The sequence below is a fragment of the Bradyrhizobium lablabi genome, from assembly GCF_900141755.1.
GTDB lineage: Bacteria > Pseudomonadota > Alphaproteobacteria > Rhizobiales > Xanthobacteraceae > Bradyrhizobium > Bradyrhizobium lablabi_A.
In genome coordinates, this window is sequence record NZ_LT670844.1 from 6,886,572 (window position 1) to 6,942,314 (window position 55,743).

Sequence of the window (55,743 nt, forward strand, 5' to 3'; positions counted from 1 at the left end):
GAGCCATTCCCGATGACCACGTTCTCATGGCGGGGATGGTCGGATTGCAGACCAGCCATCGATACGGCAATGCGACCATGCTGGAATCCGACTTCGTACTTGGTATCGGCAACCGCTGGGCCAACAGGCACACCGGGTCGATCGAGACCTATACCAAAGGCCGCACCTTTGTGCATGTCGATATCGAGCCGACCCAGATCGGACGCGTCTTCAATCCCGATCTCGGCATCGCGTCCGATGCCAAGGCCGCGCTCAAATTGTTCGTCACGGTTGCGAAGGAATGGTGGAAATCCGGCAAGCTGAAGGAGCGTCAGGCCTGGCCCGCGGCGTGTCAGGATCGCAAGCGCTCGATGCTGCGCAAGAGTCACTTCGACAACGTGCCGATCAAGCCGCAGCGCGTTTATGAAGAGATGAGCAAGGCGTTCGGGCGCGACACTTGTTATGTCAGCGTGATCGGGTTGTCGCAGATCGCGGGCGCGCAATTCCTCGGCGTTTACCGTCCGCGCAACTGGATCAATGCCGGACAGGCCGGCCCTCTGGGCTGGACGCTTCCCGCGGCGCTTGGCGTGCGCGCGGCCGATCCTGACCGCGAGATCGTCGCGCTCTCGGGAGACTACGATTTTCAGTTCCTGATCGAAGAGCTTGCGGTCGGAGCTCAATTCAAGCTGCCCTATATCCATGTCGTCGTGAACAACTCCTACCTCGGATTGATCCGCCAGGCGCAGCGCGGGTTCGACATGGATTACCATGTGCAGCTGTCGTTCGAGAACATCAACGCGCCCGAACTCGGAGTCTACGGCGTCGATCACGTTGCAGTCGCCGAAGGCCTCGGCTGCAAGGCGATCCGCGTCACCGATCCGAAGGATGCCCAGACGGCTTTCGCGACGGCGCGCGAGTTGATGGCGCAATATAGCGTGCCGGTGGTGGTCGAGTTCATTCTGGAACGAGTCACCAACATCGCGATGGGTACCGAAATCGACAACATCGTCGAATTCGAGGAAATCCTCGATTTGCCGCTCGACGACACGCCGATAAGCCCGGATGCGCTGTCGCGAGGCAAACTCCTACCGGCCTAAGGGGCGGATCAATCCGAATTGATGAACACCGTTATCCGGACAACGCGAGGACATCCGATCGTGCCGAAATTTGCTGCCAATTTGACCATGCTCTTCAACGAACTGCCGTTCCTCGAGCGGTTCGCCGCGGCCAAGGCCGCCGGCTTCAGCGGCGTGGAATATTTGTTCCCGTACGATTTCGAAAAAGCTGTACTGCGCGAGCAATTGCAGCAGCATGGACTTACGCAAGTCCTGCACAATCTCCCGGCGGGCGATTGGAGCGCCGGCGAGCGGGGCATCGCCATTTTCCGCGATCGGGTCGACGAATTTCGCGAGGGCGTGCTACGCGCCATCGATTACGCAAGGGCGCTCGATTGCCGCCAAGTAAATTGTCTCGTCGGAGTCGCGCCGGCCGATGCGGACGAGTTTGAGTTGAATGAGGTGCTTGTGACGAATCTGCGCTTTGCCGCGGATGCGCTGGCGCGGGAAAAGATTCGCCTGCTGATCGAGCCGATCAACACCATCGACGTTCCCGGCTTTTTCCTGCACAGAACCCAGCAGGCCGTGCAACTCGTCGCCGATGTCCGATCGGATAATCTCTTCATTCAGTACGACATTTACCACATGCAGGTGATGGAGGGCGACATAGCACGAACGTTGCAAAAGTATCTCGCGCGTATCGCACACGTCCAGCTTGCCGACAATCCCGGCCGCAACGAACCCGGCACCGGCGAGATCAACTATCCCTTCCTGTTTCGATATCTCGACCGGATCGGCTATCGCGGCTGGATCGGTTGCGAATACAAGCCGAGGACTTCCACCGTTGAAGGCCTCGGATGGCACGCGATGCAAACAATGGAAACATAATCGAGCGCGGATAAGGAAGATCAAAATGATTGATGTTGGCTTCATCGGGCTCGGAACTATGGGGCGTCCGATGGCGGGGTACCTTCAGGCTGCGAGGCATCGGCTGTTCCTTCACGACGTCGCACCCATTGCGCCAGAGCTCGTCGCGGCAGGCTGCGTCGTCTGTAAATCGGGCAAGGAGGTAGCGGAAGAATCCGACGTCGTCATCGTCATGGTGCCGGATACGCCGCATGTGGAAGCGGTTTTGTTCGGCTCGAGCGGCGTTGCCGAAGGACTCTCAAAGGGCAAGATCGTCGTCGACATGAGCTCGATCTCGCCGCTCGCCACGAAAGAGTTTGCGAAGAAGATCAACGCGCGCGGCGCCGATTATCTCGATGCTCCCGTTTCTGGGGGTGAGATCGGTGCGAAGGCAGCGTCTCTGACGATCATGGTCGGTGGCCCGGAGAAGGCATTTAATACCATGAAGCCGCTATTCGAGAAGATGGGCAAGAACGTAACGCTCGTCGGTGGCAATGGCGACGGCCAGACCACCAAGGTCGCCAACCAGATTATCGTCGCGCTAACGATTGAGGCGGTGGGAGAAGCTCTGTTGTTTGCATCGAAGGCCGGGGCTGATCCGGCCCTCGTGCGGCAGGCCCTGATGGGAGGCTTCGCTTCTTCGCGAATTCTCGAGGTGCACGGCGAACGGATGGTGAAGCGCAATTTTGAACCTGGTTTCCGTATCGAGTTACATCAGAAGGATCTCAACCTGGCGTTGGAAGGTGCACGGGCGCTGGGGCTATCTTTACCGAATACAGCAACCGCACAGCAGCTCTTTAGCTCCTGCGCAGCGCACGGCGGCAAGACCTGGGATCATTCCGCGATGGTAAGGACGCTGGAAATGATGGCAAGCCACGAAATCGGAACGACCTGAGGCCGACGGGAAGCAAATCATGAGTATCGATTATCGCGGTCTGTTGCTCGACATGTTTCAGGCGGCGGTAAACGCGGCGGCGCCCGCCCTGTGCGTGCCGGCGCATCTGCCGCCGCGGCCGAGGGGCCGGACAATCGTCGTCGGCGCCGGCAAGGCGGCGGCCTCGATGGCGGCCGCCGTGGAAGCTCATTGGAACGGACCGCTCGAGGGGCTGGTGGTGACGCGCTATGGACACGGCATACTGTGCAAGCACATCGAGGTGGTCGAGGCGTCGCACCCCGTTCCTGATGAGGCGGGATCGAAGGCGGCTCGCAGGATTCTCGACAAGGTCTCAGGGCTGACGGCGGACGATCTCGTTCTGGTCCTGATTTCGGGCGGCGGCTCCGCGCTGCTCGCCTCGCCTGCAGATGGCATAGCGCTCGCCGACAAACAAACCATCAGCCGCGCTTTGTTGAAATGCGGCGCGCATATCGCAGAAATGAACACGGTGCGAAAACACCTGTCCGCGATCAAAGGCGGTCGTCTTGCGGTCGCCGCTCCGCCGGCACAAGTGGTTACGCTCGCGATCTCCGATGTACCAGGCGACGATCTCTCCAATATTGCGTCCGGTCCCACTGTGCCGGACGTAACCACGCGTGCCGACGCGCTGGCCGTACTCAAAAAATATGGCATTGAGATTTCGGCCGCGGTTGCCAGGCACTTGAGTGATGAAGCCTCGGAGACGCCGAAGCCGGGCGATCCGCGCTTTGCAAATGTCACAAACAGCCTCGTGGCAAGACCTCAGAAATCCCTGGAGGCAGCAGCCAAAGTCGCGCGAGACGCCGGATTACCTTCCGTGATCCTTGGCAATGCGATCGAGGGCGAAGCTCGCGACGTCGGCATCGTCCATGCCGGCATTGCGCGGCAATGCGGAGATTGGGGACAGCCCCTCGAAATCCCTTGTGTGCTCATCTCCGGCGGTGAGACCACCGTAACCGTGCGGGGCAACGGCAGGGGAGGCCGTAATGCGGAGTTTATCCTAAGTCTTGGGATCGCTGCCGACGCCAGGAACGGCATCTGGGCGCTCGCCGCAGATACGGATGGCATTGATGGAAGCGAAAATAACGCAGGAGCGATCCTTACGCCGGACACGCTGCGCCAAGCGAAGTGCGCCGGCATCGACGTCAAGGCGCGGCTCGCAGACAACGACGCCTACAGCGTATTCGCAGTATTGAACGATCTCGTCGTGACTGGCCCGACGTTCACCAACGTCAACGATTTCAGAGCCATGTTGGTTACAAAAAGGAATTGACTTTGCGCCGCTCACGGAACGCGAAAATCATCGCGACGCTTGGACCTTCCAGTTCGTCGCCGGCGATGATCAGATCCCTGTTCGATGCCGGCGTCGATATGTTCCGGCTAAATTTCAGCCATGGAACCCACGACGATCACAAGAAGCGCTTTCAGATGATCAGGGATGTCGAACGGGATGTTGGCCGTCCCATCGGAATCATGATGGATCTGCAAGGTCCCAAACTGCGGATAGGTACTTTTTCTGACGGCCCCATTGAACTGCGCTCCGGAGACCGGTTCAGGCTGGATCTGGAGACCGTACCTGGAGACCGGAAGCGCGTGTTGTTGCCGCATCCGGAGATTTTCGCGGCCTTGATACCTGGCACCGATCTATTGCTCGACGACGGCAAGCTTCGACTTGAGGTCCTCGAATGCGGCTCCGGCTACGCCGAGACGCGCGCGATAGTCGGCGGCACGTTGTCGGAGCGCAAGGGCGTCAATGTTCCCGGTGTCATTCTGCCGCTGTCGCCCTTCACCGAAAAGGACCGTCGCGATCTCATTTTCGGGCTTCAACTTGGGACCGACTGGGTCGCGCTTTCGTTTGTACAAAAGGCGGAAGACATCACCGAGGCACGGGTCTTGATCGGTTCGCGCGCCTTGATCATGGCGAAGCTGGAGAAGCCTGCGGCCATCGACAATCTCGATGCGATCGTAGCACTAGCAGATGGCATCATGGTTGCGCGCGGTGACCTCGGTGTTGAACTGCCGCCGGCACAGGTTCCTACTATCCAACGTCGGATCGTGCGGGCATGCCGTCGCGAAGGGAAACCCGTGGTCGTGGCAACGCAAATGCTTGAATCGATGACGACATCGCCAGTGGCAACCCGAGCCGAAGCCTCCGACGTTGCGACGGCAGTCTATGAAGGCAGCGATGCAGTGATGCTGTCCGCCGAATCCGCCAGTGGATGTTTCCCGCGCGAAGCGGTCAGCATGATGGATTCGATCATTTGTGGCGTCGAGGGCGACATCGACTTCCAAACACCTGCCAATGAGAGGCACGGGGAGTCCGGCGCTTCGCATGCCGATGCGATCTGTTCCGCGTTACGGTTAGTTGCGCGGTCGGTCTTGGCGACAGCGACCATTGCTTACACGAGATCAGGCTTCACCAGCATGCGGGCAGCTCGCGAGCGACCCGCCGCCCCGATCCTCAGTCTAACGCCACTGATCGCGACTGCGCGCCAGCTGACTCCGGTGTGGGGAATTCATTCTGTCGTGGTCGAAAACGAAATCACCGACGAGGTGTCGATGACGAAGCTCGCCTGCGATGCTGCCCTCGCGGGAGATTTCGGAAAGCCCGGCGATAACATAGTGATCGTCGCCGGCATCCCGTTCGGCGCATCGGGGACCACCAATTTGCTGCGTATTGCGGGCCTTCCGGAGGCCTCGCTCTGATGGCCAAATTGAAGGTTGGGTATCTAAAACGGGTTTTGTTAGCAAGGACTCGTGAAGGACTCGTAAGCGCTGAGCCCAAGGCAAGGTGGACGATCGTCTTAACAGGCAGTTTACGATCGGGGATCGCTTGGCTTTTTTGACTCATGGTTCGTTTGACTTATGCAGAGGTCAACTTCATCGCTCACTCCTCTCGATCGGGTCCGTGGTCACGCAAGATGCCACGAGCCTGCACGTTGCGGGCTTGAACGGTGCTGGGTGCGCTTTGGTTCCACCGCGGCGCGGTCTGTTATTCAAGGTTTCCACACGCAGCCTGGCGCCAGGGAATATTTTGCAGAGAGCCGCGCGCCGTCGAGGGAAGGAGTTTCTCCATGATGGAACACCCTCCCAGGGTTGGTAATCGATTGTTAGCTGCACTGCCGCGAGAAGATTTCGGTTTGCTCGCTCCTTACCTCCCGAACGTATCGCTTGAACAAGACGCAGTGCTGCTGCGATCGGGAGATCGAATTGAACAGGTCTATTTTCCCCACAGCGGGACGATCTCGTTCATGCTCGACATGCCGAATGGACAAACAGTAGCGACCGCGGCCATCGGGCATGAGGGAGCCGTCGGCATGCTATCAGTGCTGGAACCCTCCCGCTCTCCCGTTACGGCGGTCGTACGCGTGGCCGGGATCGCCTCGCGGATTTCCGCATCGCGATTTCATGCAGCCTTTAGCCAGAGTGGCGCCATCAGACATGCGGTCCAGACCCACGCGAGGGCGCTGCTAATGCAGTTCCAGCATGTGGCCGCATGCAATGCACTGCACTCCGTCGAAGCCCGCATGGCCCGGTGGTTGCTCCACATCCACGATCGAATTGATGGTGACGTCTTACCGCTGACGCAAGAGGCGCTTTCGCAGTTGCTTGGAGTACGACGAACGACTGTGACGCATGTTGTGCGCAAGCTCCGGATGTCGCGCGCTATCCGATCTGATCGGCGGGGCCTGGTCGAGATTGACAGACCGCGGCTCGAAGAAGCGACATGCGAATGCTACGAGGTTATGCGCCGCAGATTCGATCAGATATTTCCGCCAGAAACAAATGAATCCTCGCACTCAGACTGCGCCAATGCGCAAAACTACCGGCTGTGTGTACCGAAAACCTAGACCCGGGCGTAGTGATGATGAAGCCCGCCGAGTATCGCGTGCGAACTGATGATTCCAGTGCGCTGAACCGGGCGAGAGACCGGCGCATCTTTATTCAGTGACCGATGTGTTCTGATGTCGTTGTAGTAACAAGCATAGGATCGCAAGGTCCGGCGCAGATGCGCCTCACCAAAAACGATGATATGATCCAGGCACTCGCGGCGGATCGACCCGATCAGCCGTTCGGCAAAGCCATTCTGCCACGGCGAGGCTGGTGCGGTAGGTTTGTCCCGGATGCCCATGGCGCGCAATCGGCGTGTGACGACGGCACCATAGATGCGATCCCGATCGCGGATGAGGTATTTTGGGGCATCATCCCAAGGAAACGCCTCGGTCATTTGACGCGCAATCCAATCCGATGTCGGGTTTGTAGTGACATTAATCCAGGCGAGGTCTCTGCGGTCGAGGCGGACGATCACGAAGGCGTAGAGCAGGCTAAAGCCAATGGTCGGAACAACGAACAAATCCATCGCGGCAATGTCCGGCGCGTGGTTACACAGGAACGTTCGCCATTCCTGGCTTGGCGATCCACGGCGCTTGACCATGTACTTGGCGACGCTGGATTGGGCCACCTCAAACCCGAGCTTGAGGAGTTCTCCGTGAATGCGTGGCGCGCCCCAAAGCGGATTTTCGATGCTCATCCGCCGGATCAGCGCGCGCAGATCCGCCTCGATCTGCGGCCGCCCTCCCAATGATCGTGACTTCCAGCGCCAGTAGCTGCGAAAACCAGCCCGATGCCAACGCACAAGGGTCTCGGGACGGATAATCGTGAGGACCTTTAGGATTGATGGAAGCCAGCGATATAGCTGGACGAGGAACCAGCGATCACTGTTTGCGAGTTGGACGCGGCCACGCAACTTGCGCCGCAAAACAATCAACTGATGTCGGAGCGCCGCATTCTCAGCCGCAAGCCGGATCTTCGACTTGAATGGCGAGGCCAAAATCCCCAGGACGAAACACAGTAGCCCGATCATTCCCCTAGCTTAGGTGATTCCGTCACGTCATCGGTTTTCGGTACACACAATGGGTTACGTCGAACAAACCGGCCAGGCACTCGCCGTCACCCGGGTTCGTCGCAGCGCGGTCTGGGACACGGTTCAATTTGCCGCAAACGGCATCATTTTCGTGCTGCTCGGCGAACAACTTCCGCAGATCGTCACCGGCGCGGCGCAGGTGGTTCGCGAGACCGGGCACCATGAGCCGGTCTGGCTGTTGATTTATGTCGTCGCTATCAATTGCGCCCTTGCGGCATTGCGATTCCTATGGGTCTGGACCTCGCTCCGACCCCCGGCAAGTCATGGTCTAAGTCCATGACTTAGACCATGACTAAGGGCATGCTTATGCTGCCGCGCCGATAGTGCACCTTGCGCGCCGGCGGTTGTGGCTTGGCCTTGAACTTCGCTCGCCAATTGCCGAACGCGTTGCGGTAGGTCGGTCGTCCTCCGGGATTCACTTTTGTCGTGACTTTGCGGACGACCGAACGGATCGCGCATCCAAAGCATCAGGGGTTCCTCCTTTGGTGCGAATGAAATGCAGCAGCGCATTGACCCGCGGCATTCGCAATCGGTCGATAGGCACCATCGTCTTGATCCAGAGATCTGGCACAGGAAAATCCGGCAGCGGCACCACTACAGAACCTCTGCGGATCTCCGGGAGCGCTACGTAGTTGCTCAAAAGCGCGATGCCGAGATCCGTCTTGGCGGCCTCAAGCAGCACGCTCATGTCATTGGCGGACATTCGAGGATGAACGGTGACCGTCATCACGCCGTTGCCGCTCAGGAATGGCCAACTCGGGCCCGTGGGTTGGTAGACCAAGCAGCGGTGCTCCTCGAGCTGGCGCGGGTGGTCGAGCCGGGGATACGATGACAAATATTGTCTACTCGCGAAAAGACTTCGACGCTGCGGCCATAGAAATTCGTCGGCCACATTGTCAAAACTCGCCGGAAACGCCATGACGGCGATGTCGATCCCTTCTGCGGCGGGATTCATCGGCCCGTCGAGCAGCAAGACTTCCATATCGATGTCAGGGTGAAGCTCGGCGAATTCTCGAACGAGTGCGTTGAGGCGGAGAAATCCGAGCGTTGTAGGGACCTTTATCCTGATCGGGCCGGTCAATCGCCGTACTCCCTTGCGCAATTCGCTCAAGGCCTGATCGTGCGCGGCGATTGCGGCGATGATCCGCTCCAGATGGTGCTCTCCGTCGGCGCTCAAGACAACCTTGCGGGTAGAGCGGTGAAACAGCGTCGTGCCCACGATCCGCTCGAGCTGCGTGACGCGCTTGGTGATGACCGAGGGCACGAGATCGAGCTTCTGCGCAGCAGCGCTGAAGCTTCCCGCTTTCGCGACGGCAACGAAGGCGCGCATCGAGGCGATCGTATCCATTCTTCACGATTCACGAAAACTGAACCGTCGACAAGCGCCTTTTTCCGTTCAATTGGCGCGACTAGCTTCCCAGCAATGCCGCGGCACTGGATTTCGGTTCTGCGGCTATTCATCGCCACTAGCGAATTCAGGAGAATCTAGCGTGGCCAACTCTACAACCATTCCTCGCGAATCCATGTCCGCTGATTCAACGGCTGCGGGGTCGAGATCGGTCGCTGTACATCGCATAACTTCGTCGACTAAACCCGTAAAGCGTCGGATTACTGTTTCGATCATGCCGAGTCCACGAATTTTGCGGACTGAAGCACAAGCTGCTGCGGCGCTTCCAGCCGATCTTAGCGGCCTGGAAGACTCTAGCGCAGCCCCGCAGACCGTGCAGACCGCGTTACCCGTATGCGATACCGATGGCAAACTGAGCAGCGTCGAGTTGGGGATCATTCCATTTCTTAGAACTCATTTAGTTTTCCCCTGCCAGCCCTCGGAATGTTTGCCGATCCACTCGGCGGCCTGTTGTTCGGTGGCGAAACCCTTGACTACTTCCGTCTCACCATCGGGCCAAAGAACATCGACCACCCAGCCAAATCCGGGATTACCTTTTCGCGCCACGAAAGCGGGTCGGTATTCGGACATCTCGCGAATATGCGCCTACGGCGCGCCGGTTCAAGCCGGTCGTCTGACAACAATCAAACCGACCGACCGCAACCTGGGTCGACGGCAATACTGCACCTGCGAAAGCCGCTCGTGAGGGCTTGGCTATTGCACGTCCGGTGGTATTCGCGGCGTCAGCTGGCCGCTTCTGGATCTCGCAAGAGCGCCAGGGGGTGATCTCACGGTTTAAATTTATCGATTTCCGCCGCGATATCGTCCTCAGTAGCCTTTTCAGCGGTGATCAGTTCCTGCAAAAGGCCGCGCCGAAAATCACGCTCCGCTGTTTCCATCAGCCCGGCCACCAAATCTTCTGGCACTCGGTTGAGAGCAGCGTCTTGATAGATTTCGGAGTTGACCGAATAAGTGAAGCCATTTGCCGGGATGCCGTCGATAAAAATGCGAACCATCCAGCCGGTTAACGTCGGTATCGCGCGAATTTCGTAAACCCTGCCGCCGTGTTCGAAGGTCGTTGTCTTAGTCATCGCACTCTCCTCCAGACTGCCATGGCCAGCACCCGCGCAAACGCACGAAGCTCCCCAGCGGGGAATCAGCAAATCAGCAGACCACGCCTAACCTTCAGGGAACAGCTTGTCGGTCGCTTTGTCCAAACGCTTCTCCTTGCCGCGCGCATCCGACAAATGACCAACTAGGTCGCCATTCAACTTGTAAATGTTCGAACCCTTAAGATCGTAAAGCTTTTGACCTTTGAGGCCGAAGACTGCGTCGCCCGTGACCACGCCGACATGGACGCCTTTGCTGCTGAATATATTGCCGTTCACGACCGACCTCCTATCGAGGTGCCCCACGGCAAAGGCTGCGCTTGTTGGGCTGCGATAGCGAGACAAATCGCGCGCTCCGGCTATTTCCCCTTCGCCTTCTCCCACGGCTTCCCGGTGACAAGGCTTGCCCGATATTCCGGATCGGTCGCGTATCGCTCGGCCTTTTCCTTGCCGGGAAAATGTCTCACCGGAATGGCGTTCCACTTCACGGTCCACCATCCTTCAGGCGGCCCAAGTGGCCCAGGTTCTATCGGCACCACCTCATAAGCTTCGTTGGGATCGTCGTCGGTCACTTCCGTCGAAGCTCCACCTCTCGCGCCAACCGCTCGGCCCTCAACCGCTCGCGATTGTCGTTGAATGCCGTTTGCGCGGCGGTCTGATCAGCCATGGCCTCCCGAGCGTCGGCCTTTTTCGCCGCGTTACGAATTTCATCGCGCGTTTCGCGCTCGGCTGCAGTGAGGCGAGACATCATTTCTTCACTTTCAGTCCGAGCTCGACGAGCGCCGGATCAAATCAGTCTGCGATGCCTCGCAATCTTTCTCAATGGAAGCCTCAGTGTGTTTGCCCGGCGGCGTACCGCAAAAGTGGTCCGGTTTAGAGCCTTGGCAATAGTGTCGACGCTGTTCGCACTCAGGACGAGCGCTCGGAGCTCTTTGTCCTGCTCCGGGGTCCAAGGCGCTCGTGGCGTCCCGGTCATTTCCGCTTCGCCACATCAGACCAATTTCGGGTGAGGTTTCCGACCAACAGTCTCCCCATCACATCCTCCACTTCTTTGCTAAGCGCGATGTATTGCTCGCGGAGACTTTTCAATCTCTTCCGGTCTTCGTCTGTAGCGCTTCCATCTTGGATGGACTGGTATATCTCCGCCATCTGCTCGCTGACGTTTTGTTTCGCGTTCAAAAACCTATCGATCGCGAATTGAGCCGCATCAAGCTGGGGATCGTCCCATTTCTTCGAAGTCATCTGATACTCCGCTTCGCCCTCAGCCCACGCTTGACAAGACTGCCCGCGCTCGCTCGTTTCAGTGCTTCGTCCGCGACACGTCCCGACGGTGACGGGCGCTCGGCGCTATTCGCTTGGCATACCCTTCATGCCAATGTCGGCTAATATCTTCGCAATTTTCTCCGTAGGTTTTAGGCTTTCCAGTCTGGACGTTTAACCAGCTCGAATGTGGGAACATGGGTGGTTCCCAACCAAGACTCTAGCGTAGCCCCGCAGACTTTACAGGGTGCGTGACCGGTGTGCGGTACCAAGAACTTTGTTTCAGTGCGTTTGTACTCAGCACCGCAATCGCATTGGACGATTGTCGTCATTCTCAGAATATGCGCCTATGGCGCGCCGGTTCAAGCCGGAATCAGCTGCCCTCGAAAGTGGATTGACCCGGCGAGTGGCACAAAACCGGGGCGGCGGGGTTTGCATCGTATGCCCTCGTTGCAGGAGCCCCACACCGCGGCCAGCGTAAATAAGCTCCCGATCGCGGACTTTGAGAATATGTCGCTGGTCTATTCGACCGTGACGATGCGTGAGGAAGCGGGCCCTGAAATGCCGGTTCTGCCGGACGCCGCGGTACTGGCCCCGATGATCAAAGCTGACGAAACTGCGCTTCCGCAGAGCTGCCCGTGAGGCTTGGTGCCAATGTGATCGTTTTCGCACTGCGCTGCAATCCAATGCGGTGACTAAGTCGATACAAACGCTGCACGCAAAAAGCAGACAAGACGCTGTTAAAGCCGTCGAGCAACGGATCGACGACGCGCTTGCGCCGAAAAAGCGGCGGCTTGTGAAGCCGCGTTGACGAAGCGACTAATCAAATGCAACGCCGATCCGGCGTGCCTTCCGCCAAACGACGTGACAGTGGTGATTGCTGTGCTCGACGTTGATCACAAGATCGAATGAACTAGGAATGCCGATTTGGCTTTCGACCTCAAGATTCGCACCGCCAACCGACATATTGCGGACCAAGCAGTCGATCCCGGAGCCGTCGAACGAGATTGTCCCGGCCCTTATGGCATTCTGGCGTTGGGTGTCGCGATCGTGGTCCATCAGAACCCCCTTATGCCAAAGCGTTCAAACTTTCCCTAAGTAGGCCACTCGCATTTTATGCTCGTGGCAACGATCACGGTTATCCAATTAGATGTTCGAGAGCCTTCCACAAGACCACGCTAGTAGCACTCTCGTTGGGAAAGTCTCATTGAGCCACTTCATGGAAGCATTTGTGCGCTTCTCTCAACCCAATAGATACGACCGGTTTCAGGCTCATAAAAGTATTGCGTTGCAACAATGCCGTTAAGAGAGACGCATACCATGCCATGGAAAACCCCGGAAGATTACGACCGCACGAACGTCCGTTACATCCGGCGGCGGCGTAATCGGCTTGTCTATCGGAGAACAGCCAAGGCGGCCGCACTGCTAGTCATCGCGGCGCTAATCGTGTTCGCCTGTGCGCGAAGCGGATAGGATGGTTTTACAAGGTCAGTTAGCTAGCGAGAGATCGCGCAAAAATGTGTGGCCTCATGGCCCGTTGGCGACGCAATAAAGACATCCCGCAATGTCCGTTCTTTGGTCGCTATCAGGGGGAAAGCGGACCTAGCGCGAACATCCTCAAACTATCGCGAATGACCCAGGTTGTGTAAAAACGCGTCGTCGGATTTGATTTTCGCGATATGATTCCTGCGCGATTTGCGGGGGATCGGATGAGACGCTTCGTAGAGGGCACTGATCGCGGGCAGAGCACGCTATTTCCTGAATGCCTGGGAGACTGGATCAGCGAGGACAATCCGGTTCGGGTGATCGATGTTTTTGTGGATGAACTCGATCTTGCCGAGCTTGGGTTCAACGGTGTCGAGCCCGAGGTGACCGGCCGCCCCTCTTATCATCCATCGGTCCTGCTGAAGCTCTACATTTACGGCTATCTCAATCGGATCCAGTCGAGTCGCCGGCTTGAGCGCGAGGCTGGGCGCAACGTCGAGGTGATGTGGCTGACGGGACGTTTGGCTCCAGATCACAAGACGATTGCCGATTTCCGGAAGGACAATGGCACCGCCATCCGCAAAGTGTGCGCACGCTTCGTTGCGCTGTGCTGCATGATGGGCTTGCTTACGCAAGCTAGTGTCGCCATTGACGGCAGCAAGTTCAAGGCGGTCAACAATCGCGACAAGAACTTCACGCGCGCCAAGATGGACCGGCGCATGGCGCAGATTGAGGAGAGTGTCGCGCGCTATTTGCAGCAGCTCGACACCGCCGACCGGCAGGAGCCGTCCGAGGCACTTAAAACCAAGACGAGCCACCTGAAAGAGAAGATCGCGAAGCTGAAGGAGCAGATGCAGCGTCTCGAGGTTCTCAGGGTGCAAATGCTCGCCACTCCGGATCAGCAGATATCGCTGACGGATCCCGATTCCCGCTCGATGGCGACGAGCGGGCGCGGCTCCGGTGTTGTCGGCTACAATGTTCAGGTCGCCGTCGACACCGCAAATCATCTGATTATCACGCATGAGGTGACCAACGTCGGGACTGATCGATCGCAGCTCTCGGCCGTGGCCAAGCAGGCCAAGGCGACGCTGGAAGTGGAGAACCTCGATGCAGTCGCCGACCGCGGCTACTTCAGCAGCGAGCAGATCCTGGCCTGCGAGAAAGCAGGCATTACGGTCACGCTGCCAAAGCCAATGACGTCGCACTCAAAGGCGGAAGGACGCTTCGGCAAGCAAGACTTCCGCTACCTCGTGGCGGAGGACGTTTACGTATGTCCTGCCGGTGAAAGGCTCACCTACTCCTTCACAACCAAGGAAAATGGATTGGTCCTGTACCGCTACTCGACCAATGCTTGCCAGAGCTGCGCCATCAAGAACAGCTGCACCACAGGCAAGGAGCGCCGGATCACCCGTTGGGAGCATGAGCATATTCTTGACGCAGTACAGCGCCGGCTCGACGAACATCCGGAGAAGATGCGCCAGCGGCGCGAGACGGTCGAGCATCCCTTCGGCACAATCAAGGCCCGGATGGGCGCAACCCACTTCCTGATGAAGACGCTGGCACGGGTTGCCGCCGAGATGGCGTTGCACGTACTGGCCTACAATATGACGCGCGTCATGAACATCATGGGCACCAAACCGCTAATAGCGGCGATGAGGGCGTAGCTGCCGCCCACATCCGTCCGTCGGCTGTTGCAGAACCGCCCAGGACGGCCGAGGGCGTCAATGCTACCGCTGGCGCGTTTTTGCACGGCCAAGACCCATAGCGGACTTCGAATCAGTCGAACATTTACTCGCTTGGCTGCGATCACTATGCTGAAGCCATGGCCCCGCCTTGCTCTGTTCTTCTCGATCTCGACGGCACCCTGATTGATTCGCAGCCCGGCATTTTGGCAAGTTGCCTCGCGGCGCTGCGCACTCTTGGACACGAGCCGAACGAAATCCTCGACATCAAGCGGGTCATCGGGCCGCCGCTCGAGGACGTGATGCAATTCTTGCTGCAGCCATATGGGGACGACAGGATTGCTGAGGCAGTATTGGCCTTTCGTCAGCACTACGGTGAAAGCGGCCTTCTCGGAAGCGAGCCCTACCCGGGAATAGGCAATTCTCTAAGAGAGATGCAGCAAGGAGGATTGCGATTATATTTGGCAACATCGAAGCGGGAGGCATTCGCGCGTCGTATCCTGGAGCATTTGGAGCTTGCGGCATATTTCGATGGCATCCACGGCTCGGTGCCGGGCGGAGAGCTGGACCACAAGCCTGAGCTGCTCGCCCATATCTTGTCGGAGCATAATATTACACCCACGCGCAGTTTGATGGTCGGGGACCGCCGCTACGACATCTCTGGCGCCCATGCGGTTGGAATGCGCGGTCTTGGAGTACTCTGGGGCTATGGTACCCGAGATGAACTAGAAGGCGCTGGCGCAGATCAATTGGTGGAATCAACTGTTGATCTCGCTTGCACAGTTCTCGCGATGGTTAGTGGAAAGCGGCCCTTGACCTAGGCCTCCCAATTGCAATCGAGACGATCGCTATTGGCACGTTTGAGACATGCCGACAGACTCCGTAAAGTCCGCTCATCGGGGAAGACCGGAAGTCAACAGTGCGGCGATTTGAGTAACTTTGTTTGATGGAGCAGGCATTATCGCGTGAAGAAACCCGGTCCCCATGCGTCGCGGCCGATACGAACTTGCGTGCGCGACTTTTTCGGCTTCGGCGGAGGGGCCCGAGCCATGACCGACCTCAAGGCGTCTGGCGGGACCGAGGCCACTGGCGTTTCGCCTTGGGAAGGTTCGTGTCCAACTTCGCGGCGCGGCCAGACAAAATCATCGGCGCGGCCGGCGGGCGGCACAAGCGGTTCGCCCTTGACCAGCGTTCGGGCGGCAAGCGCATCGACCGCGGCCGGGCGCGAGCCAGGGCCGCCGAGCAACTGATCGGTGCCGACCGAGGATTCCACCAGCGGCACGATTGGTCCGGCGAGCGGGCGCGATGTCGGCTGGCCGGGCGGCGCATTCGCTTCAGGCGTTGCCGGCTCGGTCGGCAGCGCAATCGGCGAGGAATGCGCAGCCAGCAGCCGCGTGATCTCGCGCTCGACATAATGCGCGAGCTTGCGCGCGCCAGCCTTGGTGAAATAGATGCCGTCATAGGAGCGTAAGCGGCGGATCTGGCCCTCGAAGTCCGGGCCCTGCTGCACGAAGTGGCCGGCCTCGTCTACAAATCCGTCCCAGACATCGACGTAGGTGACGCCGGCCTTGCCGGCGGCGTTGCGATACAGCGAGTCCAGGAACAGCGCGTCCGACGTCGCCTTGGCGCCGCGCGCGGCGGGCAGGCCAACCCATAGCACCGGGACGCCCTTGGATTTCAAGACGCCGATCATCTCTTCGATCTTTTTGGTGTAGAGCTCGACCCAGCGCTCCTCGCGAAACTCGTAGAGGCCGTTCGGCGAGCGCGCGCTCTTTCCAGGTGCGATGGCCGGCGGCACACCATTGTCGACGGCGTCGTCCGGGGACAATTCGGTATCGACCGTCCTGTCATCCAGTTTTGCGGCGGTGTCAGGCGTGCCAGCCGGCTTCGCGCCGGATTTCCCGTCTCCAGGCTTGGCATCCTGTTTAGCTTTGGCGTCCTTTTTGTCGCTCTTTTTATCGGATGACTTGCTGTCGGATTTATCGACTGCCGGCTCGCGGATCGGAACGCGGTCATCGAGGCCGAGCATCACGACGATGGCGTCCGCCTTCTCGGTGGCGAGGATGCCCTTGGCGGCGGCAGGCCAGTCAGCCGGATCGCCCTTGGGTTGGTATTTGATCAGGCCGGAGACGGTCTTGTGCTTGCGGATCACGCCCATTTCCGGCTGTTCGGAATAGGCGTCCTCAAGACCATAGGCGAGCCAGTCGGCCATCGCATCGCCGAGCACCAGCACGTTGCGCTCCGGCACGGTCTCGCGCTTCCCTGGCGGCGGCGCCTTCGAAAAATCCTCCAGTATCTGCCGGGGCGCCTGGCGCCTCGGCACTTGCTGCTCCGGTATTTGCTGTTGGAACGGTGCGAAAGAGTCGCCGCCGAACCAGCCACCGCCGCCGCGGGGTTGCGGTCGCGGCGGTCCACCGAAATTGCCAAAATTGAAGAACTGGGCGGAAGCCGGGCCGACGATACCGATCAGAAGCGCGATCGCGACGGCCAGCGCGATCAGCGGGCCGCTTTCGGTGAATGCGCGGACAAAGGACTTCCGTTTCGACATGCGGCTCGGTCGCTATGGATCGTATTGCGATAGCTAGTAACGCGGCACCCGGCCGATATGATCCCCACGATCAAATAACTGTTCCAAGAGAAGAGCTCCCGGGGAACTCGACCGTATGCATTAAAACGACCGACTCCGAGCGGGACGGCCTCGTTTCGAAGGCCGGCTTGGGACACCGATTTATCTGGGACAATACGTTCGTGCCCCACTGGGGCAGTTGCCGCTACCCTTTTGTTATCTTTGACCAATCGATGTGATGCCTTGTGACAGCTGTGACATTTGGGACATGCAGAATGGACGGGTGGGAAGTTGCGAAGCAATCCAGGGAGATCGATCCTGCCTTCCCTATCGTTTGCATCACGGGAGCGGCGGTCGGACGCTGGCCGTCGCGCGGTGTGCCCAACAGTATTCTGCTAGAGAAACCGTTTGCACCAGCGCAGCTTGTCACTGCGGTTTCGCAGCTTCTCAATATCGGCACGCCGACGCAATAAGGTTGCGCCAGGGTGGGGTCGCTGATGCGTGCTGGCGGCGACGCAACCCCGAACGCGCATGGGCGCTGACGCTACGGCGCAGCGGTGAGGAGATCCCGTAAACGAGAAACCGCCCGAAGGCTCTCTCTCAGCATCAAGAGCATCAAGTAAGTGTGAGACGTGAGGCAGCCCACATTCGTGCGGAGCGGTTCGAGCTAGTTAAACGGTGCATCGGAACCGAACAGGAGGTTTCCCATGGATCGTCTGATAATTCCTGCTTTCGCGGTTGTCGGTCTATTCGCCGCTGTGACCGCGAGCTCTACTGTTATCGGGCGCTAACGTGGCTATCGGGCGCTAACGTGGCCTGGATCGGAACGAAGCGCGTGGCATTTCTCCCGGTCGATCGGGGGCAGTTCAACAGTGAGCCGGTACCGCCCGACTGGCCTCAGCAGATCGAGCAGCGGATCTACTACTGGCCCGACCCTCTGAGGGGGGTCGACGTGTCGCTGCGCGACTACATCTACACGACGTCCCAGGGACGCGCGGACATCGAGGGGGTGGTGCAGGACGTGTTCCCGCTCAACCGGCAAGACGTGCCGCCGGATTTTCTTGCCCCTCAGTTCGAGCAGCAGTTCCGGAACGAAGGCTTCGATGCCGCGGCGCTGGTGATGCTCGGCGGCCAGGGGGCGGGTCAAGCGTCTGGTCTGCCCGGGTACTGGGCGAGGTTCGTGATGGCCGAGGGCGTCGGGGTCTGGGCGATGGAGCTCACACACGCGATCGCCGGCTACGCGGACTTGTACACGAACGACCGCGCGAACGATCTCAATGGCTTCGACAACATGGACTGCGCATGTGGCACGCACCCGACAGCGTACACGAAGGTGCAGCTCGGGTGGCTCGATCCGTCGGCGATAATGGTCGACACGGCGACAAGCGCTGAGTTCGCGCTGCACACGTTGGGGCTCGTGCAGCCGCCGCCAGCCGGCAGGTGCACCGCGGTCCGGATCGAGACGAGCGGCAATCCGCTCTTCGTCGAGGCTCGCCAGAGGGTTGACCAATACGACGGCGGCAACTGGTGGAATAAGCGGCTGCTGGGCACGAACGAGGTCCCGGTGGGTATCTCGAGTGAAGGCGTGATCATCTACGAACTCGCCGGGGTCGAAGATCCGAATGCACCGCCGGGTGAAACCGATCCCCTCATCAGGCTTCTGACGCAGACTGCGCTGTCGCCCGGAGCGTCGTTCACGTCGAGCTCCGGTGTCACCGTGCGCGTAACGGCTGCGCTCGCCGGTGGGTTCGCCGTCAGCATCGACAACCCGACTGCCCCGTCTCTCGTCGTGCCCGATCTGTTCCAAGTAAGTTTCAAGCTGGCGCTCAAGCAGCTCAGGGATCTCGGGCTCGTACCCAAACCGACCAGCGGGCCCCAGAACTCCTGGGTGAAAAGCCAGTCCCCAACTGCCGGAACCGTGGTGGCCCGAGGCGCCACCGTCACCATGACGCTGAAAACCGGTCCCCTTCAGTAGTCTCAATCTCGGCGTCTCGCCGAGAAACCGCGCCGTGCGACGGTGCGAGTGAATGAATGAGTGAGTGGGCGCACCTGGGATCGAACCTGCGACCCCAGCCTTGACGGGGTCGCCGCCCACCAGGAAGACGATCGGGATAGTCGCGGTCGCCGCCTTTGCGGCCAGCGCGGCGAGTGTGTTGCCACGCTCACCCGACGGTCAACCAGCTCGGCCGCCAGCGCCGGCAGGTGGTCGTAGTGATTCTCGGCCCAACGGTATTCGACCGCGACGTTTCGGTCGGGGGTCCTGGTCTTGCTGTCTCAATTCAAGTCACTGAACTGATTCGGTACATGAGACAGCGGTACAGCAAGGCTTTCCAAGTCGGGGCAACGATGCGCTAGGACGACCACATTCGTTGCGGTTGCTCAGTTCGGAAGAGGTACCAAACCTGTTCCCCACCAGTCCCGAACTCGTTCCCCGCGAGTGCCGTGGGCATCGTGATCAAGCATCAAGTGAGGGTGAGTCGTGAAGCAGTTCACATACCTGCGTCGCGGTTCGAGCTACTCAAAACGGTGCAGACTTTTCTAGATATCGGAACCGAACAGGAGGCGTCCCATGAAGCGTCTGATGATTCCTGCTTTCGCGGCTGTCGCTCTATTCGCTGCCGTGACCGCCATGCTGTGGTCTCATTCGACCAAGCTGTCCGCCGGAACCGCTGCTATGCCCTCGTTGCAGGAACTCCACACAGTAGCGGGCGTAAAAAAGCTTCCAAACCAGGAAATTGAGGATCAGTCACTGATCTTTCCGAGCATAGCGAAGCGCTAGAAGCGAGAGGCTGCCTCAGGAGCCGAAATCGGCTGCTCCAACTGGCGCGGCGGGCTGCCGCCTACGTCTGGGCCTTCTCCCGCTTCACGGTCACCATTGCTGCGAGAGATCAGGAACGAAGGATGGACCGTCGATATGCGGCGGCGCAAGCCGCCTAACTTTCTCATCGACGACACTCCAATCGGGGGGAAGCGACCACCAATCAAAATTGTCCAAACATATGCCGCCCCGATCTTTCGCCGTGAGGCTCACGCAGACAACACAGCTATTCGACTTCCTGATAAACAGCTCTCGTTCTGCGCCAGTCCTCGCCGCTCCATTTTTCCGCACCAGCTTTGCAGCGATAAGATGTTGTTCAGCGAGAAATTGCATAAGTGTCTCTGCGACTACGTTAGTTTTGCCGAAGTAGAGGCTGGCCTTGTGTCAAAACGCCTCGCGGCTAATCCTCGATGTTTTCAAGTTACCGTTTGCCTGTAATATAAGTTCGACGGTGTGTCCGATCATTGTGTAGCCATGATCTGAATCTTGACGAGCGAATCGCAAAACGACATCGGCTTTGTGAAATTCTGTTTCAGTTCCGAACATCTCGTTTTCGCCGCACCAAGAATTGCCTGTTGCATACTTTAAAACGAAATGTCCAAGCGGAACGTTGGATTGCATCGTTTGACCGCCCCGAATGAAAAATGTCTGGATCGGTTCGCGTGTAAGGGAGTCTTCCAATTTTATGAAGTAGTTCGCTCCAACGGCGGTACGAATTTCGAAGGGGGCGTCCGCAAAGCCGAGTTCACGCGGCCGCGGTATCAATTGAGCGGCGTATCACCCGCTGCACCTCCGCATTCGATAGGAACAAATCGTGGTTGATGATGCCCCAGCCCGCCTCGGAAGCATCGATCACGCGCACGCCGAGCCGCTCGATGGCGGCCTTTTCGGCGGCGCCGACCCGTGTCATCCCACCGGCGATTTGCCCCGACAGCGCCAGCGCGCGGTCGTTTGTCGCGGTGATGACGGTGATCTTGCGGGCGAGCAGACCGATGCGGTTGATCGCCGACGAGAACACATCCATGTCGATGTCCGGCGCGGCGAACACCACGGCCCCGATCCTGTCCGCAACGGTGTCACCATATCGCGCGTGGAGCTGACGCAGGCTTTCGAGCGTTAGCATGGTTCCCATGCTGTGTGCGACGATGTGGACGCGGCCGGCGCTCGGGGTCGTTACGATGGAACGGAGCACGCGTTCAAAGTCATCGCGGGACCACATCGCGCTTTCGCGGTCATACGCGTAGTCGAATAGTCCCGCCTTGGACGGCCAGGAGAATACCATCGTCTGGCCACGGAACTTGATGCCATCGGAGAGGTGCGTTGCATCGAGCACCGCTGTCTCGAACGTCTGTTTGAAGCCGTGCACGTAGATCAGGACGTCTGGTCCGCCGCCGGCCTGCGCGAGAAGATCGCTGACCTCTCCCGACACCGGCTCGACCTCATCAAGACGCCAATCGTCAAGCCCGACTGCGGCGAGAGTGAAACGGCCGTCGTCCGGTGGCACCAGCTTCGCCCGTGCGACGGTCATCGTAGAGGCCCGCTCGGGCCCGAACCACGGCTTCGCGCGTCCGCCATTCACCCGCTTGCGTGTGGTTGCGACGAGCAACGTCGGGTCTACTGAGAGCGTCGAAGCGTCGAAGCGCGCGCCCGTCGCGCCCATGCTGGCGCATCCGCCGAGCGCGAGCGCGCTGGTTAAGGAACCAAGCCCGCCCAGGAGCGCGCGGCGAGACACAATAGCCTGGTGTTGCAGCAAACGTTGGACGATCACACAAGACCTTCGGGAACACTGCCCGCCGTAGAACTCCCCCTGCAAGTCCTTGAATCACGATGGCGGCGAGAAAAGGGCGGGCGGCCCCCGCCGGGACGCAGCGCAAGACCGCAGGGCAGCGCAGACTTACCGATTGGAGCGCGTGGAATATACCATGGTCGGCAGATATCGGTGCGAAAACCATGATAAGGTCTCACCCCCCTTGTTTTCCATCGACTATCGCGTTCGCCTAAACCGATCGAAGCGGTCGTGATTTGGCTGCGACGGCTTGATAACCGGCCTGCGCACGCGTAGCTGCGCGATGTCATCACCGGTGGCCCCGGCAAACAGCTTTGCTGAATACGCGCCAGAGCCCAATCCCGCGACCGGCAAAAAGGACGTCGTCTGGTTTGCGCTGAAAGATGGCCGGCCGCTGTTCGCATTCGCCGGTATCTGGACCGAGTTCAAAGGGGGGACCGCGGGACGAAGTCGAAGCCCATTCCCGGCCCTCACCTGGTCTACGGATTCTTGACGACTGCGCCGAACGCGGTCGTCGAGCCGATACATCCCCAGGCAATGCCGGTGGTCTTGACGACTGATGAAGAGCGCGACGTTTGGATGCGCGCCCCATGGGATAAGGCGAAGGCCCAGCAGCCGCCGTCGCCGGATGACTCGCTAAAGATTGTCGCCCGCGGCGCCGATAAGGTAGATCAGGCAGCAGCATGAAGGCTGAGCGCGGCTGTAGGCGACCGTTTGAGGAAACCGATTCCGTTGCCGCGTGGCCGCTACCTCGTTACGCTCGATTATGCCGGCAGATACATCACGCGGCTTCCGAGGGCCGAGCATGAGGCTGCGGGATAGCAAGTAGCCGAGCGCGCCCTGACGCGTGGGGTAGGGGCGAGGGCGGCGCCCGGCCACTCGACCGCGCTGGGCAGGATCGCCCCCAGGGCGTTCGACTGTGCTAGCACCTCGACACGCTCACGAAGCATCGTGGTGTCACTGTGGCGGCGGCCATCTTGTCCACCGTCAATCCACCGTTTCGTCATCGTCGCGCTGCGAGAAGCGGCGTGGGCGAGAAACCCGCGGGGGAACCGGCCTTGCGTCCAGCAGCAAAAGCCGCCACCGATCCTGAAGCGGTGCTTGGCTTCTTCCCAATGGAAATCCGGGCGGACGTCGGCGCCTCTCTGGCCGCAGGCCTGGCAGATGAACCGGGGTTCCAGATCGGACAGCCGAACATCATCCTGCCATCGGTCGCCGCTGCTGGCGGTCCAGTGGCTGCACCGATAATCCGAGCAATAAATCAGCAGTCCGCGAACGCCGGCAGCGCGCATCTCGGCAAGGGTGATCTTCTGGCGTTCGGCCGTGGCGGCATCAAAGCCCGACGATTGCCAAGCCCTCACGGGCGGCCGGCCCGGAATATGCATGCAAAAATCCGCCTTGGCTGGTCCATCGATTCCCGACCACGCCAGGAGTCTCCATACCTTGGCCGTCGCACCTCCCGGCTGCGGCGGCCACTTTTGGAGCCCATCGCTGACGGCGCCGTTCCTGATTTGACAATTCCCCACCTCGGGGAAAACATGGTCACATGCCGGCTTCAACGAGGAGTAGTCGGTTATGACAAATCCACGCCCAACCGGGGCGTTTTGCCCTATTTGCATGGTCAACTCGCGCGGAATTTCGAACGGCTGATAAAGGGTGCTCAGCGCGCCGCTTTTGTGGTTGTCTCTGAGGGACCGGCGGCTGGCGGTGGGGTCTGGTTTAGTGCCGTCGATCCCGGTGTTCCGCTCGGTCCGGGATTACTCTCAACATGCGTGATATTTCACGGTCCCCATGTGAGGACAGCAACCACCAGAATGAATGCTACAGCGATAACGGCGAACCTTCGAAATCTGATCAAGCTTTCCCGATCCTGATTATCCGGCATGCGGCTCTCCGCAGTTAGTAATCCTGATTTCAAGCTGTCTTGGCGAACAGCGTCAGGACACCGTCGGCGATATTGATCGCAACGACTTGTGACGAACTCAGGCCTTTGGCCTTGAGCGCCGCTGCCGCCTCTGGTGTTGCGTCAATAGACTTCCGAAGTGACTGCATGTCTTCTTCGCTTGTGTGCTTGGCGACTTCATCGACCTTCGAGCGCAACGCCGGTTTCAGGTCCTTGATGTCGACGACCTGTATGCTCCGTATGATCGTGCTGGACTGATCGGGCGGTGTCTGTGCCTCGGGTTGCGAGGGTGCTCCTTGTGCCTGCACGAAAGCCGGCGTCCCGAGGGAGAGGGCTGCAATAATGACGGATGCCGTAAAGATGCGCATGGTCATTCCTTTCCAGTTTGAAAAACAAATTAAGAAAGTTCCTATCCACGAAATTTGGTTAGCATCTGATTCTTATGTGGCCATTCAGTGAAACCAATGGGGCCGCAAAGTGCACGACGCCGAGATTGAAACCAGCGACGGTCCGGAAAACTCGGCCCCCGCCAATTGCTCTCGCCCTCCGCTCACGCCGCTGGCTACCGGTGGGCGGAGGCACACAGCATCACGGATGAGTCGGCTTGTCCGCTGCGAGGCCGCGCCATCTCGTTTTATGAAGGGTGCTTGGTGTACGTAGAAGATCCCGATCGGGGCGCCGACGAGGACGATGACGGGAACGACATCGACTGAGTGAGCCAGTTCCCCACTGGAGTATGCAAGTATGCCGCTGGCGTTCGCGGTGTCCTGATCTATTGCTCGGATTACAAGTGCGGCCACTCGACGACCATGAGCGCGGACAGATGGCCGGATGACGTCCAGCTATCCGATAAAGAGCGGCGGTTTACCTGCCAGGCTTGCGGCCGGAAAGGTGACGATGTCCGCCCCGATTTCGGCTGGGAAGCGGCCCGACGCGTGGTGAGTACGGACGACACGCGCCGGGTCTGACCATCCCCCTTTGGCCCGCGAGGCATGATCGAGATCGGACTTAAGGATGATTCGTGGCAAAAGTCCGGGTAGGCTCGGCAAGCCATGAAATGCTCTCTGTGCGAGGATTGCGGCTGGGTCAACAACCGCATGCCAGTCATTCTTGACGAATCCGATTGGTCGAAATGGCTTGGTGAAGAACCGGCCACCGAGCAGGAGTTGCTCGCGCTGCTCAAGCCGTGCCCCGACGAATGGCTAAAGATTTGGCCTGTTGACAATAAGGTCGGCAATGTCCGACCGCCCGCGATTCTGGCGCGTTCAAATATGTACTGGTCCGCATAAATGCTGAGGGCTGGCGCGCCCTGAAAATGCTGGCGGTTGGAGCACGACACCACACTAAACGCCTTGGCAGTCGAAGCCTTTAATGATCTGCTCAAAAAGCACGGCAAGCGGCAGTCGGCGGAAAATCCACTCCTCGATTGATCATTTGGTGGGGGGCGACAACCCAAGGCGGCACGGGTGGTTCTCAATGAACGATCTGGCTGACAAAGAATTTCAAGTTGCATCGGCAGCCTTGGAAAATTGCCGCAGGTATATTGCCGCGTACAAAACCCAAAGGTGGGATGTCCTCAAATGGGGAGCATCGGTCAACCTTGCATTGGCGGTCGCCGCTGCCATACCAGCCTTGGCGGAAATCCAAATATATCTTCTTGTCCTGAGCTGCGGGGTAGCTGCAGCAAGTTGGCTGCTCGTTCTTCATTATAACAGGCGCGTGACTGGTATCCGAAATCAGGTCGTAACCATCATTGCATGGATGAAAGAAAGAGGCGTGGACTATGACTCCATCGTCAGTCAAAACACCAAAGATGCATATTCGCGTGGAGAGGATTATGACATTCAAGAACTCATAATGTTCATGGGCATTCTAGCTGTTTCGCCCATCCTCGTTTTGTCAAGTCTGCTCTTGTTGCACGCCGCCAACTGAGCCTTGCTTTTGATGAAGATTATCCTTCGATATATGCCGCATTTCTTGGGGGGGGGGGGGACTGTGAAGGCATTTTTTCATAGAATGTTTTTTGCTGCTTCTGTTAGTGGCTCGGTACTTACTATTTTGTGCGATGGCGCGTCTGCCTCCGAATTTTGCGAAATCAGAAATGTGGTATCCCAAACCGATGCTTTCGCAGAAGTCGCAATGGTGGACTACGGAAAGCGTTACCTGCCAGTTGTGAGCGCAATGAACGATATTGGTCAAAAGGCGCAAAAGCCCAACGTTGCCATAAGCCAGCAACTTAGCGCGGCAGACCTTAACCATTTCAACGAACTCAGAACCAAGATTGCTTTAATAATCGCTCAGAAATTGAAGGTGAGTAATTTTCAAAGAGATGTGCACGTCTTGGCCGAAACCTATCACGCTGCGGAGCTTGCCGATCTCTACGAGGTAAAGGCGGAGACTTTGGGTGCTGATGATCCGCGCAAATTCTATCTAACAATTCTAGAAATGACCCGAATCGCCCAGCCACGTGCTCCGCGAACACCATTGATTAAATCTAACATCGAGTGCGATCTGGAAGCCGCCCTGTTTCTGATGGAAGAAGCTAACCAGCAGCAACTCTCCAAAAATGCGGTTATCCGAACCTCTGCAAAGCTGTTCAGATTCCGGCGCATCAATCCCCCATAGCCGAACGCGCTTGCTGTATCTCGATAGTGTCGTCGCCAAGCACATCGCTGACAGCAATAGTGCCGGGCAACGGATTCGTTGGATGCGAGAGGCAGAGAAGTCAGAAAAAGCGATCCAAGAGCCTCCGGTTAGAAAGTTCCATTACGAATGGGACCCGAGCGACTACGACCAAATCCGAGCGCTGCTACCTCAATACTTTCCGGACAAGGACGATGTCATCAATGCGATTTTCATATCTTTGCTCGAGGGGACCCTAGAACGCGCCCAGGTGAAGGAGCATGTCAGGCGATTCGTCGGCGCTCATGATCGCTTGTTCCCCGACGAAACACGCGAAGTTCGGCAAGCACAAATTGGTATCACTGGATGCCCGACTATTCGAGGACGGGACGACAACCCTAGGCGACACTGTCACACGCGGTTTCTGGGACTAGACGCGTCAAGGCGCCCAGAAAGGGTTTGGCTCCTAACGCCGCAGCAATCGGTAGTTATTCAGCAAAAAGGAGATCATTCCCCCTCGAGCTTTCTCCTCAGGTGTCCCAGCATGGCCTTACAGGCTTCTTCGGCCTCGGCGAGCGTTTTAAAGGGCGAGCCGCCGATCTTGATGGCGCTCCTGTTCTGATCGATCGGACGCCACGACGCCACGAAGCCGGCGTGTCCGTGAAAGCCGGGACCGCTGCGGCTCTCATAACTGATCACGAACGAAAAACCGTCGCTGCTCGCGGTCCATATTTCCATGTCCTTGACGGGGCTAATGACGCGGGAGAACTCCATGGCCATTCCCACGACCTACGCCATCGGTTGGAGGTGCCGACGATAAAGCGCCCGTAAAACGGAAGGCCCGCGGATCGCTCCGGGGCCTTCCACGAAACGACCATTGAGTTACATCCGCTCGAATAATGGTCGTGGGCTTATGAGGGGATATGATGGGACAACTGAAGTAGGTTTGTCAGTCCGCTACCGAACGATACCAAGACTAATTCCATTTGGGGCTGATCCCGTCTGCAATTTCGAGAACAATTGCGTACTACCTCTTCCGGTGGGGTTGACGACGGAAATCTGAAATGGTGCACTGCGACTATTGCGATGCGTTTATTTGGAGTTTGCGATGAATGAGGTGGTTGAACGTATTTTGAAAGCCTATCAATCGATGTGCCCCCTTGATGCCGAGCGAACCGCGGATTCAAGGAAAAAAATTAGCCGATATATTGAAAGCCTCGCGTCTGCTGGCCAGCGCGATGCCGAGCAGCTGACGATATATGGCTGGGCGTATTTGACAGAGCTGTACGAGGGGTACGATCCTCGGTTCACCGGGTGCTAAACCGCGCTCTGACGGCCCCAGCGCCCCTTGTCCCTGTCGGAAACCGAATCCGGCTGGCAAGTGAGGCCGAATCGCGCAATGTTTCTGGCTTATGAGAGAAGCTTGCAGCCTGGTCTGGTCGGTGCTGGTGCTATTGTTCCAGTCGCGGGCCTCGTTGGGAGCTGACATATTCTGTGGTTTGGCGTCACAGCGCATCCAACCGCAGAATGGATCGCAAATCAGGTCACGGAAGCATGCGGGTGGGAACAGGCTTCTTGCTATCTCATTCGTGACCGGGACGGGGCCTATGGTGAGGTCTTTATCCGCAGACTCCGATCGATAGGCATTCGCGACCGGCCAACATCGCCGCGTTCCCCGTGGCAGAACGCATATGCCGAAAGGCTGATCGGTTCGATCCGACGGGAATGCCTTGACCACGTTGTCGTGTTAGGCGAGCGGCATCTTCGCCATGTCCTGCTGTCGTATATGAATTACTATAATGAGACGCGCACGCACCTGTCCTTGAATAAAGACTCGCCCCTATCGCGTACTGTTGAGAGGGCAGGGCGTATTCTTTGCCGCCCAATCCTCGGCGGACTGCATCACAAATATGTCCGGATTTGATTTGCGACAGGCACGAGATAGAGTTTGATGCGACGGCTAGATAGTCGGCGCGTGTTTTTGTGATTACGCCGCGACCCCGATGATGGACCTTAGCCAAAGCTCGAATGGCCGCTTCTGGCGCAAAGCGGACGTTGGCTAAAGGCCTTGGTTCATCGGCTAAGCTACGCCGAGAGGAAAACAGTGCTTCCGCGATAATGGGCATCGCGGTTTCGCCCCCCCGCTGCCAAATAGCCTGCGCATCAACCAGCGTGGAAATTCCGTCCAAGAATTTAGGGCGATGACTTCAAGGACGAGCGGGTTTTCGCCAGCAGCTCGGCACGCACTTTGCCGGCCGCAAGCGCTTGATCCATTTCGACCTTGACGAACCTTACCGGCGTATTGGGCTGAAGCTGGCCGATCAGATCCATATCGGCCGATATGACTGTGCCGACCATGAAGTAGCCACCGCCCGAAACCGCGTCACGATGCAGCACGATCGGCTCAGTGCCTCCGGGCACCTGGATCGAGCCATACGGATAGCAGGCATCGGTGATGTTGGAGGGATCGGAGCCCGCGCCGAATGGTGGCTCACGCGGCACGAATTCGAGTGGCTTGCCGCCCTTGAAGCGGTAGCCGATCCGGTCGGCTTCCGGAGCGACCTTCCAGGTGTCAGAAAAGAAACCGCTGCCGGCGGCATCGGTGATGCGATGCCAGTAAAGTCCAGGCATGACGCGCAACTCCGTCGGCATCGCCATCGGCAAGCCGCGCAATTCTTCCCCGACCGTACGGCCCTCCTTGACCGCTGTCGTAGCCGCACCAACGGGTAGTTCGTCGCCGACCTCCAGCTTTCGACCCTTGAAGCCGCCGAGAGCGCCCAGCACGTAGGTCGAGCGCGAGCCGAGAACGACGGGCACATCGATTCCGCCTGCGACGGCAATGTAGGCGCGCGCGCCCATTTTCAGGAAATCGAAAGAAAGTTTTTGGCCGCGTTTGACCTTGAAGGAGGCCCACGTCTCGCGCGGAACACCATCGAGCTTGGGTGGCAACTCGGCCCCCGTAACCGCGACCATGGAGTCATCGGTAAACTCGAGCTCCGGCCCCATAAATACGGCCTCGAGAACGGCAGCTCCCTCCGGATTACCCACGAGCAGGTTGGCGGCGGCGAGCGCATGCCGATCCATTCCGCCGGAGAGCGGGATACCGATGTGATAATAGCCGGGACGCCCGAGGTCCTGGACGGTGGTCGAAAGACCCGGCTTCAAAACCTTAATGGCCATGGAGGACCCCCTCGAGTTTACGATTGTAACCATCGATGTCGCGGTTGAACTCGGTGAGCGAGAACGAGACATCCCGGATGGTCGGCGAGAAGCGGCCCGCTTCGACATCGGCGACCGCCTCATCATAGGCCGGCCGCTCGATGGGCTTCCACTTCACGATGTCGCCCGGCTTGAACAGGCACATGAAATCGCGCAGATAGCTGATCTTCTGATTGGGATCGTAGATCGGCATGGGCGTGATGCCGAACATCTGGTAACCGCCGGCACCGCGCACCGAGTAGATGCAGCTGAAGCAGCCGCCGTGCCCGACCGTCAGCTTGGGTGTGTCCGTGCGCGGGCGCAGATATTTCGGCGCCTGAATCTGCCGTTTGCGTTCGACCATCTGATAGAGGAAGGGCAGGCCGGCGACGAAGCCCACCATCGAGACGAACCAAGGTGAACTTGAATGCGCCTTGATGAACGCGTCGATCCCGTCGAGATTGTTGATGCGTGCCGCGTATTCGAGATCGGTGCCGTTGGGATCCTGATGGCGCTCGCGGAAGCGCATCAGCGTCTCGCGCGTCCAGGGATCGTCGTAAAGCACCGGGATCTCGATGATCCGCGTCGCGATGATCGGCTCGGACTTTTCGGCCGCCGAATCCAGGCGCTTCAGCTCGGCGAGCATATCATCCGGCTCGATCAGATCCGGATCGAACTTCACCTGATAAGAGGCATTGGCCGGGCAGATCTCGGTGACACCTTTGATCTTGGCGTCGCGTACCGCATTGGTGATGAAGAGGCTCTTGAAAAAAGCCTCGAGCGACATGGATTCATCCACTTCGGCGAAGATATGCTCATCGCCGCCGAAGGAAAATCGAGTTTGCATGGGACACTGGCCTCCTGTTGCTGACGGGGCGGACTATTTTGCGGTTGAGGGGGCAGGAGCGGTCGGCACCGCCAGCGCAGCCTCTGCTGCGGCAAGACCTGCAGTATGTGATGCCAGCCACGGTTCGAGCCAGGCGGTATGAAACCGCCCGGCCTGTACGTCGGGGTCGCGAACGAGCGCCTGGTGCAGGGGCTTGGTCGTCGCCAGCCCCTCGACGTTTAGTTCACCGAGGGCGCGATCGAGACGTCGAATCGCGCTCGCTCGATCCTCGTCGTGGACGATCAACTTGCCGAGCAAGCTGTCATAGAACGGCGGCACCGTGTAGCCGGCATAGAGCATGCTGTCGAAACGCACCCCGTTGCCACCTGGCACACTGAGTGCGGTGACCGTGCCTGGGTTCGGGGCGAAGCCTTTCGCCGGGTCCTCGGCGTTGATGCGGACCTCGATCGAGTGGCCATTGACGCGCACCTGATCCTGGCGGATGCGCAAGCGTTCGCCGCCGGCGATCCGGATCATCTCGCGCACCAAGTCGATGCCGGTGACCATCTCCGTCACCGGGTGCTCGACCTGGATGCGGGTGTTCATCTCCAGGAAGTAAAATTCGTGGCTGCGGTCATCGTACAGATATTCGAGCGTCCCCGCGCCGCGGTAGTGCACCGCTTTGGCGAGCGCGACGGCAGACGAACAGAGCTTCTCGCGAATGGCGGGTGTCAGCGAGGTCGAGGGAGCTTCTTCCCAAACCTTTTGACGGCGGCGCTGCAGCGAGCACTCGCGTTCAAAGCAGTGGATAACGTCCTGTCCGTCGCCGAGCACCTGCACCTCGATGTGCCGCGCACCTTCGATGAGCTTCTCGACATAGAGCCCGCCATCACCGAAGGCCGCCAGCGCCTCGGCCTGCGCCTGCGGCATGAGGTGATGAAACTCGTCGGCCGAGCGCGCGATGCGGATGCCGCGGCCGCCGCCGCCAGCCGCCGCCTTGATCATCACGGGAAAGCCGGTCGTCTTCACCAAGGCGAATGCCGCCTCAGGTGACTCCAGGCGGCCGCGGCTGCCGGGAACCGTAGGCACTCCTGCTGCCGCTGCAGCTTCCCGGGCGGCGACCTTGTCGCCCATCAGGCGGATGGACTGGGCCGTCGGCCCCACAAAGATGAGCCCCGCCGCCTCGACCGCGGCGGCAAACTCGGCATTTTCGGCAAGAAATCCATAGCCCGGATGGATGGCGTCGGCGCCCGTTATCTTGGCCGCGACGAGGATAGCGTCGCGGTTAAGATATGATTTCGACGCCTGCGGCGAGCCTATGTCGACGCCCTCGTCAGCGAGCCGCACAGCAAGCGAGTCTTTGTCGGCCTTGCTGTAGACCTGGACCGTCGCAAGGCCCAACTCCCGTGCTGCACGAATAATGCGCACAGCGATCTCGCCGCGATTGGCAATGAGAAGCTTATGGATCGTCATGGACAGTTTGAAAACCTCAAACGTCGATCTCGGCGATCGGCTGACCGGCCATCACGGCCTCCTCATTCTCGGCAAGGAAGCGCACGATCTTGCCCGATGTGCCTGCCTTCACCTCGTTGAACGACTTCATGACCTCGATGAGGCCAATGGTGTCGTCTTGCGTGATCGTGTCGCCATCGGATTTGTAGGCCGGCTTGTCCGGCGCGGGTTTGCGGTAGAATATGCCTGGGAGCGGCGAAAAGATTTGCTGTATAGCCATGAGTTCCTCGTCCTTTGATCGCTGCGGCCTTGGCCGGCCGCGCGTCAGCGCGCGGCCAAATAGGGGCGGACTGCCTCGCGAACGGCCTGGGCGATGGCGACGGCATTCGGTGTGTCGGAGTGGACGCAGATGGCATCGGACCCGACGGCGATATCGTTTCCAGCCACACTGCGCGTCTTGCCTTCGGTCAAGGCTCGCAGGCACCGTGCTGCCGCCTCAGTTGGATCCTTGGCGTCATGTTCACGCGTGATGATGAGGCCACCCTCGGCATTATAGTCGAGATCGGCGTAGTATTCGGCGACGAAGGTATGACCGCGGCGCTGATAGACCGTCTCGTGAAGCGTGCCTTTCATGCCGAACAGCGGCACCTTGTAGACATCGGCCGCGTCCGCCACGGCCTCCGCGACGTCCTCCATCCGCGCGGCCATGCCATAGAGTGCGCCGTGCGGCTTGATATGATTGAGGATCACGCCTTCGGCATCCAGGAACGCCTTGAGTGCACCGATCTGATAGAGCAGGCAGTTCGTCAGCTCTTCGCGGCCGATCTTCATCTCCCTACGTCCGAACCCTTGCAGATCGGGCAGCGAGGGATGGGCGCCAACCTTGACGCCATGCAGTTTGGCCAGACGCACGGTGCTGCGCATGTGATTGAAGTCAGAGCCATGGAAGCCGCAAGCGACGTTGGCCACGTCGATCTCGGGCATCAGGCCTTCGTCGTCGCCCATCTTGTAGAGGCCGAAGGCCTCGCCCATGTCGCAATTAATGATGACCATCTCTGTGGTGTCCTTCTCCCGGCTGCTGCATTCGAGCGCAGCATTTGTAAAATCAACCCTAAACCCGCCGAACGAGACGCCTGCCGACTTCAACAGGCGTCACGTTCATGGCGATCGACCCAAAGAGGCAAAGGCCGCCAGCGGCACGCAACCTGTGGCGGCGCGTTGCCAGTCTATGTTGCCAGCCTACTTGGACACCAGATAGTCGACCGGTATCTTCTCCGAAATCGTCCACTGATCGACCACGCGCGGCTTGCCTTCCTCGGTATCGACGATCAGATAGCGACCCTGGTTCTGATGGTGGAGCTCCTTGCTGAAGGTACGTGGCCCGAACAGCGTGGCCTCGTTGTTCATTTTCTCGAGTTCCGCCACCACCGGCTCGGCGTCCGTCGTCTTGGCGCGCTCGACGGCCTTCGCCCAGACGTCGATCAAGACATATCCCGGATAGACGTATTGGCTGGAAGGATCGCCACCGGTGACGTCCTTGTACTTCTTGTTGAACTCGGTGACCTTCGGATTGGGGTCGTCGCCATAGATCGAAGCCTGTACCGGCACGTAGAAGTTCGACAGGTCCGGAACGGCGTTCAGCCAATAGCTGCCGTCGACGCCCGAGCCGTTGAGGATCATCGACTTGATACCGGCTGCCCGGATCTGCTTGATGGCGGAGACGGCGCCCGGCATCATCGTGCAGAGCATGATGGCGTCGGGCTCTTTCGGCAGGCTCTTGATGCGCGTGATCTGAGAGGCAATCGAGGCATCGTCGTTCTTGAATGTGTCGCTGCCGGCGAGCGTGGCGTCCTTCAGGTGCGGCATCTCCCAGTCGAAGCCATCGCAGATACCCTTGTTATAGACGGTCCAACTGTCGAGCAGCCGGTAGAAGCTGCGGGCATCTTTCTTCTTGTAGGCCCATTCGGCCATGGTCGCGCCCTGCACGGCCGCCAGCACCGAGCCGGAGAACGAGTAAGGACCGACGCCGGGGATGCCGGCCTTGATCGATTCCGCGCACAGGAAGAAGGAGACTTTACCGGCCGACTGTGCTTGCAGAGCCGCCGGCGCGCCGAAATCGTAGTCGCAAGAAACGATCACCAACTCGGCCCCCTGATCGAGCACCGCGAGGCCCGCTTTGGCGCCCTCGGCCTGATCGGTCTTGGTGTCGGCAAACACCGGCTTGATCTTCTTGCCGAGCAAGCCGCCCGCCTTGTTGATTTCGTCGATGCGGATCAGCGCAGCATCCTGGGCCGGCTTGTCATAGGCCTGCATGAAACCGGATGCTGCTGTCGCAAATCCGACCACGATCTCGTCGGCTGCCTGGGTCGGCGTACACCATAGCGCGGTCGCCGCAGCCAAGGTGCCTATTATTGTCGTGAAACGCATTTGACCATTCCTCCGTTTGTCGCCGTACTTCAGTTCAATTCCTTAGGGCCGTCTGCACGGGCCGCGGCAGCCGCCGCTCGAGCGGCCATCCCCTCCAGGATAATTCCCGGTTGCGGGTGAGGCCGGTTGGCAAGTACATCAGGATGACGATGGTGATGATGCCGATCGCGATCTCCTGAACCCCGTTCGGGAGTGCAATGGTCAGACCGCCGAGGCTGACGCCCCTTTCCAGGTCGCGAAACATCTCGATCAGTGCGGAAATCACCACGACGCCGGCGACGGCTCCGCTGAGGCTATACATCCCTCCAACCACGAGCATGGACAAGGTGATGAAGGTCGTGCGCAGATAGAACGAGCCCGGATTGACGATGCTCAGGAAGTGCGCATAGAGCGCGCCGGCGAGACCTATGACGAAGGCGCTGACGACAAACGCTATCAACCGCTCGCGGACAATATCGATTCCGGAGGCGCTGGCGGCCACCGCCTCGTCGCGGGTGGCGCGAAGCGCCAAACCGGAGCGGGAAATCGCGTAGAGATAGGCGATCGCGATGGCGACCGCGGCGCCCAGCCACCCGATCCAGACATTCATGGTGGCCGGCGTACCGACGATCGAACCCTGGCCGCCTGTCACGGAGTCCCAGTTCGAATAGACGTTGTTGACGACGCCGAGCAGCCCGAAGGTCGCGATCGAGGCGGCTATCCCAGACAAACGCATGATGACGCGCCCGACGATGAGTGCGAACAGGGCCGCGAACACGCCCGAGATCGGCGTGGCGACCCACATCGGCAACTGCGTGTGCAGGAGCCACGCGGGCAGCCCTTTGAGCGTAACCGATTTCATCATCGGTGGGATGGTCAGCCATGCGGTCACATAGGCGCCGAGGCACATGAAGCTGATATGGCCGAACGACAAAAGGCCTGAATTGCCAACGAAGACGTAGAGGCCGGCGACCACCATGATGTTGATGAACATCTCGACCACGGTGCGATTGAAGGCTCTGCTGCCGAATTGATAGGTCAAGGCGGCGATGGCGAGCAGCGCCACGATCAAGACGACCGGTGTCGCAATCGTTCGCCAAATGACCGATGGTCGCTGCGGCATGGGTCAGACTCTCTGCTTGGCGGATTTGGGTGCGAATAGCCCTTGCGGGCGCACCAGCAGGACCACGATCACGGCGCCATATACAAAGGCATCGCGGAAGACGCGGGCATCATGCGGCAGCGTCGCCTGAAACACGACGCTGGCGCCGCCGATCAGGAAGCCGGCGGCAACGGCTCCCGGCACGCTGCCAAGACCACCGATCACCGTGGCGATGAAGGCGATCAGCATGACATTGGCGCCCATCCCGATATCCGCCGTGCCGGAGTTGGTCGCCAGGATCAACCCGATCGCCGCCGCCAGCATGCCGCTGATGGCAAAGGCCAGCAAGATGACCCCATTGGCGCGCACCCCGAGCATGCGGGCCATGGTGAAGTTCTCGGCAGCCGCGCGCATCTCTAACCCGTAGCGCGTGCGTTTGAGGAAAAGCGTAAGAGCAGCCAGCACGGCCAAAGTGATGATGATGGTGACGACTTGCAGCATCGGGATGCGGGCACCCCAAAGTTCGACCGGCAGGCCAAGACTGGGCCATAATGTGATCGACTTCGGGCGGCTCGAATAAAGCATCAGCAAAAGATGCCGGATCACGAAGCCGAGGGCGAAGGAGGCGATCATCATCGTCGCCGGATTGGTGTTGCGGAAACGCCGGAAAACGATCACCTCCGACAACATCGACAGCGCGGCCCCGATAAGCAGCAGCAGCGGAACGAGAAGGTAGAATGGCAGGTTGCCGGCGAAGACGATGGCAGCCGCATTGATCGACGGCCACAGCATCGCGAACACGCAGAAAGCGATGAAATCGCCATGCGCGAAGTTCACCAGCCGCATCACGCCGAAAATCAGCGCGATACCGAGGGCGCCCAGGGCATAAAGGCTACCCAGGCTGAGCGCGTCAAAGAGGATTTGCAGCAGTTCTGTCATCTTCAATGGTCTCCGAAGCCGAAATACGCCTGCTTCAGGCGCTCGTCCTTGACCATGTCGCCCGCCTCGCCCTCCAGCACGATGCGTCCGCCACGCATGAGAATCATCCGCCCGCCGGTCATCATGGCGCGCGTCGAACTTTGTTCGACGATCAACAGGGTCAATTTGCGCTGCGCTCGCAGCCGCTCGAGGATTTCGTACACTTGATCGATGATCATGGGCGCAAGTCCGAGCGATGGCTCGTCGATAGCCATGAGGCGGGGCGAGGTCATGAGGGCCCGGCCGATGACGAGCATCTGCTGCTGGCCACCCGAAAGCATGCCGGCTGGCGCGTGGCGGCGCTCGGCCAGCATCGGGAATTCACGGTAGACGGTCTTGAGATCGTCGGCGACCTTCTGCCTGTCGGTCCGCATGCCGGCGCCGACCTTCAAATTCTCCTCGATGCTCAGTGCACCAAAGACGTTGCGCCCCTCGGGCACCAGCGAAAATCTGCGCCGGGCGATCGACTCGGGTGGGGCTCCTGTCACCTCCGCGCCATCCATCGTGATGGATCCCGAGATCGGCGGCACGACGCCGGCAATCGCATTCAGCAGGGTCGACTTTCCGGCGCCATTGGGGCCCGTCACGAACAGGATCTCGCCTTCGGCGATCTTCAGACTGATGCCGCGCAAGGCCGTCAGGCGCCCGTAGCGAACCGTGAGGTTGTCGATGGCCAGTAATGTCATGGTGCGACCGCCTCGACAGCCGCAAGCGCTGGAATGACTTCGTCCCGTTGCGTTCCCATATAGGCGTGCCGGACCGCATCGCTGTTGCGGATCTGGTTCGGTGAACCGACTTCGATGATCTCGCCGGAATCGAGCACGAAGATGCGTCCGCACAGTTCGAGCACGAGACCGATATTGTGCTCGATCAGCAGCACGCCGATCCCAGGCTCCCCGGCAATCCGTTTGATGATGGCCGCAAGATCGTGGCTTTCATGCTCGGACATGCCTGCTGCGGGCTCGTCCAGCAGCAGATAGCGCGGATTGCACATGATGGCCCGGCCGATGGCGACGCGTCGCTCGTCGGTGTAGGGCAGGGCCCCGGCGATTGTACCGGCTAGGTGCGATATGCCCAGCCAGTCCATCACGCGCTCGGCCTCTGCGATCGCGTCGCGCCGGGTTAGGCCGAGGCCCACGCCGGTGACCTCCAGGTTGTCCACCACCGGCAACTCGCGAAAAAGGCGTCCTGATTGAAAAGTGCGCGCCACGCCCTTGCGTCGCAGCTTGTGAGCCGCAATGCCGTTGACCGCTTCACCTTCCAGTTCAACGGTTCCCGCGCCGACATGCTGAAAGCCCGTCAAGACGTTGACGAGTGTGGTTTTTCCGGCGCCGTTGGGGCCGATCAGTCCCGTGATGCGTCCCCGCGTCACGGCCAGCGTGACGCCAGATAAAGCTTTCAAACCCTCGAACTGCACGGTGACATCGCGAGCGACCAGGTCCAAGTCACCGGAAGTCATCGAGACGCCTTTTCAAACGCGAACGAACAATTGATCTTGATCTTTTGCGTTGCAGCAAGCAATTGTAAAATTCGAAAAATCGCTGGCTGATATCGGAATTTTTTATGGCTCTGACTATCCGTCAGGTCCGCCACTTCATCGCCACCGCCGAAGCCGGAAGGGTTTCGGCAGCCGCCGCTGGTCTCAACGTGACGCAGTCGGCCGTCACCGCATCAATCAAGGCGCTTGAAGCCGAGATCGGACGAAAACTGTTCGACCGGCATTCGAATGGCGTCACCCTCACATTCGACGGACAGCAATTCTTGCAGCGAGCCCGCGCCATCGAGGCCAGCGTTGCAGATGCGACGCGGGGCCCGCATCGCTGGGGAACCCAGGTTGATGGCACCGTGGACGTTGCCGTCAGCTATACCGTGGCCGGTTACTTCCTGCCGCCACTTCTGTCGCGCTTCTGGCGAGCCTTTCCGGGCCTCACGGTGCGACTCCATGAATTCGAGCGCGATGCCATCGAGCACAGCCTCATGAGCGGCAGCGTCGATGCCGCCGTTATGCTCGTCTCGAACTTGCACGACCGGCGCTCGATCTGCTCGCGTCGCTTGTTGCGTTCGACGCGGCGGCTGTGGACCTGTGCAAATCACCCGCTATTGCATAAGGACAGCGTTCGGCTGGCCGATCTTGCCGCTGAGCCATTTCTGATGCTGACCGTTGACGAAGCCGAACGCTCTGCAATGCGCTATTGGCAATGTACGCCGCACGTCCCCAACGTCATCTTCCGTACCCTGTCCGTGGAAGCCGTTCGCAGCATGGTGGCGACCGGCATGGGCATCACTATACTGTCCGATATGGTCTATCGGCCGTGGTCTCTCGAAGGACATCGCATCGATCTCAAAACGCTGGATGACGACGTTCACACCATGGACGTGGGCCTTGCTTGGAAGAGCAAAGCCCGGCTTTCCCCCGCGGCCCGCGCTTTCTGCGAGTTCGTCGCCCTCGCTTATCCCGGACCGGATCCGGTTCATTTCGATTGAAGATCCGCCGCTCGGCACAACACAAATGGTATCAAGAGATCCCTGGATGATGTCATAGGCGCTTTGTCTTCGAACTTCGAATGACTGCCTTTGGCGTGCGCCGTGCAAAGGCGGCGCTTTCCAGTGGGTGCAAGCCCCACCCGGCAATCGCTCCAGCCGGAAGCAATCGGAGCTGTCATTGTCGGAAACTCAATCCGGCTAGTAAGCGCAGTCGAATCGGGCGATGCTCTTGGTTGATGAGAGATGTTTACAGCCTGATTTGGTTGGCGCTGATCGGATTGTTTCGATCGCGAGCGTCGCTGCAGGCAGAGATCTTGACGCTTCGTCATCAACTCAACGTGCTGCGACGTAAATCGGCGCAGCGACTAGGCTTCACCAGCATCGACCGTCTGGTATTTGCCGGGTTGTATCGGCTGGCACCTGGCGTTCTGGCCGCTTTGAAGATCGTCAGGCCGGAGACCGTGATCCGCTGGCATCGTGCCGGCTTCCGAGCGTATTGGCGCTGGAAATCAAGACCGCGCAGTGGCCGTCCAAAGACCCCGCTGGAAATCCGTCAGCTCATTCGCGAGATCAGTCTCGCCAACCCATTGTGGGGCGCACCACGGATTCATGGCGAGCTTCTCAAGCTCGGCATCGATGTCGGACAAACCACCGTTGCAAAGCATATGACGAGGGGAAGGCGACCACCGTCCCAAGGGTGGAAGACGTTCCTTGATAATCACGCCGACGGCATCGGGTCGATGGACCTATTCGTTGTTCCGACAATCTCATTCCGACTGCTCTACGGGCTGCTGATACTGCATCACGATCGCCGCCAAATCCTGTGGCTGGGAGTGACCGCGCACCCAACGGTGGAATGGATTTCGCACCAGCTCACCGAGGCCTATGGTTGGAAAGTAGCGCCGCGATACATCATTCGTGACCGCGACGCCGTCTACGGTGACGTCTTCATCCGCCGCCTTCGGGCAATGAGCATTCGGGATCGGCCAACCGCGCCGCGATCGCCGTGGCAGAACGGATATTGCGAAAGGGCGATCGGTTTGATCCGGCGGGAATGTCTTGACCATGTTGTCGTGTTCGGCGAGCGGCATCTCCGCCATCTGCTGCGATCTTACGCGACCTACTACAACGGGGCTCGCACGCACCTTTCGGTCAACAAGGACGCGCCGTCGCCGCGAACGGTACATGCCGTTGGTCGCATTTTGCCTAAGCCATTTCTTGGCGGACTTCATCAACTGTACGTGCGAGTTTGAATTCCGACAGGCACAAGGGCCGGCTGCAAAATGTCTTCCGTCTTTCGCTGAATTTGCTTCCGGCCATAGGGCGTAACTATATCGTAGGTCTCGTCGCGTTCGGCGACCGCAGGAAACGACAAAACCTCCCACGTTTCGTTCTGCTGGACGTGAGCAACGAGGTCGTCGGCGTGAAGCCGCTGCATGACAATGATAATTGCACCGTCCTCCTGGCTGTTGAGGCGACTGCACAGCGTGTTGTCATACCAGTCGTTAACTGAGCGGCGGCGGGGCTCAGACAAGGCATCGTCTGCCTTTAGCGGGTCGTCGATGATGATAATGTCGGCTCCCCGCAACTGAGCTGCGCCCCCCCCCCCAGGAATCCGGCAAAGGGTGATCGTCTGGCGTCGTCACAACCCTCCTACCGTAATATCGCTCGTTGTATCGAGTCTTTCAGCGTCGTGGATGTGAAGACGATGCGGCGGCAGTGCAAGTGCAACGCGCGCGCAGTGCGCATGGCCGCAAGCAGCGTGTCGACTGTAAGGGCCATCAGAGGCCCCCAAAAATGTTTTCCAAATCTCGCTTCGTTCCGGCAGGTTGATGCCGAAAGCGAGATCGCGTTTTCCAAAAAAGATGAGACCTTTCAGGAGTCGCAAGGCATTTTAAGTCCCTTGCGTCTACCAGTTCCGCCACGTCCGCTTTGGTCGCGAGATCAGATACTTAGCGCGTTTCCTTCAGGAAAGGAATTGGGCTAGGTTGCCCGAAAACGCGGCCCCTTCATTAAGCGAGGGAGCGGCTTAACGCAAAGCCTCAATGCGGACATCTGCGCCTGCTTTACGCAACCTCAAGCTTGTCCATCTATCAAGGTCGCATGAACGCTTCGCCTGCCCATCGCTTAACCTCGCCGCGCGGCGCCGCGCTTGCGGTGCTGCTCGTGCTCGGGGCGGGAGTTGGCGGTTGCGCCGATATGAGCGACACCATGACGTCGGCCTTTGCCGATCCCGCCAAATACGATCTGTACGAGTGCAAGCAGCTGGAAGCCGAGCGCAAGGCGCTCGCGGTTCGGGAGGCGGAGTTGCAGGGCCTGATGGCAAAGGCCGAAACCGGCGTTGCCGGCCCGGTGGTCGCCGAACTCGCCTATCGCAATGACTACATCGCCATGCGCGGCCAGGCTAAGCTGGCCGACGAAGCCTGGCGCCGCAACAAATGCCATGCTGCTCCGCCGGCCGCGGACGCGCCGGCGCTCAAGCCGGTGCCGCCGGCAAATGCCAAGGGGCCGCGTCCGGCGGTATCGTCCGGCAGCGTGGTCTATTAGTTAGAGCATGATCCGGAAAAGTGGGTACCGGTTTTCCCTCGCGACAAACGCGAAGCGTTTGCGCGGAGATCATGCTCAAACAAAAAGATAGAGCGGGATGACGATTCGAAGAAAAGTCATCCGGCTCTAACGCTTTTTGCGGCCGGTCCGGAATTTCTGAAAAACCTAATTTCCTCAAGCCGATCAAGCTGATTTGGGTCGTCCAGTCCGGTTTGCAAAAATATTCCGCTTCGTCGTTTGCCCAAATCACCTCTATATCCCCCGCCATCCCGTCCCACACAGAGGGGCGTTTCGCGATCGTCACGGACGTAGGGCGGGATGCGGTGGACGCAGGTGGCGCTATTGACGAACAGCGCCTAAGCGGACGGCGAAGTCGTGTGGTCCTGACACCCCGACGCTGGTGTCAAGTTGGCGGAGGCAACTCCGCCGATGACGGTGGCAAAAAAGCCCGGTCACCGGGGAGAGCACGAAGCAACCGTTAAAACCATTGCGCGGGGAATGCCGGGTGTTTCCGGTGTGACCGTGGTGACTAACGCGCGTGTTACCTACACTACACGCGCGGCTGCGGGCGCATCGGGCGCCCGGCATTCCCTGCGCCCTCTGCTATCGGAGGGCGGGAAGTTTCCGGCAAAACTCGGGCGCAACGCGCGGCGAGATCGCGAAGCTGCGTGTGGCTGTTTCAAATGCGAATGCTTAGCCCCCCCGCTGTCATCGTCCGCGAAGGCAGGCGATCCAGTATTCCAGAGACGCCAGCGATAGAACCGAGAAGCCGCGGCGTACTGGATACCCCGCATGCGCGGGGTATGACGACCTTATGTGGGCGGACGCCATCTCCACGCAACATGTCATCCCCCTCACGCCCGCCAGTCGTAGATCCACCGCTGTCGCGCCAGCAAAAGCCTTGCGCCCATCGCCTTGATGGTGAGATCGCGCGCCAACGCCATGGGTCCCGTGAGATGATAGATCATCCCGGCTTGCCTTGCTGCGCGCTGAACCCGGCTGACGCGCGGGCGGCGCAGTCTCGCATAGCGTTTCAGCGCGGCCGGGACGGCGGCCGCGGCATTCTCGCCGGCCGCCTCTTTAAGGCATTTGGCCAACACCGCGGCGTCCTCGATCGCCATGCCCGCGCCTTGGGCTGCGAACGGCAGCATGGCGTGGGCGGCGTCCCCCAACAAGGCGACCGCGCCTTTGCTCCAGCCGCCGCCATCGGGCATCGTGAACAGCGCCCATTTGCGCCAGCCATCGACCGCCGAGATCATCATCCGCGCCGGTCCGGCCCAGCGCGACGATCCGAAGCAGTTCTTGATCTCGCCGATCTCGCCGGGCGCGCTCCAGCCCGGCCGGTTCCACTCGCCCGGCACCACGGCAACGATATTGATCTGGCGCGCGCCGGAGATCGGATAGGAGACAAGATGGGCGTTCGGTCCCATCCAGAGCTGGACCCGGGGCGAGGTGTATTCGCGCGGCAATTGCGTGGCGTCGAGCGTTCCGCGCCAGGCGATCAGCCCGGAAAATTGCGGCTGCCATTCCGGAAACAGATGATGCCGCACGCTCGACCAGATGCCGTCGGCTCCGATCAGCGCCAGCGCCAGATCCTGCTGGCGGGTCATGCCGCTGCGCTGGACCACCGTCATGCCCTTGGCATGGCTGACGACGTCCTCGAACTGGCAGCCGAGCCGCAATTCGATATCGGGATGCTCGCTCACTTGCGCCTGCAGCGCGCTCTGCAGATCGGCGCGATGCATCACCCAATAGGGGGCGCCCGCGCGGGCGGTCGCGGCATCGCCAAGCGGCAGCCGCATGACCTCGCGGCCGCTGCGCGCGCTCATCAGGCTGATCCCCTCGGGGATGACCGCGCGCGCGCGCAGCCGCGGCTCGACCCCGAGCTCGATCAGGATGCGGCTGGCATTGGGCGAGAGCTGCAGGCCGGCGCCGGCTTCCTCCAGCCGCTCGGATTTTTCCAGGACGACGACCCGAAAACCCTGCGCGGCAAGCGCGAGCGAGGCCGTCAATCCCCCGATCCCGGCACCAGCAATGAAGATGGTGCGCGACGCCGCCACCACCCGATCAGGCGACCTTGTCCTTCACCACGCATTCCGGCGGCCGGGCCTCGCCGGCTTTCAGGTCGGCGGCGTAGCGATACAGCGTCGAGCAATAGGGGCAGATGATCTCGTTGTCGTTGCCGAGATCGAGAAAAACATGCGGATGATCGAACGGCGGATTGGCGCCCACGCACATGAACTCCTGCGATCCAATCTCGATGATCGAGACGCCGGCATCGTTGTGAAAGTGCGGAACGACATGATCGGACATGATATTCACCCTGGGTGGCAATCGAGGCGGACGCAATCAACAGGACGCGCAATAGGATGCGGCGGTGTCGAAATGCCGTGCACCATACTGACGGGTTCAGATGATTCCCAGAGCCCCCCGACCGCTCATTTGCTCATGCAAATTCGACACAATCTTGTCGTCGGAGAGAAGCCCTTCTTTCGTCGGGGCCGTTGTATATTGAAAATAGCCTATCATCTTCCTGTGATCTTTATGTGAGGCGAATAGTTGAGGCTTTTGGGATGAAACGGTGGCGGATCGGTTCGGCTTTGGCTGGTATGGCGGTATGCGCGTCGGCGTGCGCGCTGCTGTGGCCGCATGCGCGCGAGGCCGCCGCCATTTTGTCCGCCCAGGACGACCCGGCGGAACTTTCCGATGTTCAGCTTAATTCTGCCTTGCGGAACAATAGCGCCGTGATCGAACAGAATATCGAGGCCGCGCTCGCGGCAGACGACGCCGATCTCGCTTCCAGCTTTGCCGACCTCGCCAAGGAGAAAAACATCCCGCTCAACGACGATCTGTCGCGGAGGGTGAGCGAGGCCGTTACGGAAGCGAATTCGTCCTCGCATTTTGCCAAGAATTTTGCGACCGGGCTCGTGACCGGCAATGCCGACGATGTCGCGAGCCTGTCGGGCACGGTCGCCGGCGATCTCGTCGTGTTCGGCGATATCCGCGACGTGGTGCGCGAAGGCAAGCACTTGGCGATGGGCGAGGATACCGACCGCCTGGTCCTGGGGCTTGCGGCCGCGGGGCTTGTGGTGACCGCGGCGACCTATGTCTCCGTTGGCGGCGCAGCGCCTGTGCGCGCCGGTCTCACGCTGGTCAAGGACGCCCGCAAGGTCGGCCGGCTCGGCGAGGGGCTCACGCAATGGGCCGGCCGCTCCGCGCGCGAGATCGTCGATACGCCGTTGCTTCAACAAGCTGTCGCCTCCGGCTCGGTGGCGCGGCCGGGTCAGACCGTCAGTGCGATCAAGGCGGCGTTCCGGGCGGAGAAGGCGGGCGCGCTGGTGCGTCTCGCCAAAGATGTCGGACGGATCAGTGAACGGGCAGGCATCCGCGCCGCGCAGGACACGCTGAAAATCGCCGAAGATCCGAAGGACGTCGCGCGTGCGGCGCGGCTTGCGGAGCAGAAGGGCGGCCAGACCCGCGCGATCCTCAAAGTGCTGGGCCGCGGCGCCTTGCTGCTGGCGGCCGGCGCGTTCAATCTCTCGCTCTGGGTGTTCAGCGCAGTGCTGGCGCTGTTCGGTTTTCTATTGTCGATCAAGGCCACCACCGAACGGATGACGCAGTCGTGGCTCAACCGCAGGAAAGCGCGGCGGCTGCGCGAGCAATTGGCAGCGGCGTCGCAGCCGGTGGCGATCGCGGGCTGACACGGTTAGTCTTTAGCCTTCACTCCCTTAAACCACGGAACAATCGATGCCGAGTTTTCACAACGGCGCTGTTGAAATTGCCTATCTCGACGAAGGCGAGGGCGACCCGATCCTCCTGGTGCACGGCTTTGCCTCGACCAAGAACGTCAACTGGGTCTATCCGGCCTGGGTCTCGGAACTAAAGAAAAACGGCCGCCGCGTCATCGCGCTCGACAATCGCGGCCATGGCGATTCCTCAAAGTTCTATGATCCGCGGGAGTACGAGATCGCGACCATGGCCGGCGATGTCACCGCGCTGATGGATCATTTGAAGATCGAGCGCGCCGACATCATGGGCTATTCGCTGGGATCGCGGATGACGGCCGTTTTGGCGCGGCAGGCGCCGGCGCGGCTGCGGTCGGCGATTTTAGGCGGCATCGGCATCGGCCTGATCGAGGGCGGCGGTCCCGGCGAAAACGTCGCTAAGGCGCTGGAGGCGCCTTCGCTCGATGATGTGACCGATCCGGTCGGGCGGACCTTTCGCGCGTTCGCCGACCAGACCCGCTCCGACCGCCGGGCGCTCGCCGCGTGCCTGCGCGGCTCGCGGCGCCTGATGACCATCGAGGAGGCCGCCGAAATCACCGTGCCGGTTTTGATCGCGGTCGGCACCAAGGATGAGATCGCGGGCTCGGCGCGGGCGCTCGGAGAAATCATCAGCGGCGCACGGGTGCTCGACATTCCCAACCGCGACCACATGCGGGCGGTCGGCGACAAGGTCTACAAGACGGGGGTGCTGGAATTTCTCGCCGATCGCCCCTGATTGCGCCCTCCGGGCGGCTTGAATTCCGCAAATTCCCGACCACTTTGAGCCAACGCCCCAATGCCAAAGGCGGATTTCGACCGGGTGAATAAAATGTGCCGTTTCAACGTTTTGGTACGCTTTCGACAGCCCGGGCCGGGGTTCGGCATCGGCGCAATGGCGTGAGGGACAGCCGTCCCTGCGTCGTGCTATGATGGGATGACGCGAACAATAAGAAAGCGGGAGCAGCAGATGGCGATGCATCAGGTCAATCCGCAGGGTGCGAAGCTCAAGGCGCTCGATCCGGTCTGGGATCGCATACGCAATGAGGCCGAAGACATCGTCCGCCGCGAGCCGGAGCTTGCTTCCTTTATTTATTCGACCGTGCTGCATCACGACCGGCTGGAAGATTCGGTGGTGCATCGCCTCGCCGAAAGTCTCGACCATTCGGTGTTGTCGGGTGACCTGATCCGTCAGGCCTATGACGAGGCGCTGCGCGACGATCCGGATTTGGGCAACGCCTTCCGCGCCGACCTGGTGGCCGTCTATGACCGCGATCCCGCGACCTCGCGCTTCATCCACCCGCTGCTCTACTTCAAGGGATTTCATGCGCTGCAGACGCATCGCCTGGCGCACTGGCTCTATCAGAAGGGCCGCAAGGATTTTGCATATTTTCTGCAAAGCCGCTCGTCGGCGGTATTCCAGACCGATATCAATCCCGCAGCCAGAATCGGCCGAGGCATCTTCCTTGATCATGCCACCGGTTTCGTCTGCGGTGAGACCGCTGTCATCGAAGACGACGTCTCGATCCTGCACGGCGTCACGCTCGGCGGCACCGGCAAGGAGAACGAGGACCGTCATCCGAAAATCCGCCATGGCGTGTTGATCGGGGCGGGTGCGAAAATCCTCGGCAATATCGAGGTCGGCCATTGCGCCCGCATCGCCGCCGGCTCCGTGGTGGTGAAGCCGGTGCCGCACAATGTGACGGTCGCGGGCGTTCCCGCCAAGATCGTCGGCGAGGCCGGCTGCGCCGAGCCGTCGCGCACCATGGATCAGATGCTCAACGCGATCGGATTGTGAGTTCTGGAAATCTTCTGAATCCGGCGTACAATTTTGCGCAAGTTAGGCTAGCGGTTCGCTTCGTCTCGTCCTAAAACCCCCCGAAACCTCATCGGATTGGAGATTGCCGTGGACGTTCAGGAAGTCAGGAAGCTCGACGCCTATCTCAAGCGCCTGTTCGGCAATCCCAAGATCCGCGTGGTGCCGCGGCCGAAGAAGGACGATTCGGCGGAGGTCTATATCGGCGAGGAATTCATCGGCGTGCTGTTCGTCGACGATGAAGACGACGACCGCTCGTTCCAGTTCCAGATGGCGATCCTCGAGGACGATCTGGTCGAGCAGGGCTGATCAGGACGACGGCCTGTTTGCAGGCCCGTGCAACTGTACCGTCAGCCGGTCCATCGCACCTGCGACGTCGCGCCATTGCGATAGCCAGCTCCGTGGAAAGCGAAACGTCAGGTCGGCATCGTCGACACGGCGCTCGCTCAGGCACATTCCGGGGGTCGCGGCGTCGCGGGTGCAGCGCGCGCTCAGACCAGGCGTGTTGGCGAGGAACAGGTCTTCGCCGCTATAGGGCGTGCCGTCGCGAAAGCCGCGTTTGGTCAATCCCTCCTGCTCCTCTGTCGAGACCTGCTCGAGGTAGCGCGGATAGATGGTGCGGATGCGGATCTCCGGCGCCAGCGTGTCATGATGCGCCGCGATCGACAGGAAGATGCGATCGATCGGCTGGACCGCTTCGTCCACGACATCGGCGCTGACATGTTTGGGCGCCTCCGGCGCTTCGAGCGAAGGGTAGGCAAAGGAGAGATCGACGCGTTCCTGCGGCCCGGAATGGCGCTGGATTTTCATCCGGATCGCCGCGGCCGGCACGTTGAACAGCGTATTCCCGATGCTCACCGGCAGCCGCGCCGGACCGTTTGAGGCGTCCGGTCCCCAGGTCGGCCACAGCAAATAGGCGACCAGCGCCATCGCTGCCGCCGCAACCGCGCATCCGAGCGTGATCGGGATCAGGTGGCCGCGCTCGCGCGAACCGCGCGCGAAGTGCTGGGCCGTCGTAAGGAAAGTCATGAACGGAGCATCGTCAGGAAGGTCCAGGGATAGGCAGCCGAATCGCTACCGAATATGCCACGCGGCCGCAAACTTCCGCACGCTTTCGCGGGACCGAGGGGCGGCGAGCCATGCATGAACGGCGGTTCCGGGCAATCCACGTTAACCCTTCCTTAAGGATGATGTGGCGGCGGACGGCCAATTTTGCGATGCAGGGGAAGTTGGTTGAGCAGCGAAAGACCTTTGCAAATGTCGCCCGATGCGTTGAATTCCCTGTTCTCCCTTTGCATCGGCTTTGCACTGGCCGGCGCGCTCACGAGCGGATACCAGGCCCTGGTGCATCGCCCCGCCGGTTTTGGACTGCTGCAGGAGGGGGCCGCGCCGAAGACCTTCGCGGCGGTGCCGTTCCTGGTGTTTGCCGCGCCCTTCATCATCATGCGCAATACGCTGCGCGGCGCCAAGGTCGAGCGCCGCCGCGTCGAATTCGTCATGTTGGCAACCGTGCTGGCGGGGTTCTGGAGCATGATGTCCGGCACCTTTTTCCTGATGACGCTGCGCGCCGCCGGACTGCTGGCCTGAAGCATTGGCCTATGCCACAGTCTCCGCGAACAGGAGACGAATATGCCGATCTACCAACTTGACGGGCAGGCGCCCGAACTTCCCGCGGACGGTAACTATTTCATCGCCGCAACCGCGACCGTGATCGGCAAGGTCCGGCTGAAGAATTCGGCGAGCGTATGGTTCGGCGCGGTGCTGCGCGGCGACAATGAATGGATCGAGGTCGGTGAAGGCGCCAATGTGCAGGACAATTCGACCTGCCACACCGACATGGGTTTTCCCCTGACGATCGGGAAAAATTGCACGGTCGGCCACAACGTCATCCTGCATGGCTGCACGCTGGAGGACGACGCGCTGGTCGGGATGGGCTCGATCGTCATGAACGGCGCGAGAATCGGCCGCGGCAGCATCGTCGGCGCGGGGTCCGTCATCACCGAGGGCAAGCAGTTTCCCGAATACTCCCTGATCATCGGATCGCCGGCGCGGGTGATCCGCGCGCTCGAGCCGGCGCAGGTCGCCAAGATGGGAAGTGCTGCGAAATTCTACGTCGCCAACGGAGCGCGATACAACAAGGGGCTGAAGAAGATCGACTGACCATCGCGCGCTGCTTGCGTCGCGCGGATCTATCGTCCGGCTCTCGGTTTCGATGGCATCGATGCCGTGCTCTTTTTCGTCGGCGCGTTCGAAGGCGATGCGCTCTTGCGCAGCGCATCCTTCAGGTCGATGGGAACGCCGTGCTTCCTGAGCAGATCGGCGAACGCCTCATCGGCGAGCTCCTGGATGGTCGCCATCCGGTCGCGGCCGAGCTGCTTCAATTTGTCGAAAGTATCGTCGTCGAAGGCGATCAGCTTGCGCACGCGCGTTCCGCTCCTCGCGGCAAAGGGAGGCTGGCCCGTTCGGGCAACCGCAAACCGGTTGCTTCTGGATTACCACCGGATCGCCGGCGTTACCAAATACTTAAAGCGATGGAGAAAGGTCGCCGCGGCGCGGTCTTTGCACGCGGTACCCGGTACACTGCGACTTCGCGACCGAACTGAACAATCTTCGTATTACGAAAAAAATCTCCGGACCGATCAGGCCAATGCTGCCGACGTGGCCGCGCGACGCCGTCGTCGGTGGTCGACGGCGGTCCGTCCAGTCGGTCAAATATGCTTGAGGGCTACGCGGATTCCGGCGGCCTCGGTGTATTTAAGCTGAAGCCACCCGGTTTGATGGCGATCGCTGGTACGGCGTTTGCAACACTTGAGGAATGTTCACCATGCTCACAGTCCCGGGTCTGACGCTGCTGTTCCTGAGCGTCGTCGTCGGTCTGGGCGCGACCTTTGTTTGGATGATATGGGAGATCGAGCAAACCTCCAAAGCGCATCGCAACGGCGATCGTTTCGGATAGGCTGATTGGTCTTCGAAGAGTCCATGCCCAAACAAAGAAATCAAATCATGATCCGATCGGATCATGATTTGAGAATCGTCGCGCGCGGCGCTGAAAGCGGCGCGCCCGACTTTGTTCAGCCCAGCACGTTGTATTTCTTGAACCAGGCCTGCATCTGGTTCCAGCCGTCTTCGGCGGCTTCCTTGCGGTAGCTTGCACGATAGTCAGCGTGGAAGCCGTGCGGCGCGCCCGGATAGATCTTGAACTCGGCGGGCTTGTTGGCGGCCGCCAAGGCGGCTTTGAGCACCTCGACCTGGGCCACGGGAATGCCGGTATCCGCCTCGCCGTAAAGCCCAAGCACCGGTGCCTTCATCTCGGGGACCAGTTGGGTCGGGCTCTTCGGCCAGAGCGGGTTCGGCGGATCGACCGGCGGGCCATAAAACGCAACGCCCGCCTTCAGCGCGCCGTTGTGGGCGGCATATTCCCACACCGTCCGCCCGCCGCGGCAGAATCCGATGATGCCGAGCCTGGAGGTGTCGCCGCCTTGCGCCTTGGCCCAGGCCACCGTGCTGTCGAGGTCGGACAGTAGCTCGGCGTCAGACTTGGAATTCACCAGCGGCAGCAGCTGTTGAATATCGGCAACTTTGGTGAGATCGCCCTTGCGGAAATAGTAGTCCGGCGCGACCGCGAATGCGCCAAGTTTTGCAAGCCGCCGTGTCACATCCTTGATGTATTCGTGCAGCCCAAAAATCTCCATCGCGACCAGCACCACCGGTGGATTGCTCGCGCTAGCGGGCCGCGCGAAATAGCCGGGCATCTCGCCGTCGGCCACCTTTATCTTGGCATCCCCCGCGGTGAGGCCGTTGGTGTCGGTCGTGATGACGTCGGCGCGCACGGGGCCGGCCGCCAGCGTATAGCCCGCGGTGACGGCGGCAGAGGCGGTCATGAAGCCGCGGCGCGAAAAAGGCGCGACTTTTGTCAGTCCGACGACATCGGACGTCAGCAGGGGTTCGGCGCTCATGGTGGATTTCCTCGGGTGCGGGGTCTCACTTGGGAATCTGCATTCAGCAAATAAACACCGCTGAAGGCAAATCACCTGCCTGCGAGGATCGGGCTTTCCCCGGGCGGACCGTCGATCAATCCGGCGGGGAAAAAACAAGGCCGTCGGCGCAGTATACCGCCAACGACCTTGCCAGCCCCGGATATTGAAATCGGCTCACGCCATCCGGTGAACTACACAATGGCCGAACTCGGCGCGGGCGAATGTGATCCAGTTCACAATCGGCGCAAAAAACTGGCAGCCAGCCCTTCGTGTCAGGGGTAACCGTGCGGTGAGGGATGAAATGCCGGTCAGCCGCGCGATTTGGCAAGCTTGCGATGGACGTTCCGGGTCGCGTGAGATCTTGTCCGGATCGACTTGTTGCGGGGCGAGGGGGAAGCGGAGGCATCGGGAGGCGGGGTGCTCGCGTAAGACTGGCGCAGGCCTTCGACCGCCTCGGTCAGCGCCGCAACCTGCTCGGACAGCCGTTTGGTGTCCGATTGCTGCGCGGCGAGCAGGCGTTTCACGGTTTGCAGCTGATCCTGAACCACCTGCAATTGGTCGATCGATTCCTGCTGGGTGACCTCCAGGTCCTTGGTCTTCTCGACCAGCCGCTCGGAGGTTTGGGCAGTCTTTGCCTGCAATTGGCGGGCGGCAACGACCCGGTCCGGCTCCGGAGAGGTACCAGTATAGGCACGCCATAGCCCGATGCCGCTGGCGCCGAGCAGGAGGACGAGGAGTGCCGCGGCGGCCAGCGCAATCGGCTGCGCCCCAATGCGGGCGACGTCGCCGGTCTTTGCATTCTCCGAGGTGACTTCGATCATGGCGCTCCAAGGCTCGCCGAAAAAGTAAAGTTTGGCAGTCGAAGAAACTGGTTGACGGCGCCGCGGGTCCAGATGCCGGCGCGACCAACTTGGCGAAGGCCGCGGACCGCCCTGATCCCGATCGCCCGCCGAGGACAAATGGCAATCAAGGCGTTTTATAGCACCGAGATGCCCCCGTTGCGAGTACCAATGGTCATCGCCAGGAACCGGTGCCGGCCCCATTATTCATGCGCCGGGGGCTGCCGCGAGCGCGTCCTTTATCGTGGCAACCGTGTCCACGTTCGCGATGCCATTTGCGGTCAATCCGTCCTTGCTTTTTTGAAATGCGCGCAGCGCCGTCCTTGTGGCGGCGCCGAAAGTACCATCGACCAACAGAGGCGGCGTTGCCCCGAGCGCATTGAGAGAGTTCTGGAGCCAGGTCGCGTCAAAAGTCTGCGCCGGTGCGCCGGGTGCCGGAGAGGCACCGAACGTGATGGCGGGATCGAGCTTCATCATCGTCATGATCAGGCCGGCGCAACCGAGCTGTTTGTCGACCACCTCCTCGATCGGTCCGTGATCGACCAACACCTTGCCGATCTTGTACTGGTCGGTGCCGGACCAAATGTAGGGGCTTGGCCTATTGGCGTTGGCATAGGACATGCCGTTGTATCGCTCCAGCAGCGTGAGCATCCCCCCGATCGACCAATCCGTGCTTCGCGCCGCATGTGGAGCGCAGTTCACCAGCGCGTCTATAGCGGCATCTTCAAAGCTCGCGAACGGCCCCCGTCCGGTAGGCACATGCGTTGAGACCTTGTTCCAGGGGTCGCCTTGCGCCAGGCTCTTGTTGAAATTCTGCGACGATTCACGGTAATGCGAGACCGCGATGAAAATCCAGCTGACGCCGGTTCGACTTTCGATGGACTGGTATCTTGCTTTGTTGGTGACGGCTTTCTGAGCCGGCGCCTTAAACTCCGGCGTACGTCCGGGCGTAAGCTTGGCATTTGCCCAGCGCTGTTCATTCAAAGTCTTCAACGTCGCAAGGTCGGTCATTGCGCACCTGCCAAAATTGCTGATGGATGCCATCGCAGCGATGGATCCGAAAATTTCAGTCTACACCCTTGGGTAGAGATAGGAAGGCGATTCCCCCCGGATACGCCGCGCGGTCCGGAAATATTCGCGTCGCGCAAAGCACCGCGAATTGCAGCGGACCGGCTTGATCGCGGTTACGACGGCGGAGCGGGCAATAGACAAAATCTGCGGATTTTCGGGCGCCCAACCTGTTCCGCTGTTTTCACCGAGCGACCGATGGAGCCACAAACCCCCGATAGAGATCAGCGATGTTCCGTGGACAAAAAAGTTGCGGCCAGCTCTTGGGGGAGAGCTGGCCGCGCGCGATCCGGTCTGGGACGGGGAGGGGTGGGGATGTGACCGGGTCGCGTGTCCTGTTATCTTGCGTTAGCGGGCGCTGGCGGTTGAGACCGCCGGGCGGCTGTCGCCAAGCGAGACCCATACATTCGGATCGCTCTGCGACTGACGCTTGACGAAGCGGTAGCCGGTCTCGGTCCAGTCCACGACGCTCTCGTTCTGGTTGTCGAGGATGAACTCGCCTTTGTCGCTCTTCACGGTCAGCACGGCGTGGCCTTCGCCCTTCTTGTCGCGCACCACCGTGATCAGCAGCGCCTCGCGCGGCCAGCCGGCGTCGATCAGCATCTTGCGCTTCAGCAGCACGTAGTCCTCGCAGTCGCCGTAACCGTCCGTCGGCAACGACCATTTCTCGATCACGCCCCAATGATCCATGTCGGTCATCGGCTTGACGGTTTCGTTGACCCAGCGGTTGACCCGCAACAGATCCCGCCATGCCGTCTGCGACAGCACGATATCGCGCGGCTGCGACGGGCCGCCGCGGCATTCGCCGGGATTTTCGGCACAAAATTCGACCCAACCGATCGGTGCGCGCGTGGTGTCGCCAAGGCTCGCATACATTGCCCGTTCGTCACCGGCACGCGCCGGCGCATTCAATCCCGCCAGGATGACGACAATCGCCAATCCCGTTTTCTGCCCCCTGAAACCAAACATTGTGGCCCCCGTTTCTTGTTGGGACCACGTTTCGCACAAAGGTTTTGCGCCGCTGCTAAGTACGCCAAGTACATTTGAGACGAATGGAAGTAAAAATCGCGGCTAACTCGATCTATACTTGAATAGAATTCGAATAGAATTTTAGACAACTGCAATTGATTCAAATTTTACGTATTAAGCTCTGGCCGCCAGCCAATCCGGCGATTGCGGGCTCAAAATCCGGCCGCGTTAACTGAAGCGACCGGCGCGCCAAATGGCCGACGGCGGCATCCGGCCATGCGGACACTGCCTTCGGGCTTCAGAAAAGGGTGAAGTGCAGGCTGCTGCGGTTTACCGCGCGGTAACGCTGTCTTCGAGCGTGTCGGCCATCTGCTCGTGAACGAACTCGAGCGCGAAGCCTTCCTCGAGGTTTCGCACCACCCGGGCCTGGACCTTGCCGAGCATGACCATGGAGCGCAGCGGGGGACGGTTCTCCGCGGCGATCGCGGCCCCCGACAGCGACATGTCGATAACCCGGCAGGTCATCTTGGTGCCGTCCTCAAGGGTGAGCAGCGCGATCGGGTTGCGCGGAATGATACGGTCGTGGCGGCGGTCTTCCGGCAGGTTGAGAATGTCCCGGTTGGCAAGCCAGGTCAGCTGCGCCGCGAGCTTGTCGCGCTTGCGCGCGGTTGCTCCCACGGTCATGGCGAAGCCGTTGTCGATGATGCGGGTGATCTTGCCCTCGACCCGGCCGATATGGTCGAGATAGGCGATCACGCGGTCGCCGACATTGCCGATACCGGGCGCCAGCAGCGCCAACCCGCCCGGCGACATATTAATGATCTGGCAAGGAAATTCGCGCCGGTCCGGCAGCATGTAGCGGCCGAGCAGATGGACCTTGACGCGCTGAAAGCGCCGGCGTTCTTCGGCGGCCGGAAGAATCGATTTCTTGTTCGCCAACGCCATCTTCGCCACCCGACGACCGCTTCCCCGGTGTCGTTAGACCCTACGGCCAGCAAGGTTAATGAGCCGTTACCGGCGGTTGCATCATGTGTGAGCACTCACGTGAGCTCCGTAACCGATGGTCCAATGCGGAAGGCCGCGGCCTCTTCAAACACTTGGATCAAGCAGGCGCCGCAGCCCCGGGCGTATCGGAAGATCGTCGGGTGTCTTGACGCGCGTGGCGAGGCCGAGTGCTTCCAAAGCTTTGATCAGCCACCAGCCCAGATCAATCTGGCCCGGAAATAGCCCCATCTTCGCTGAACCGGGAAAAGCGTGGTGGTTGTTGTGCCATGCCTCACCCATGCTGATCAGTCCGGCGAGCCCGACATTGTATCCCTGAGCCGCCGCGCCCTCGATAATCCAGCTCTGGCTACCCTGGCGATGTGCAAAATGACCTATGAGCCAGTGGCCGGTGACGGATACGCTGACGCGCACGCAAATTCCCCAGACCAGCCAGCTCCAGCCCCCGATCGCGAAAAACAATGCCGCCCAGGGAAGTTGCTGCCACATCCATGTCCGTTCAACGAAGGCGTAAAGTCGGCTGTCGGCGAGGCGCGATTCCAGCCGAAATTCCGGCGGATGCCTCAGCACCAGTTTGCAATGCATTTGCCACCATGCATCGCGCCAAAACCCCGCCCGGTGACAGGAATAATCGTGACACGCCGACTGGCGCTGGGCCCAGTCGCGAAAATCATGCAGCCGGATCATGCCGTATGGCCCGGCCATACCGACCAATGTGCCGAGATAGACGCAAGTTTGTTCGACCCATAACGGGCATTCAAAGCTTGAGTGGATCAAACGTCGATGCATGCCGACGGAATGCCCGAAACATAGCGTCACCGCGCCTGTCACCAGGAACAGGATGAACGCGTTCCAGGAAAAAAGCGGCGGCCCGAGCACGACCGCGAGCACGGTCATCGTTCCAATCCAAAGCGATTTTACAG

Annotated in this window: 62 protein-coding genes and 3 pseudogenes (2 of these 65 running past the window's edge); 31 read left to right on the forward strand and 34 right to left on the reverse strand. The window is 60.1% G+C overall.

The window, feature by feature from the left end:
• The 6 genes from gcl to B5526_RS31930 form a co-directional block, all read left to right on the forward strand.
• Positions 1–1,076 carry the 3' portion of a glyoxylate carboligase gene (gene gcl, locus B5526_RS31905; protein ID WP_079543699.1) on the forward strand. It extends 724 nt beyond the left edge of the window, so only the last 1,076 of its 1,800 coding nucleotides appear in the window; its start codon lies beyond the left edge, outside the window; it ends in the stop codon at positions 1,074–1,076.
• 60 nt (positions 1,077–1,136) lie between these two features.
• Positions 1,137–1,922, forward strand: a complete 786-nt coding sequence (gene hyi, locus B5526_RS31910; RefSeq protein WP_079545690.1) for a hydroxypyruvate isomerase — start codon at positions 1,137–1,139, stop codon at positions 1,920–1,922.
• 19 nt (positions 1,923–1,941) lie between these two features.
• Positions 1,942–2,835, forward strand: a complete 894-nt coding sequence (locus B5526_RS31915) for a 2-hydroxy-3-oxopropionate reductase (RefSeq protein WP_349642789.1) — start codon at positions 1,942–1,944, stop codon at positions 2,833–2,835.
• Between the two features lie 19 nt (positions 2,836–2,854).
• On the forward strand, positions 2,855–4,126 hold the full coding sequence (locus B5526_RS31920; protein ID WP_079543701.1) for a glycerate kinase type-2 family protein: 1,272 nt from the start codon (positions 2,855–2,857) through the stop codon (positions 4,124–4,126).
• 2 nt (positions 4,127–4,128) lie between these two features.
• The gene (gene pyk / locus B5526_RS31925) at positions 4,129–5,559 is read left to right on the forward strand and encodes a pyruvate kinase (protein WP_079543702.1); all 1,431 of its coding nucleotides are present in this window, start codon (positions 4,129–4,131) and stop codon (positions 5,557–5,559) included.
• Between the two features lie 368 nt (positions 5,560–5,927).
• Positions 5,928–6,704, forward strand: a complete 777-nt coding sequence (locus B5526_RS31930) for a Crp/Fnr family transcriptional regulator (protein WP_079543703.1) — start codon at positions 5,928–5,930, stop codon at positions 6,702–6,704.
• Here the strand turns inward: B5526_RS31930 and B5526_RS39235 are convergent.
• Positions 6,701–7,717: an integrase core domain-containing protein gene (locus B5526_RS39235; RefSeq protein WP_079543704.1), complete on the reverse strand. Its 1,017-nt coding sequence runs from the start codon at positions 7,715–7,717 to the stop codon at positions 6,701–6,703. The two genes, B5526_RS31930 and B5526_RS39235, sit on opposite strands and share 4 nt — an antisense overlap.
• A gap of 46 nt (positions 7,718–7,763) precedes the next feature.
• Here B5526_RS39235 and B5526_RS31940 point away from each other — a divergent pair.
• Positions 7,764–8,027, forward strand: a pseudogene (locus tag B5526_RS31940) (Na+/H+ antiporter); the annotation flags it as partial.
• Between the two features lie 165 nt (positions 8,028–8,192).
• Here the strand turns inward: B5526_RS31940 and B5526_RS31945 are convergent.
• The 6 genes from B5526_RS31945 to B5526_RS31970 all read right to left on the reverse strand — a co-directional run bounded on the left by B5526_RS31945 (position 8,193) and on the right by B5526_RS31970 (position 11,515).
• On the reverse strand, positions 8,193–9,125 hold the full coding sequence (locus B5526_RS31945; protein ID WP_079543705.1) for a LysR family transcriptional regulator: 933 nt from the start codon (positions 9,123–9,125) through the stop codon (positions 8,193–8,195).
• A gap of 453 nt (positions 9,126–9,578) precedes the next feature.
• On the reverse strand, positions 9,579–9,755 hold the full coding sequence (locus B5526_RS38120) for a hypothetical protein (protein WP_154071554.1): 177 nt from the start codon (positions 9,753–9,755) through the stop codon (positions 9,579–9,581).
• Between the two features lie 197 nt (positions 9,756–9,952).
• Entirely contained in the window at positions 9,953–10,255 is a 303-nt protein-coding gene (locus B5526_RS31950) for a hypothetical protein (protein WP_154071555.1), read from the reverse strand.
• An 87-nt stretch (positions 10,256–10,342) separates the two neighbouring features.
• Entirely contained in the window at positions 10,343–10,552 is a 210-nt protein-coding gene (locus B5526_RS31955) for a hypothetical protein (RefSeq protein WP_079543707.1), read from the reverse strand.
• Between the two features lie 80 nt (positions 10,553–10,632).
• A complete protein-coding gene (locus B5526_RS31960) occupies positions 10,633–10,845 on the reverse strand; it encodes a hypothetical protein (protein WP_079543708.1) in 213 nt (70 codons plus the stop codon).
• A 400-nt stretch (positions 10,846–11,245) separates the two neighbouring features.
• Positions 11,246–11,515 (reverse strand): hypothetical protein, encoded by a 270-nt coding sequence (locus B5526_RS31970; RefSeq protein WP_079543710.1) that lies wholly within the window; start codon positions 11,513–11,515, stop codon positions 11,246–11,248.
• A 528-nt stretch (positions 11,516–12,043) separates the two neighbouring features.
• Here B5526_RS31970 and B5526_RS39525 point away from each other — a divergent pair.
• Positions 12,044–12,175, forward strand: coding sequence for a hypothetical protein (locus tag B5526_RS39525; RefSeq protein ID WP_283807579.1), 132 nt, complete (start codon positions 12,044–12,046; stop codon positions 12,173–12,175).
• A gap of 177 nt (positions 12,176–12,352) precedes the next feature.
• On the opposite strand, the gene B5526_RS31980 is transcribed toward B5526_RS39525, so the two are convergent.
• Complete coding sequence (locus B5526_RS31980; protein ID WP_079543712.1) at positions 12,353–12,592, reverse strand: PilZ domain-containing protein; 240 nt, start codon at positions 12,590–12,592, stop codon at positions 12,353–12,355.
• Positions 12,593–13,242: 650 nt separating this feature from the next.
• Here B5526_RS31980 and B5526_RS31985 point away from each other — a divergent pair.
• Positions 13,243–14,682, forward strand: a complete 1,440-nt coding sequence (locus B5526_RS31985) for an IS1182 family transposase (protein WP_079543713.1) — start codon at positions 13,243–13,245, stop codon at positions 14,680–14,682.
• Between the two features lie 158 nt (positions 14,683–14,840).
• Positions 14,841–15,521 (forward strand): HAD hydrolase-like protein, encoded by a 681-nt coding sequence (locus tag B5526_RS31990; RefSeq protein ID WP_079543714.1) that lies wholly within the window; start codon positions 14,841–14,843, stop codon positions 15,519–15,521.
• Between the two features lie 137 nt (positions 15,522–15,658).
• Here B5526_RS31990 and B5526_RS31995 read toward each other — a convergent pair whose 3' ends face one another.
• A complete protein-coding gene (locus B5526_RS31995) occupies positions 15,659–17,248 on the reverse strand; it encodes an SGNH/GDSL hydrolase family protein (protein ID WP_079543715.1) in 1,590 nt (529 codons plus the stop codon).
• Positions 17,249–17,541: 293 nt separating this feature from the next.
• Here B5526_RS31995 and B5526_RS39245 point away from each other — a divergent pair.
• The 3 genes and pseudogenes from B5526_RS39245 to B5526_RS32010 all read left to right on the forward strand — a co-directional run.
• Positions 17,542–17,739 (forward strand): annotated as a pseudogene (locus B5526_RS39245) (response regulator); the annotation flags it as partial.
• A gap of 338 nt (positions 17,740–18,077) precedes the next feature.
• The gene (locus tag B5526_RS32005) at positions 18,078–19,241 is read left to right on the forward strand and encodes a PASTA domain-containing protein (RefSeq protein WP_154071556.1); all 1,164 of its coding nucleotides are present in this window, start codon (positions 18,078–18,080) and stop codon (positions 19,239–19,241) included.
• Positions 19,242–19,835: 594 nt separating this feature from the next.
• Complete coding sequence (locus B5526_RS32010; RefSeq protein WP_079543717.1) at positions 19,836–20,045, forward strand: hypothetical protein; 210 nt, start codon at positions 19,836–19,838, stop codon at positions 20,043–20,045.
• Between the two features lie 90 nt (positions 20,046–20,135).
• Here the strand turns inward: B5526_RS32010 and B5526_RS38125 are convergent, their stop codons facing one another.
• Both B5526_RS38125 and B5526_RS32015 read right to left on the reverse strand, forming a co-directional pair.
• Positions 20,136–20,417 (reverse strand): hypothetical protein, encoded by a 282-nt coding sequence (locus B5526_RS38125; RefSeq protein WP_154071557.1) that lies wholly within the window; start codon positions 20,415–20,417, stop codon positions 20,136–20,138.
• A 412-nt stretch (positions 20,418–20,829) separates the two neighbouring features.
• Positions 20,830–21,852 carry an alpha/beta hydrolase gene (locus B5526_RS32015; RefSeq protein ID WP_154071788.1) on the reverse strand — a complete coding sequence of 341 codons (1,023 nt, stop codon included), beginning with the start codon at positions 21,850–21,852 and terminating at the stop codon, positions 20,830–20,832.
• Positions 21,853–22,165: 313 nt separating this feature from the next.
• On the opposite strand from B5526_RS32015, the pseudogene B5526_RS39250 reads away from it, so the two are divergent.
• Both B5526_RS39250 and B5526_RS39635 read left to right on the forward strand, forming a co-directional pair.
• Positions 22,166–22,557 (forward strand): annotated as a pseudogene (locus B5526_RS39250) (SOS response-associated peptidase family protein); the annotation flags it as partial.
• Positions 22,558–22,847: 290 nt separating this feature from the next.
• Positions 22,848–23,744 (forward strand): hypothetical protein, encoded by an 897-nt coding sequence (locus tag B5526_RS39635; protein ID WP_154071558.1) that lies wholly within the window; start codon positions 22,848–22,850, stop codon positions 23,742–23,744.
• Positions 23,745–23,784: 40 nt separating this feature from the next.
• On the opposite strand, the gene B5526_RS32030 is transcribed toward B5526_RS39635, so the two are convergent.
• On the reverse strand, positions 23,785–24,147 hold the full coding sequence (locus tag B5526_RS32030) for a hypothetical protein (protein ID WP_079543718.1): 363 nt from the start codon (positions 24,145–24,147) through the stop codon (positions 23,785–23,787).
• A gap of 678 nt (positions 24,148–24,825) precedes the next feature.
• Between B5526_RS32030 and B5526_RS32040 the strand changes: the two genes are divergently transcribed.
• From B5526_RS32040 to B5526_RS32050, 4 genes are all read left to right on the forward strand, one after another.
• The gene (locus tag B5526_RS32040; protein WP_079543720.1) at positions 24,826–25,062 is read left to right on the forward strand and encodes an SOS response-associated peptidase family protein; all 237 of its coding nucleotides are present in this window, start codon (positions 24,826–24,828) and stop codon (positions 25,060–25,062) included.
• 36 nt (positions 25,063–25,098) lie between these two features.
• Positions 25,099–25,203, forward strand: a complete 105-nt coding sequence (locus B5526_RS39810; RefSeq protein ID WP_433994608.1) for a ribbon-helix-helix domain-containing protein — start codon at positions 25,099–25,101, stop codon at positions 25,201–25,203.
• A gap of 46 nt (positions 25,204–25,249) precedes the next feature.
• Positions 25,250–25,705: a hypothetical protein gene (locus B5526_RS32045; protein WP_154071559.1), complete on the forward strand. Its 456-nt coding sequence runs from the start codon at positions 25,250–25,252 to the stop codon at positions 25,703–25,705.
• A 63-nt stretch (positions 25,706–25,768) separates the two neighbouring features.
• On the forward strand, positions 25,769–26,398 hold the full coding sequence (locus tag B5526_RS32050) for a hypothetical protein (protein ID WP_154071560.1): 630 nt from the start codon (positions 25,769–25,771) through the stop codon (positions 26,396–26,398).
• 504 nt (positions 26,399–26,902) lie between these two features.
• Here B5526_RS32050 and B5526_RS32055 read toward each other — a convergent pair.
• Complete coding sequence (locus tag B5526_RS32055; protein WP_079543723.1) at positions 26,903–27,175, reverse strand: hypothetical protein; 273 nt, start codon at positions 27,173–27,175, stop codon at positions 26,903–26,905.
• A gap of 328 nt (positions 27,176–27,503) precedes the next feature.
• Between B5526_RS32055 and B5526_RS32060 the strand changes: the two genes are divergently transcribed.
• Together B5526_RS32060 and B5526_RS39260 are read left to right on the forward strand one after the other, a co-directional pair.
• Positions 27,504–27,716 (forward strand): hypothetical protein, encoded by a 213-nt coding sequence (locus B5526_RS32060; RefSeq protein ID WP_079543724.1) that lies wholly within the window; start codon positions 27,504–27,506, stop codon positions 27,714–27,716.
• A 324-nt stretch (positions 27,717–28,040) separates the two neighbouring features.
• Positions 28,041–28,319: an integrase core domain-containing protein gene (locus B5526_RS39260; protein WP_283807642.1), complete on the forward strand. Its 279-nt coding sequence runs from the start codon at positions 28,041–28,043 to the stop codon at positions 28,317–28,319.
• Positions 28,320–28,588: 269 nt separating this feature from the next.
• Here the strand turns inward: B5526_RS39260 and B5526_RS32070 are convergent, their stop codons facing one another.
• From B5526_RS32070 to B5526_RS32115, 10 genes are all read right to left on the reverse strand, one after another.
• Entirely contained in the window at positions 28,589–29,575 is a 987-nt protein-coding gene (locus B5526_RS32070) for a biotin-dependent carboxyltransferase family protein (RefSeq protein WP_079543725.1), read from the reverse strand.
• Positions 29,565–30,440: a 5-oxoprolinase subunit B family protein gene (locus B5526_RS32075; RefSeq protein ID WP_079543726.1), complete on the reverse strand. Its 876-nt coding sequence runs from the start codon at positions 30,438–30,440 to the stop codon at positions 29,565–29,567. Before B5526_RS32075 ends, B5526_RS32070 begins: the two co-directional genes overlap by 11 nt.
• 33 nt (positions 30,441–30,473) lie before the next feature.
• Positions 30,474–31,892, reverse strand: a complete 1,419-nt coding sequence (locus B5526_RS32080; RefSeq protein ID WP_079543727.1) for an acetyl-CoA carboxylase biotin carboxylase subunit — start codon at positions 31,890–31,892, stop codon at positions 30,474–30,476.
• A gap of 16 nt (positions 31,893–31,908) precedes the next feature.
• On the reverse strand, positions 31,909–32,151 hold the full coding sequence (locus B5526_RS32085; RefSeq protein ID WP_079543728.1) for an acetyl-CoA carboxylase: 243 nt from the start codon (positions 32,149–32,151) through the stop codon (positions 31,909–31,911).
• Positions 32,152–32,195: 44 nt separating this feature from the next.
• Positions 32,196–33,017, reverse strand: a complete 822-nt coding sequence (pxpA, locus tag B5526_RS32090) for a 5-oxoprolinase subunit PxpA (RefSeq protein ID WP_433994609.1) — start codon at positions 33,015–33,017, stop codon at positions 32,196–32,198.
• Positions 33,018–33,110: 93 nt separating this feature from the next.
• Complete coding sequence (locus B5526_RS32095) at positions 33,111–34,298, reverse strand: ABC transporter substrate-binding protein (protein WP_079543730.1); 1,188 nt, start codon at positions 34,296–34,298, stop codon at positions 33,111–33,113.
• Between the two features lie 34 nt (positions 34,299–34,332).
• Entirely contained in the window at positions 34,333–35,400 is a 1,068-nt protein-coding gene (locus tag B5526_RS32100; protein WP_079543731.1) for a branched-chain amino acid ABC transporter permease, read from the reverse strand.
• 3 nt (positions 35,401–35,403) lie between these two features.
• The gene (locus tag B5526_RS32105) at positions 35,404–36,318 is read right to left on the reverse strand and encodes a branched-chain amino acid ABC transporter permease (RefSeq protein WP_079543732.1); all 915 of its coding nucleotides are present in this window, start codon (positions 36,316–36,318) and stop codon (positions 35,404–35,406) included.
• Between the two features lie 2 nt (positions 36,319–36,320).
• Entirely contained in the window at positions 36,321–37,043 is a 723-nt protein-coding gene (locus tag B5526_RS32110; protein WP_079543733.1) for an ABC transporter ATP-binding protein, read from the reverse strand.
• A complete protein-coding gene (locus tag B5526_RS32115; protein ID WP_079543734.1) occupies positions 37,040–37,816 on the reverse strand; it encodes an ABC transporter ATP-binding protein in 777 nt (258 codons plus the stop codon). Before B5526_RS32115 ends, B5526_RS32110 begins: the two co-directional genes overlap by 4 nt.
• A gap of 104 nt (positions 37,817–37,920) precedes the next feature.
• Between B5526_RS32115 and B5526_RS32120 the strand changes: the two genes are divergently transcribed.
• Together B5526_RS32120 and B5526_RS39265 are read left to right on the forward strand one after the other, a co-directional pair.
• A complete protein-coding gene (locus tag B5526_RS32120; RefSeq protein WP_079543735.1) occupies positions 37,921–38,841 on the forward strand; it encodes a LysR substrate-binding domain-containing protein in 921 nt (306 codons plus the stop codon).
• Positions 38,842–39,104: 263 nt separating this feature from the next.
• Entirely contained in the window at positions 39,105–40,094 is a 990-nt protein-coding gene (locus B5526_RS39265; RefSeq protein WP_244562111.1) for an integrase core domain-containing protein, read from the forward strand.
• On the opposite strand, the gene B5526_RS32130 is transcribed toward B5526_RS39265, so the two are convergent.
• Positions 40,073–40,429, reverse strand: coding sequence for a hypothetical protein (locus tag B5526_RS32130; RefSeq protein WP_197688382.1), 357 nt, complete (start codon positions 40,427–40,429; stop codon positions 40,073–40,075). The two genes, B5526_RS39265 and B5526_RS32130, sit on opposite strands and share 22 nt — an antisense overlap.
• Before the next feature lie 515 nt (positions 40,430–40,944).
• Between B5526_RS32130 and B5526_RS32135 the strand changes: the two genes are divergently transcribed.
• Complete coding sequence (locus B5526_RS32135) at positions 40,945–41,388, forward strand: twin-arginine translocation pathway signal (RefSeq protein WP_154071561.1); 444 nt, start codon at positions 40,945–40,947, stop codon at positions 41,386–41,388.
• Between the two features lie 854 nt (positions 41,389–42,242).
• Here B5526_RS32135 and B5526_RS32140 read toward each other — a convergent pair.
• Together B5526_RS32140 and B5526_RS32145 are read right to left on the reverse strand one after the other, a co-directional pair.
• Positions 42,243–43,448 carry an FAD-dependent monooxygenase gene (locus B5526_RS32140; RefSeq protein ID WP_079545697.1) on the reverse strand — a complete coding sequence of 402 codons (1,206 nt, stop codon included), beginning with the start codon at positions 43,446–43,448 and terminating at the stop codon, positions 42,243–42,245.
• Positions 43,449–43,455: 7 nt separating this feature from the next.
• Entirely contained in the window at positions 43,456–43,701 is a 246-nt protein-coding gene (locus B5526_RS32145; protein ID WP_079543736.1) for a zinc-finger domain-containing protein, read from the reverse strand.
• A gap of 260 nt (positions 43,702–43,961) precedes the next feature.
• Here B5526_RS32145 and B5526_RS32150 point away from each other — a divergent pair, with 260 nt between their 5' ends.
• The 4 genes from B5526_RS32150 (at position 43,962) to B5526_RS32165 (ending at position 47,274) form a co-directional block, all read left to right on the forward strand.
• Entirely contained in the window at positions 43,962–45,089 is a 1,128-nt protein-coding gene (locus tag B5526_RS32150) for a hypothetical protein (RefSeq protein ID WP_079543737.1), read from the forward strand.
• Between the two features lie 46 nt (positions 45,090–45,135).
• A complete protein-coding gene (locus B5526_RS32155) occupies positions 45,136–45,888 on the forward strand; it encodes an alpha/beta fold hydrolase (protein ID WP_079543738.1) in 753 nt (250 codons plus the stop codon).
• A 231-nt stretch (positions 45,889–46,119) separates the two neighbouring features.
• Entirely contained in the window at positions 46,120–46,947 is an 828-nt protein-coding gene (gene cysE, locus B5526_RS32160) for a serine O-acetyltransferase (protein ID WP_079543739.1), read from the forward strand.
• A 108-nt stretch (positions 46,948–47,055) separates the two neighbouring features.
• Positions 47,056–47,274, forward strand: a complete 219-nt coding sequence (locus tag B5526_RS32165) for a DUF3126 family protein (RefSeq protein ID WP_079543740.1) — start codon at positions 47,056–47,058, stop codon at positions 47,272–47,274.
• On the opposite strand, the gene B5526_RS32170 is transcribed toward B5526_RS32165, so the two are convergent.
• Positions 47,275–47,994 (reverse strand): hypothetical protein, encoded by a 720-nt coding sequence (locus B5526_RS32170; RefSeq protein WP_079543741.1) that lies wholly within the window; start codon positions 47,992–47,994, stop codon positions 47,275–47,277.
• A gap of 228 nt (positions 47,995–48,222) precedes the next feature.
• Between B5526_RS32170 and B5526_RS32175 the strand changes: the two genes are divergently transcribed.
• On the forward strand, positions 48,223–48,552 hold the full coding sequence (locus B5526_RS32175) for a DUF6949 family protein (protein WP_079543742.1): 330 nt from the start codon (positions 48,223–48,225) through the stop codon (positions 48,550–48,552).
• 42 nt (positions 48,553–48,594) lie between these two features.
• Positions 48,595–49,125, forward strand: coding sequence for a gamma carbonic anhydrase family protein (locus B5526_RS32180; RefSeq protein WP_079543743.1), 531 nt, complete (start codon positions 48,595–48,597; stop codon positions 49,123–49,125).
• Positions 49,126–49,154: 29 nt separating this feature from the next.
• Here B5526_RS32180 and B5526_RS32185 read toward each other — a convergent pair whose 3' ends face one another.
• Positions 49,155–49,388, reverse strand: a complete 234-nt coding sequence (locus B5526_RS32185; RefSeq protein WP_079543744.1) for a hypothetical protein — start codon at positions 49,386–49,388, stop codon at positions 49,155–49,157.
• Positions 49,389–49,789: 401 nt separating this feature from the next.
• Between B5526_RS32185 and B5526_RS39530 the strand changes: the two genes are divergently transcribed.
• Entirely contained in the window at positions 49,790–49,921 is a 132-nt protein-coding gene (locus B5526_RS39530; protein ID WP_283807580.1) for a hypothetical protein, read from the forward strand.
• 115 nt (positions 49,922–50,036) lie between these two features.
• Here the strand turns inward: B5526_RS39530 and B5526_RS32190 are convergent, their stop codons facing one another.
• From B5526_RS32190 to B5526_RS32215, 6 genes are all read right to left on the reverse strand, one after another.
• Positions 50,037–50,921 (reverse strand): dienelactone hydrolase family protein, encoded by an 885-nt coding sequence (locus B5526_RS32190; protein WP_079543745.1) that lies wholly within the window; start codon positions 50,919–50,921, stop codon positions 50,037–50,039.
• Positions 50,922–51,250: 329 nt separating this feature from the next.
• Positions 51,251–51,763 (reverse strand): hypothetical protein, encoded by a 513-nt coding sequence (locus B5526_RS32195; protein WP_079543746.1) that lies wholly within the window; start codon positions 51,761–51,763, stop codon positions 51,251–51,253.
• Between the two features lie 225 nt (positions 51,764–51,988).
• Positions 51,989–52,792 (reverse strand): peptidoglycan-binding protein, encoded by an 804-nt coding sequence (locus B5526_RS32200; protein WP_154071562.1) that lies wholly within the window; start codon positions 52,790–52,792, stop codon positions 51,989–51,991.
• A gap of 405 nt (positions 52,793–53,197) precedes the next feature.
• Positions 53,198–53,818: a transglutaminase-like cysteine peptidase gene (locus B5526_RS32205; RefSeq protein WP_079543748.1), complete on the reverse strand. Its 621-nt coding sequence runs from the start codon at positions 53,816–53,818 to the stop codon at positions 53,198–53,200.
• Between the two features lie 330 nt (positions 53,819–54,148).
• Positions 54,149–54,763, reverse strand: coding sequence for a PilZ domain-containing protein (locus B5526_RS32210; protein WP_079543749.1), 615 nt, complete (start codon positions 54,761–54,763; stop codon positions 54,149–54,151).
• A 144-nt stretch (positions 54,764–54,907) separates the two neighbouring features.
• A protein-coding gene (locus tag B5526_RS32215; protein WP_172842162.1) for an acyl-CoA desaturase crosses the window boundary here: on the reverse strand, positions 54,908–55,743 show its 3' portion. The gene runs 79 nt beyond the window's last position; 836 of the gene's 915 nt are visible here — the last part of the coding sequence; the start codon falls outside the window, past its right edge; its stop codon occupies positions 54,908–54,910.

Excerpts from the sequence above, each read along its gene's own strand:
- B5526_RS31995 (WP_079543715.1), bottom strand. The coding sequence starts at position 17,248 with ATGTCGAAACGGAAGTCCTTTGTCCGCGCATTCACCGAAAGCGGCCCG.
- B5526_RS32060 (WP_079543724.1), top strand. The coding sequence starts at position 27,504 with ATGAATGAGGTGGTTGAACGTATTTTGAAAGCCTATCAATCGATGTGC.
- B5526_RS31930 (WP_079543703.1), top strand. The coding sequence starts at position 5,928 with ATGATGGAACACCCTCCCAGGGTTGGTAATCGATTGTTAGCTGCACTG.
- B5526_RS38125 (WP_154071557.1), bottom strand. The coding sequence starts at position 20,417 with ATGCAATTTCTCGCTGAACAACATCTTATCGCTGCAAAGCTGGTGCGG.
- B5526_RS32200 (WP_154071562.1), bottom strand. The coding sequence starts at position 52,792 with ATGACCGACCTTGCGACGTTGAAGACTTTGAATGAACAGCGCTGGGCA.
- B5526_RS32085 (WP_079543728.1), bottom strand. The coding sequence starts at position 32,151 with ATGGCTATACAGCAAATCTTTTCGCCGCTCCCAGGCATATTCTACCGC.
- B5526_RS32070 (WP_079543725.1), bottom strand. The coding sequence starts at position 29,575 with ATGGCCATTAAGGTTTTGAAGCCGGGTCTTTCGACCACCGTCCAGGAC.
- B5526_RS32075 (WP_079543726.1), bottom strand. The coding sequence starts at position 30,440 with ATGCAAACTCGATTTTCCTTCGGCGGCGATGAGCATATCTTCGCCGAA.
- B5526_RS32135 (WP_154071561.1), top strand. The coding sequence starts at position 40,945 with ATGAACGCTTCGCCTGCCCATCGCTTAACCTCGCCGCGCGGCGCCGCG.
- B5526_RS32210 (WP_079543749.1), bottom strand. The coding sequence starts at position 54,763 with ATGGCGTTGGCGAACAAGAAATCGATTCTTCCGGCCGCCGAAGAACGC.
- B5526_RS32190 (WP_079543745.1), bottom strand. The coding sequence starts at position 50,921 with ATGAGCGCCGAACCCCTGCTGACGTCCGATGTCGTCGGACTGACAAAA.
- B5526_RS32100 (WP_079543731.1), bottom strand. The coding sequence starts at position 35,400 with ATGCCGCAGCGACCATCGGTCATTTGGCGAACGATTGCGACACCGGTC.
- B5526_RS32195 (WP_079543746.1), bottom strand. The coding sequence starts at position 51,763 with ATGATCGAAGTCACCTCGGAGAATGCAAAGACCGGCGACGTCGCCCGC.
- B5526_RS32095 (WP_079543730.1), bottom strand. The coding sequence starts at position 34,298 with ATGCGTTTCACGACAATAATAGGCACCTTGGCTGCGGCGACCGCGCTA.
- B5526_RS32120 (WP_079543735.1), top strand. The coding sequence starts at position 37,921 with ATGGCTCTGACTATCCGTCAGGTCCGCCACTTCATCGCCACCGCCGAA.
- B5526_RS31990 (WP_079543714.1), top strand. The coding sequence starts at position 14,841 with ATGGCCCCGCCTTGCTCTGTTCTTCTCGATCTCGACGGCACCCTGATT.
- B5526_RS32105 (WP_079543732.1), bottom strand. The coding sequence starts at position 36,318 with ATGACAGAACTGCTGCAAATCCTCTTTGACGCGCTCAGCCTGGGTAGC.
- B5526_RS32150 (WP_079543737.1), top strand. The coding sequence starts at position 43,962 with ATGAAACGGTGGCGGATCGGTTCGGCTTTGGCTGGTATGGCGGTATGC.
- B5526_RS32145 (WP_079543736.1), bottom strand. The coding sequence starts at position 43,701 with ATGTCCGATCATGTCGTTCCGCACTTTCACAACGATGCCGGCGTCTCG.
- B5526_RS32045 (WP_154071559.1), top strand. The coding sequence starts at position 25,250 with ATGAACGATCTGGCTGACAAAGAATTTCAAGTTGCATCGGCAGCCTTG.
- B5526_RS39530 (WP_283807580.1), top strand. The coding sequence starts at position 49,790 with ATGCTCACAGTCCCGGGTCTGACGCTGCTGTTCCTGAGCGTCGTCGTC.
- B5526_RS32030 (WP_079543718.1), bottom strand. The coding sequence starts at position 24,147 with ATGACCATGCGCATCTTTACGGCATCCGTCATTATTGCAGCCCTCTCC.
- B5526_RS31945 (WP_079543705.1), bottom strand. The coding sequence starts at position 9,125 with ATGGATACGATCGCCTCGATGCGCGCCTTCGTTGCCGTCGCGAAAGCG.
- B5526_RS39525 (WP_283807579.1), top strand. The coding sequence starts at position 12,044 with ATGTCGCTGGTCTATTCGACCGTGACGATGCGTGAGGAAGCGGGCCCT.
- B5526_RS32175 (WP_079543742.1), top strand. The coding sequence starts at position 48,223 with ATGTCGCCCGATGCGTTGAATTCCCTGTTCTCCCTTTGCATCGGCTTT.
- B5526_RS39235 (WP_079543704.1), bottom strand. The coding sequence starts at position 7,717 with ATGATCGGGCTACTGTGTTTCGTCCTGGGGATTTTGGCCTCGCCATTC.
- B5526_RS32115 (WP_079543734.1), bottom strand. The coding sequence starts at position 37,816 with ATGACTTCCGGTGACTTGGACCTGGTCGCTCGCGATGTCACCGTGCAG.
- B5526_RS31970 (WP_079543710.1), bottom strand. The coding sequence starts at position 11,515 with ATGACTTCGAAGAAATGGGACGATCCCCAGCTTGATGCGGCTCAATTC.
- B5526_RS32055 (WP_079543723.1), bottom strand. The coding sequence starts at position 27,175 with ATGGCCATGGAGTTCTCCCGCGTCATTAGCCCCGTCAAGGACATGGAA.
- B5526_RS32110 (WP_079543733.1), bottom strand. The coding sequence starts at position 37,043 with ATGACATTACTGGCCATCGACAACCTCACGGTTCGCTACGGGCGCCTG.
- B5526_RS38120 (WP_154071554.1), bottom strand. The coding sequence starts at position 9,755 with ATGTCCGAATACCGACCCGCTTTCGTGGCGCGAAAAGGTAATCCCGGA.
- B5526_RS32010 (WP_079543717.1), top strand. The coding sequence starts at position 19,836 with ATGAAGCGTCTGATGATTCCTGCTTTCGCGGCTGTCGCTCTATTCGCT.
- B5526_RS31920 (WP_079543701.1), top strand. The coding sequence starts at position 2,855 with ATGAGTATCGATTATCGCGGTCTGTTGCTCGACATGTTTCAGGCGGCG.
- B5526_RS31980 (WP_079543712.1), bottom strand. The coding sequence starts at position 12,592 with ATGGACCACGATCGCGACACCCAACGCCAGAATGCCATAAGGGCCGGG.
- B5526_RS31985 (WP_079543713.1), top strand. The coding sequence starts at position 13,243 with ATGAGACGCTTCGTAGAGGGCACTGATCGCGGGCAGAGCACGCTATTT.
- B5526_RS32155 (WP_079543738.1), top strand. The coding sequence starts at position 45,136 with ATGCCGAGTTTTCACAACGGCGCTGTTGAAATTGCCTATCTCGACGAA.
- B5526_RS32205 (WP_079543748.1), bottom strand. The coding sequence starts at position 53,818 with ATGTTTGGTTTCAGGGGGCAGAAAACGGGATTGGCGATTGTCGTCATC.
- B5526_RS32080 (WP_079543727.1), bottom strand. The coding sequence starts at position 31,892 with ATGACGATCCATAAGCTTCTCATTGCCAATCGCGGCGAGATCGCTGTG.
- B5526_RS32170 (WP_079543741.1), bottom strand. The coding sequence starts at position 47,994 with ATGACTTTCCTTACGACGGCCCAGCACTTCGCGCGCGGTTCGCGCGAG.
- B5526_RS32040 (WP_079543720.1), top strand. The coding sequence starts at position 24,826 with ATGAAATGCTCTCTGTGCGAGGATTGCGGCTGGGTCAACAACCGCATG.
- B5526_RS32180 (WP_079543743.1), top strand. The coding sequence starts at position 48,595 with ATGCCGATCTACCAACTTGACGGGCAGGCGCCCGAACTTCCCGCGGAC.
- B5526_RS31950 (WP_154071555.1), bottom strand. The coding sequence starts at position 10,255 with ATGACTAAGACAACGACCTTCGAACACGGCGGCAGGGTTTACGAAATT.
- cysE (WP_079543739.1), top strand. The coding sequence starts at position 46,120 with ATGGCGATGCATCAGGTCAATCCGCAGGGTGCGAAGCTCAAGGCGCTC.